Below are 57,671 nucleotides of genomic sequence, written 5' to 3'. Positions count from 1 at the left end.
CCAATAGTTATAAGCCAATTATCAAAAAGACCAACAAAATATCCTAAAGCAAAAAAAGTTAACCATAAACCCAAAGCTTGCCTAAGATGAAAGGCTGCAAAACGGTTTTTCTTTTCATTATTCATAAAAAATGCAATAATGACTCCAAATAATGTCAGATAACTAATAATCGCGATAGTTCGACCTTCTTCTACTGTTTGATTATCCATAATTTAAAAATTATAAGATTATTTTTTTGTTGGCTATAATACCATACACTTTTCCTTTAAGAGTGTATCCTTTAAAAATAGCGTTTTTTGATTTAGAAACAATATGTTCTTTTGAAAAATCATAAGAAATATCTGGGTTAAAAAGTGTTATAGTAGCTTTATTTCCAATGTTTATGGTACTATCTTCAATCCCAAATCGTTCTTTTCCTTTAGTCAATAGTTTTATAACTGTTTTAGTTGGAAGAATTGTATTTAATGCTCCAAAAGCACTTTCTAATCCAATAGTGCCGTTTAAGGCATAATCAAATTCTAATTTCTTATGCTCTATATCTAAAGGATTATGGTCGCTCGTTACCATATCGATGGTACCATCTTTTAAACCGTTTATTAAAGCATCAATATCATTTTTGGTACGAAGTGGAGGAGATACTTTAAAATCAGTATCAAAACCTGTTAATGTTTCATCACTAAACACTAGATTGTGTATTGCAACGCTACAAGTAATATCCAATTTTTTCTTTTTTGCTTCTCGTATCAATTCAACCGATTTTGCAGTAGAAATGGTTGGAATATGCAACTTACCTTCAGTATATTCTAAAATAAACAAGTCTCTTGCAACTTGCAATTCTTCAGCTAGTGCTGGAATTCCTTTAAGTCCAATAGTGGTACTTATAACATGCTCATTCATTACACCATGTCCAGCTATGTTGTTTTCTTGTGGAAAAGAGCATACCAAGCCATTAAAACTATTAGCGTATTGCAAAGCAATTTTCATTAAGTTTGGGTTGCTAATAGGTTTTTTGTAATCTCCAAAGGCTACAGCTCCAGCATTGGTCATATCGAATAATTCAGCTAAATCTTTACCTTGACTATCTTTGGTTAAAGCTCCAATTGGATGTAAGGATACAGCATTGTTTTGAGCCATTGATTTTACAAAAGAAATGTCCGAGTTTGAATCTAACACAGGATGCGTATTGGCATTTAATAGTACTGAAGTAAATCCAGACTTTGCTGCTGTTTTTAAACCATTAACAATCGTTTCTCTTTCTTCAAAACCTGGTTCTCCAAAACATACGCTACTATCAAACCATCCTTGAGAGATGTGTAAGTTGTCTAGTTGAATTTCTTTGTAATTACCTGGGTTTTTAATGCGTTTGGAAATATTGGTAATAATTCCTTTTTCAATTAAAATATCTAGTGTTTGATTGTGAAAATCGCTTTTGTGATCAAGTATTGTAGCAGACTTTATAAGTACGTTCATTTAAAATATTTTAATATGAGCATCTCTATAACTAATAAGACTAGTGCAAAAATAGTAAACCATTTCCATAGCTCATTAATATTTGATTTATTTTTTATGGAGGTAAATAATTCTTCAATAGAGTTTGTTACAGTGGCATTTTTAAAATTAGTTAAATTCATGTACTGTAAATTGCTTTCATTTCTGTTGTAATTATAGCTCACTTTTTTTAAAATATTACCATTGTTACTAACATTATAAATACCTGCATTTGTTGGCAAATCTGTAGTAACAACAGCAACTTTGTTGCTATATGATCGCTGTTGCGGAATGATTTCTTCGTTTTCAAGTTCTAATTTTAGAATAGCATCTTGTTGGAGAACAACATTGACATCAAAGTTGTTTTCGGCACCAATAACATAAAAAATGTTTGGAAGCTTTAAACTTTGTCTTCCAATATTATAAATTACTGGGACAACAAGTGGAGAGTTTATAAAATTAGAATTGGTGGTGTTTAAGGCAGATGCAAATGCAAAAATAGTTCCTTGTTGATTTAAAAATGGTTTACCATCCTCAAATTTAAGTATACTTGAGCCTGAGCCTAATTCGTAAAAACTATTAACTTTTGGATACTGAAAGTTACTTATTTGCTTATCAAATACTTGATCTAAAAGCGGATGAGAATAATTAATAGTTGTTATCTTTTTTTCTACAATATTCTTTTCTGAATTATAATTAAATAATTGATTATAAGAATTTAATGAAATATCATCTGAAGGAATAATTAATATATTACCACCATTGCTTTTATAACTATTTAGAGAGTTTGTGAGTGATATAGGAATATTTGCCACTTCATTTACTATCACTAAGTTCTGCTCATCAATCTCATTATAATTTAATTGTTCTAAAGTTGTCTCTCTATAATTAAATTCATTCTCTGAAAAAATGCGCTTTAAATAATTATTTTCAGATGGATTTATAGTCAACACATTTATTTTCTCTCTGTTATTAATATTGAAGTATAATGTGTTATCAAAATTTAAACCAGAATCTTCAATAGCGACTTTTCCATTAATAACAGTATTTGTTGGCAGTGTAAATAAAGCTTTTTTCGAATCATTTATTGCAGATTTTGCTAATAGCAAGTCGTCATTATACAAGGCAACAGAGAGATTATCAAAATTATCACTTCCAGAAATGGTTGCTGTAAGTTCAAAATTCGAAGGTGTTTCTTTGGAAATATATACACTATCCAGACTAATATTTTTATTAGTAACTGCCTGTAACTGTACTAAATTTAAAGCATATTCCTTATTTTCAGAATCACTAATTGCTTTGTTGTTTGTTTGAAAATCTGAAAGAAGCACTAGATTTTTCGTTGATGTCGCATCTTGACTAAATAATTTTTCTCCTTTAAGGATTACCGCGTCGTAATCTAGTTGGTTAGATGAATAACTAAGTTCAAGCAATTCATTAGAGAGCGTTTTTCGAGTTGCGTTTCTAAACGTGTTATCGTTTGTGAAAAGGGTTAATTCGTCTGTATCATCTAATGCGTTTAAAATGTCTTGAACACTCCGCTTAAGTAGTTCCCCTTTACCCCCTTTAGCTTGCATGCTAAAAGAGTTGTCTAAATATACTAGTGTTTCTGTTTTTACATTTAATCCTGTAGAATTGGAAAAATAAGGTTGTGAAAACGCAAATATAATGGCAGCAAAAAGGAGCATACGTGTCACAAGCGTTAACCACTTTTTAAGTTGAGAACTTTTACGTGTTTGGGTAATAACGTTTTTTAAGAATTTTACATTAGTAAATGGTACTTTTTGAAAACGACGTAACTGAAAAAGATGAACAATTATTGGAATAAGCAGTAAAAAAAGCGCGTAAAGAAGTTCTGGGTGTTTAAACTGCATTATTTAGTATTGTTTCGAGAAGTAAAGATAGAAAATGAAATGAGATTTGTAGTTCCCTATTCTGAGAATTTTAACGTTTAGCAGAAGAAAAAGTAATCTATCATTGTCTTCATATTTTGTTTGTGTAAATAGTCTCTAATTTCCTTTTGAGCATCGCTATTTGCCACAGTAATGATACTCTGAGGATTTTTTAAGTGCTCCAAATACTTGAACTCTTTAAGTTGTTGGTCGTAAATATGCTTGTTTATTTTTTTTGGATTATCGCAAATCCAATGAAAGGGAATGTTTTTAGCTGCTAATGATTTTGCTACTGTCTTTCCTTTGAGTCCTGCTCCCCAAATAGTTAGGGGTCTTGAGGCATCATAATTCAACTCTAAAAAGTAATGTAACTTCAAATCGATAAAATGATTTTGTGCATAATGCTCATGTATTCTAGATGTTCTAATGGGATAATCTCGCCAATGATGAAGCATTTCTTCAGTTGGAATGCATTTCTGTCCATATTTATAAAACCTGAACGCTAAATCGTAATCCTCAGGATAACGATTTGGTATAAATGCCTCAGATTTTATAAGGTCTTCTCTAAAAGCCATCCAACAAGGTGAAGGGATGACGCATTCTTTATATATCTCAGAGTAATTACTTCCTAATCTTGTGAGTTTATTTAACCATTGTTCATAATTTGCATAACCTTCACTAATGCCTTCTTCTGAAAAATAATTAACCAAACCAATGGCTAGATGACCTTTGCCATATGTACTCAACAAATCTATCATCACTTCAAGTTTGTTTAACGTCATGATATCATCACTATCCATTCTTGTAATAAAATCACCAGAACTTTGTTGAAATGCTAACCGCAGAGCCTCGATAATTCCAGAGCCATCATTTTTATAGAGTTTAATTCTAGGATCTTTTGTTGAATATATGGAAGCAATACTGTAACTATCATCAGTCGAACCATCATCAACAATCAACAATTCCCAATTGGAGTAGGTCTGATTAATAATTGAGTCTAAACATTCTTTTAGATATTTGGAGGTATTTTTAAAAGGCGTTAGAATACTAATAAGAGGTTGTTGCATAAGGCGAAGATATTAAACTCTTCTGTTAACACAAATTAACAATGATTTACTATAAAATATAAAATGGAATATTATTTTTGTTGCACTATAAAAAAATATACATGAAAAAAATCACACTAATGTTAGGTGTTTGTGGATTGTTACTAGGATGTGGCTCTGCAAAAAAAACAAACGATTTAGCGATTAGCAATCCAATTGTCACAAAAATAGATTTAACAAAAGTTGTTGCAGACAAAGCTCCGGTAACTATAAATCCAGGAAGATTTACAGCTGAAACTGTAACTTACAGATTGCCAAAAGTAGTCCAAGGAACTTATTCAGTAAGTGATTTCGGGAAATACATTGATGATTTCAAAGCAGTTGATTATGATGGAAATGCACTAACTTTTAGTAAAAGTGATACTAATACTTGGGTTATAAATGACGCTACAAAGTTGGATTATATCACTTATAACGTAAATGATACTTTTGATGTTGAAACCTCAGGAGGAATAGGTGGTGATACACCATTCTCACCAGCTGGAACTAATGTTGAGCCAGATAATTATGTGTTAAACTTACACGGATTTATTGGTTATTTTGATTCCTTAAAGAACAATCAATATACATTAGATGTTACTGCTCCAGCTGATTTTGTACGCACGTCAGCATTACAACAAGCTGGAAGTACAACAAGTACTGATGGTAGTTCAATAACTTCTAGTTATTTGGCACCAAGATATTTCGATATTACTGATAATCCAATGATGTATGGGAAACTAGATGTTGAAGAGTTTATGGTTGGTGATATTAAAATTGTTTTAAGCGTATATTCCCCAAACAAAGTTCATTCAGCAGCATCAATGAAAGAAACGATGTATAAGATGATGCAAGGACAAAAAGCATACTTAGGAGATGTAAACACAACACCTCGTTATGATATCTATGTATACTTATCTGAAGGAAAGCCAGAATCTCCAAAAGGATTTGGTGCTTTAGAGCATCACACATCTACTGTTGTGGTTATGCCTGAATCTATGCAAGAAGCAGCTTTAGCTACACAAATGGTGGATATTGTATCACATGAATTTTTTCATATTGTAACGCCTTTAAGTGTGCATTCTGAAGATGTTCATTATTTCGACTATAACAATCCTACATTTTCTAAGCATCTATGGATGTACGAAGGTGTAACAGAATATTTTGCAAGCTTATTTCAAGTAGACCAAGATTTGGTGTCTGAAGATGAATTTTACAGCAAGATAATGGGTAAAATACAAACATCTAGAGCAATGAATGACTCAATGAGTTTTACCGAAATGAGTGAAAATGTTTTAGAAGAGCCATATGCTAGTCAGTATTACAATGTATATCAAAAAGGTGCTTTAATTGGTATGTGTATTGATATTTTAATGCGTGAAGGTAGCAACGGTAATAGAGGAATTTTATCATTAATGAAAGAGCTATCTCTTAAGTATGGTAAAAACAAACCTTTTGAAGATGATAAAATTCTGGATGAAATTGTTGCAATGACGTATCCTTCTTTAAAAGAGTTTTTTGATGCTCACGTTGTTGGTACAACACCTATTGATTACAATAAATTTTTTGAAAAAGTAGGATTGCATGTTGCTGAATCTAAAGTTAAAGCAAACTACTTATTAATTAATGGAGCACCAATAGTATCTGGTGATGGACAAAAAGGAACCATCTTTTTTACTGCTTTAGCAGAACAAAATAGCTTTTGGGCAGAACAAGGTGTTAAGGCTAATGATGTGATTAAAATGGTAAATGGGCAAGAAGTAACACTTCAAAATGCAAACTCAATTTTCCAAGAAGTATATGGATGGCAACCTGGAAAAGAGATTGAAGTTAAATTGGATAGAAATGGAGAGGAAATTATTATTAAAACAGCATTAACTCAAGGTTATACAGTTGGAAATAAGCTACAAGCAAAACCTGATGCGACAAAGGCGCAAGTGGACTTGAGAAACGCTTGGTTAAAAGGATAAGTTTAAATACTATTAAAACAAAAGGGGTTGAATTTTTATTCAACCCCTTTTGTTTTGTCTATAATTAAAATTTATATATGTTCTTTCTTTAATAATTGTTTTTAGCGTCATTCCGAATTTATTTCGGAATCACATAAGGCAGTGAGCAATGTATTTGTAATGAGAACCTGAAACAAGTTCAGGTTGACGTGAGCAAATATATTCATTATAGATATTCAAAAGTTTATTCTATTAAATCTGTATTTACAATTGCAGTTTCAATTGATAATTTATTTCCGTCATTAACCTTAGTCCAAGTGATATACGCTAGATTGTCTTTTACAACCATTCTTGGGAAACCACTCGAGCGACTTTCTGATGATTCTGCTAAAGTTATAATATTACTTAATTTCCCATTTTTAGCAACACGTTGCAACTTAATACTTGTTTTACCTTCAATAGTGTCCATCCAACTTACAAGCGCAGAATTATCCTCAAGCATTTCAACATCTACACGACCTAAAGGAGCAACATTTCCAATCTCTATAGGTTCATTAAATGTTTGACCATTGTCATTGGAGAATATTACTTTTACTGATGGTAAATTATCTGCAACGGTAAACCAAGCCACAGCCACAGTACTTTTTTTGGTAGATATTGCTGGTCCATTTACAGGGCAACCAGTAATTTTCCAATTATCATTATAAATGGCTTTTGGTTCAGTCCAAATGCCATCAATTTGTTTCACATAATAAATATCTCTAATTTCTGTTTCAGAACGGTCTCTATAAATAACAATTGGACCATCTTCACTCATTGCAACATCTGTTTGACAACAATCACATACGCGACCGTCTAGCAGATATTCATTTTCAATTTTTCCGTTGCTATCAAAAACAGCTCCTCGAAGCGTCATTTGTTTTGCAATACTGGAGTCTTGTTCTGCGTAAGCCATTTGGCGACCATCCAACCAAACCGACAAAAATGAATCATCATTCATAGCAACTTTGCTAACAAAACCATGTTCGGTATTTGTGCTATCAGTATGAGGTGTTATAGCAGTACTCCAACTATTACCATCATTATTGGATATGGCGAGTTTAACATCATAAGCATATGTATCACTAGCACTTTTTTCCAAATAATGTGCTGCTAGATTATTTCCAAAGGATACTACAGAAGGAAAGTCAGCCCAATTTAAAAACCAGTTATTACCAGTTGCAATGATTTGTGTTTCAGACCAAGTATTATTGTTGCCCAATTTTGATAGTAAGAGTTTACTAGAATTATCAGTACCAGTTTCTATCCAACTTATGTAAATAGTACCATCATCAGATTTATGCAAACTAGACTCTGAACCATTTAAACTATTAGGAGCAGTAACATAAGTAACTACCTCTCCTAACTTTGTATCACAAGAAAAAAGGGTTAACAATAAAGCACTAAATAGAATTTGATGTTTCATATATTAATATTTAGCTGATTTACCATTAGCAGAAGATTTTTTAATAAACTCTCTTATATCTTCATTGGCTTTAATTAAATCTTCCTTTCTAAGGTACATCATGTGACCACTTCTATAACCTTTAAAACTCATGCGATCTTTTAATTTTCCACTTGGGTCAATTTGTGATAAGGTGTATTTTGCTGTAAAATACGTAGTAGCACCATCGTAATAACCAGATTGGTTTAATACATGTAAATAAGGGTTTGTTGCCATTGCTTTACGTAAATTGTCTCTGGTATTGTTATTATCATTATTCCAAGGATGCACAGGGCCAAACATATTATACTTAACATCTGTGTCGAAATTCAGTTCATTTTTTATATAATGGTTAATTGCTGGCGTAAACGAATGTAACCAAGATGTTAATTCGGCACTATAATCTGGACTCATTCCTGCTTGCATTCTATCAATACCTAAATAGCGTGAATCTAAACGACCTATGGTTTGTCCAGTTTTATCTCGTAATAATTCTTTCCAGAAAAAATTATTTGGCACTACTAAATTGTGTTGCAAAATCGCTTTTTTACTTAAACCAGTGTATTGCGACATTTTCTCAGCAACACTATTGCGTTCATCATCACTTATAAACCCTCCTTTCGCAATTGCTGGCATTAATGTATTAATAGCATAACTCTCAACTTCTGGCAGCATGTCTGTTAAATCTTTGTTTTGCAAAGTAGGAGGTAACATTTTGTGATACCATGCAGCAGCAGCTTTATAAGGTAAGTCTAAAGCTGAATATTCAGGTTGACCATCAGTATTATAAGCATTATAATCCGCTGGGGATACTAAAATCACGCCATTTAAATACATCCATTGGCTCCCTTGCAACTGGTTTGCTAATCCCATAACACGAGTGCCTCCATAACTCTCTCCAATAATATATTTTGGAGATTCCCAACGGTTTTTTCGAGACACAAAAGTATTTACCCATTCGGCTAAGTATTTGATGTCTTCATTAATTCCGAAAAATTGTTTTCTATCAGGCATTTTTCCATCTTTTCCTGGAACCATTCTAGAATAACCTGTATTTACAGGGTTTACAAATACAATATCTGCCACATCTAAAATGGAGTTAGGATTACTTTTAAATCCGTAAGGTTGTACAGGATAGCCTTCATCATCAATATTTAGAATTCTTGGACCTGTATATGCTACATGCATCCAAACCGAAGCTGACCCTGGACCACCATTAAAAGAAATGATTAGTGGTCTAGAAGCTCTGTTTTTTATATTATTTCTAGTATAGTAGGTGTAAAATAATGTTGCGACTGGGTCTCCATTAGCATCCCAAACTGGTTGTGTACCAGTTTCGGCTGTATAAGACATACTCACACCTTTTATAGTTGTGTTATGGGTTGTTTTTACTAAAGTGTCTACTGGAATTGTTCTACTTTGAGCAAACGATGTTGTGATTGCCACAATGCATAAAAGCGTAATTATTTTTTTCATGAATCAAAAAATTTAGTTGGTTTATTTTGAATATTACTAAAGTACTATTTTACTGGTAATTGTAATAAATAATTATTAATTGTTATTAACTATTAGAAACCTTCAAATACACCTAGTCCAAAAAGGGCAAAATCGTACTTTACAGGATCTTTGCTATCCAATATTCTTAGTGAACTATCTAACTCGTTTAATGCTTTAGCATCGTTTTGCTTTCTATGGAGTAATCCTAATTTACGTGCGACATTGCCTGAATGCACATCTAGAGGACAAGAGAGTTGACTAGGAGAGAGGGTCTTCCAAATACCAAAGTCAACGCTTGCGTTATCTTGTCTAACCATCCATCGTAAAAACATATTAATACGCTTTGCTGCTGAATTTTTTAAAGGGTCGCTAATATGCTTTTGTGTTCGAGGTAAATGTTCAATCTCAAAGAAAAGCTTTTTAAAATGATGAATAGATGTTTGCAAGGAATCTTGCTTGGTATATTTTAAAAACACATTTTCTAAACCATCATGCTTATTGTAAATATGTTGTAAACTTTTAATGAATTGTATAAAATCGTTTCCGTTGAATGTGCGATGTACAAATGGTTTAAAAGCTTCTAAGTCACTGTCTTGATGATTGATTATAAAATCGTGAGGAACATTATCTAACAACTGCATCATTCGCTGTGCATTGTTGATGATACTTTTTCTATTTCCCCAAGCAATGGTAGCTGTTAGAAAACCAGCGATTTCAATATCTTCTTTTTTACTAAAGTGATGCGGAATTTGAATAGGGTCGCTCTCAATAAACTTTTGGTTATTGTATTGCACAACTTTCGAGTCTAGAAAATCTTTAAGTTCTATCGTGTTTAAAAATGGAATAACTTATGTAGTATTAGTATTAAAAGACTAAAATAAAAATATAACTTCACTTATTACCTATTATAAGTATAAAAACGATCCTCACTAAGTATAATTACATATACTAATAAACCACGTTTAACAATATATCGATTTAGAGTAACAATCTTGGTGTAACTATCGTCTTAGTTAAAGAACGGAGCGTTAAAAATGGAAATTTCAAGTAAAGGTAAATATTATGGTAGCTTAAACTCAGAGATGTCATTTAATGATATATTATTGACTAAGTATGATTACAATGAAGATAGAACTCCTTGGCATTATCACGAAAACCCATATTTTATGTTTGTTTTGTATGGAAACATGATAGATGTAAACAAAAAAAATAAAACACTACTTAGTCCAGGGAACTTGATGTTCACTAATTGGCAAGAAATTCATTATGGAGAAAAACATTCAAAAGAAGCAGGCGGATTCCATTTAGAGCTTGAAAAAAAATGGTTAAAAGAATATGATGTTTCATCAATAGATATTGAAGGAAGTCTACATTTGGAAAATCCATTCATTAAGTGTTTAATGAATAAGGTATATTTAGAAACCAAAATAAATGACAGTCATAGTCTATCTAGTATTGAGTTGCTAATTCTTGATATTTTTAATAAAATGAAGAATGTGCAATTGGAGGCAAATTCAAAAAAACCGAATTGGGTAAAAAAGCTTTATGAGCTTATTATAGACACTGAAGTAGATTACTCACTTTCATATCTTAGTAAAGAGTTAAATATACATCCAGTACATTTATCAAGAGAGTTTCATAAGTATTTTGGATCTACGCTAGGGCAATATATTCGACAACTTAAATTGAATAAAGCAATTGCATTAATATTAACTAAACAATATTCTATGACTGAGATTTGTTACAAATGCGGGTTTTATGACCAAAGTCACTTTATATCAAATTTTAAATCTATTTATAAGGTGCCGCCTACTAAATTTTTAAGGCTTATTTCTTAATGTTAAGAATATACAATTTTCCTTTTTTTGAAAGTTAGACTTTTGTTTATATAAAATAATTTCAATGAAAAATTTCATCATATCAATTCTACTTATGAGTATTGTAGTCTCATGTAAAAACTCAAAAAACAATATTGCCAAACTAGAGAACAACTCAATACAATTCACTAAAGATAAAGATTATCTTTCGCCAGATCCTTATACAGAATTTACAGAGGAATTTACTATGAATCGAGATAGTTTTTTAGGTCTACAATTTACTTTAGAGAAACCATTAGTAAAAATACTGAAAGATATAGATTCTAATATGTCAGAAGAAGAGTTGTTAAAGAATGGAAATTTTCAATTTACAATATTAGTAAATGACAAAGAAGTCTTTAAGGAAAACCTAAATAAAGGAGCTGGAACATACGAAACAAAAACCAAACAATTACTATATAAATTACCACTTATTTCAATAGAACAACAAGATTCTTGGATGTGGTTTTTATGGGCTAGGTATTATTATATGTCTGGAGGAAGAGATTTGCTAGTAGATCAGCATAAAATAACTATAGAAGTAAGAACTTATCTAAAATCTGATGCTATACAAACAGGTTCTCTTTTAGCAAAAGGAAGCTTTAATTATAGCGTAGCTGAAGCTCCTTTCAAAGCTCATGAAGTGCCAGTACAACCTATACAACCCAATAGTGGATGGATACTCTCCAACGATTATTACGATACAGCAAAAATAGAAGCGCTTAACAAAAAGATTTCTCAAAAGAGGTTTGAAAATATTGATGGTATCGTTGTGATAAAAGAGGGTAAACTACTTATAGAAGAATACTTTAATGGAGAAGGAAGAGATACATTGCACAACCCAAGGTCTGTTGGTAAAACAATTGCTTCTACTGTCATGGGAATTGCCATAGAAGAAAAGTATATAAAAGATGAGAATCAACAATTAAAAGATTTTTATGATCTTAAAAAATTCAAAAACTATAGTCCAGAGAAAGAAGAGATTACTTTAAAAGCGCTACTAACTATGAGTTCTGGAATGATTGGTGACGATTCAGATATGAGCAACCCAGGGAATGAAGAATATATGTATCCTACTGATGATTGGGTAAAATTCGCTTTAGACTTGCCTATAGATAAAAATAAAAAGATGAATAAAGACTATACTTATTTTACAGCTGGAGTCGTTGTTTTGGGAGATATTATCCATAAATCTGTACCAGGAGGCCTCGAATCTTATGCCGATAAAAAGTTGTTTGCACCATTAGGAATCACGAATTATAGATGGCAATATACACCACAAGGTGTTGGTAATACAGCTGGAGGTATTCAACTAAGAGCTCTAGACTTTGCTAAATATGGGCAACTCTATAAAAACAAAGGCAAATGGAACGGAAAACAAATACTACCTGAAGCATGGGTAGAAAAAAGCTTAGCTAAACAAGTATCGCAAGCTTATGCTGGAATAGAAAACGGATATTATGGTTACCTTTTCTGGAATAAAGTGTATAGAGTAAATGGTAAAGACTACGAAGTATCTTTTTGTACTGGTAATGGAGGTAATAAAATCTTTGTCTTTAAAGATATTCCTTTTGTAGTAGTTATTACTAGCTCTAATTATGGTAGACCATATGCACATACCGATGCAGACAAAATGATGACAGAATATATTTTACCTGCTGTGTTTGCTAAAAAATAAAACTAATAATAAATGTCTTAGAGTATGAATACTAATAGGTAAATGTCGTTTAATTTTGAAGAAACTACTTAAGTTTCTTCAAAGACTTAGCTACAAGAACAGCAACACAGCTATCACCAGAAATATTCACAACCGTTCGAGCCATATCTAAAGGTCTATCAACTGACATAATCATAGCTAAAGCCACAGCTAACTTTTCAGAAGGAAAACCAACAGATTCTAAAACAATCACTAACATAATAATACCTGCACTTGGTGTTGCTGCTGCGCCAATAGATGCGAGCGTTGCCGTTAGTACAATAGTTAATTGGTCGGTTAAAGTTAAATCATGGCCCAAAACTTGACATACAAAAACAGCCGCAATCGCTTGCATTAAACTTGTAGCATCCATATTTATGGTAGCGCCAACAGGACATACAAAACTGCTTATTTCTTGTTCAACGCCTAAATTTTCTTCAACACATTTCATGGTTACTGGTAATGTTGCCATACTAGAACTTGTAGTCAATGCCGTAAGTTGCGCTGGTAATATGCCCTTTAAAAAGTATTTAGGTGATTTTTTGGCGTATAGCATAATTAGTAACACATACACACCAATCAATAACAACATGCCAAATAGGAGTAAAGCAGCATATCTTAATAAAGCAATAAATAATTCGGCATTGGTAGTTTCTGCGATAAGCGTCGCTATTAAAGCAGCAACTGCGTAAGGAGCAGTAAGCATGATAACATCCACCATTTTAAGCATGATTTTATTTATTGAATCAATCAACTTTTTTACTGGTTTGGCATGTTTACTCGGAATTAAAAGCATACATATACTAAAAAAGATGGTCACAAAAATAACTTGCAACATGCTTGCATTGTTTGTAAATGCATTAAACATATTTTGAGGCACAAGCTCAACAAAGAAACTTAAAGGCCCTTTATTTCCAATATCAGCTGAGGCAATTTTATCGCTCATACTTGCAGTAAACCCTTCAGACAGATTTATTAAGGCATCTGGATTTACATTAGAACCAGGAGCAAAAGCATTAACCAAAGACAACCCTAAAATAACAGCTAAAACTGTAGTGAACAAATAAAAACCAATGGTTCTACCTCCAATTTTTGATAAATCGGATAAATCTTTAAAATCTGTAATTCCTTTTGAAAGCGATACAATAACTAGTGGTACAGCTATAAGTTTTAAAAGGCTTATAAAAATTTGTCCTAAGGGCTTTATCCAATCGGTGACAAAACCTTGCCCCCAAGAAAATTGAATAGCAATTAGACCAATAACAACACCCAATAGCATTCCTAATAGAATCTTCCAATGCAATGCCATTTTTTTCATATAATGTATGTTACTAAGTGTTATTTACCATTTTGCCGTCGACCATTACAAGCTTTCTATCTGCCATATTTGCCAATTCTTGATTATGGGTTACAATAACAAAGGTTTGACCAAATTGGTCACGAAGTTTAAAAAATAGATTATGAAGGTTTTCTGCAGATTCGCTATCTAAATTACCCGAAGGTTCATCTGCAAAAATAATTTTTGGATTATTTATTAATGCTCTAGCAACAGCCACACGTTGTTGTTCGCCACCTGATAATTCATTGGGTTTGTGGTCAACTCTATAAGAAAGACCTAAAAACTCAAGAAGCTCTTTGGCTTTGTTTTCAGCATCTTTTTTTGGAGTTCCTTTTATAAATGCAGGAATACACACATTCTCTAAAGCCGTAAATTCTGGTAGTAATTGATGAAATTGAAAAATGAAGCCTAAATGCTCATTTCTAAACTTTGCCAATTCCTTCTCTTTAAGATTTGTAATTGATGTATTGTCTATAAATAATTCGTGAGGTTCTTTTTTTGATGGTTCGTCCAAAGTTCCCAAAATTTGCAGTAATGTAGTTTTTCCTGCACCAGATGCACCAACTATAGAGACAATTTCACCTTGATTAATACTTAAGTCTACACCTTTTAATACGTGTAAATCATCATAGTATTTATGAATGTTTTTTACTTTAATCATATAATTTGTTCTAAAGTAAAAATAAAGAATTGATATCTAACCTTTTTATAATTTTTAAACATTATTGATTTTTCCTTATGGAGCTCCAATTGCTGAGTCTTTTTTCTTGAAAACTCCTTTTAATGAATTATAATCTAAGAAGTACACCATTTTTACAGAAAATGTATGCTGAATATCCTGATCAAATAAATCTTTTAAACTATCCCTAAAAGAATCTTTAGATGCTGAAGATGAATTGAACAACTGGTTTCTATATAAAGCTACTAACTGACTTCCTGGAGCAAATTGCCATTCGTAGCTAAGATCTAGGTTCCAGATGTTAAAGTTTCTATGAGGATTAAGATCTAGATTGGTAATAGTATGCCCTGTACTAGTTGTTAAATCGCCATCTTCAAGTAAAGTATAAAGACTATCATCATAAGTAGCTGTGGACCAGTAATTTCTAAAGGACAATGTTATAGAGTTTAATGAATTAAAGTTTAAAGAACCAGAAATAGAGTTTTCAACAGTTTTTACATCTCTTTGTCCAAAAATAATTTCACCATCATTAATGTTACTAACATAACCTCTATCGTTTATTTTTCTTTGATATTCAAGATCATACTCTATGGTTAATTTGTCGCTAAAACGAAATTCGGGACCAAATCTAATACCGTATTCACGTATATCTAAATCTTTTTGAAATAATTTACCATAGTTTAAATTTCCACTTGCAGAAAGCGCTTTGTTACTATTGGTAAAAAAGTACATCCTGCCTTGAACCCAATTTTTAAATGAGAAAAAGCGATCGTTTTCTTGGTCTCTAGGTTCGAAATAATCACGTTGTTCACCTAGCATCAAGGTAATGTTTCCACCTATAAACATAAGGCTTTTTGTTCTGGCATTTACATTAAAACTCGTTCTATTACCAGTAAAATCATTATTACTATGCCTCCAGTTAAATTCGCTTTCTGTTCTTATAGAAAAACTGTTAAAAATTCCGAAAGGCTCAAATATTTGATAACTGAATTTACCCTGTAGGTTTTTAAAATTATTTCTAACACCAAACCCTAAATCATTTACATCATATTTATCATCTCTAATGCTACCTTCTAAACCATATTGATATGTTCCACTCACTTTTCCAATTTCAAAACCTGCATCAAAACCAGTAGAATTATCACCTACTAAATTAAGACGACTCATTTTACCTTGACCGCTAACCCTGTAAGTATTGGTTTTATCATTTAAACTAAATAATAGGGCTGATGCGTTTGCATCTCTAAAATGCCCTTCTCTAGTAACATTAGTGTTTACAAAGCTTACAGAAGAGTTTTGATTAAACTGTTGGTCTAAAACTATAATATTATAATTCGTAAAAGGTTCTGTGGTTTGTTCTCTATAGGTTATTGTAGAGTCAATTTTCTCATCATTTATATCAAGATCGTATTTTGTATTCTTTATTCTAGCACTTGTTTTCTCAGTGATAGCATTAAAAACACCAATACCCAAACCGTTTTTATTTCTACCTGAAACCTTTATAGCATTCAGCATTTTTACGCTACTAGGATTATCTACTACTTCTTCAACTTCATCTATCTCATCAACTAAATCGTCATAGATGTCATAACGTCCAACTGGAGCATTACCGATTCTTCTAGAGTAGAATAAATCGCCTTTACTAAACAGATTAACACCCTCTTTAAAAAACTGTCGTTGCTCATCAAATCTCTGTTCAAAAGGTCCTAAATTTAATTCTACCTTATCGAAAGCTGCTTGACTAAAATCTGGAATTAAGGTTACGTCTAATGTGAAACTTTCAGTAATTCCATATTTTACATCCATTCCAAAACCTGTACTGCTAACAGTTTCATTACTTTGCGTAACTACAGTATGTGACGCAAAAGGGTAAAAGCTTAATCGAGTAGGCGGGGTTATATTTTTTAAACCTCTAAGTTCGCCATCATAAATTCCTTGACTTCCAACTGTTCTATCTATTGGGCTCCAACTATAATCAAGGCCATCTTTTCTATATTTTCTATAAAATTGAATTCCCCAAACTGGGTCTTCTTGATTTGAAAAACGAAGAGCTGCGTAAGGAATTTTCATTTCTACAATCCAACCATCGTCTACATGCTTTACAGCACTATCCCAAACAGCATTCCAACCTCTATCTCCTCTAGGTCCTGGTCCTCCACCTCTTCGTCCACTAGAACCTCCTACAATATCAGCTTGAGTCCCTGAGCTCATTACATAAAATTTTATATCGTTTTGGGCATCATTATTTGGATTAAATGTTACTCCAAAATAATCAGCTTGACCAAAATCGTCTCTAGGTGAAAAGACTTTAAAAACATCTTCAGGATTGTCATGTAAGTAAGCTGCAATAAAAATTGCTTGGTCATTATAGGTAACTCTTACTTCGGTTTTTTTGTTTTCTGATGCTTTTACTCCCATTTCTGGGTCGTATTGAACAAAATCGGTTGCAATTTCAACAGTACTCCAAATAGGGTCGTCTAATACGCCATCAATTTTTGGGACTACAGTAGTTTTTGTAATGTTTAATGTTTTTTTCTCTTGCGCAGTTGCTAAATGGACACAACAGAAAATAGATAAAAAGAAGAGTGCTCTTTTCATTTCTTAATGATGATTAGTATAGTTTAGTTTTTTTGCACATTTAAATTCTTAAAAATGCAAAATTTCTTCAAAACTACATTTACTATCATAAGTATTGTACTAAGTAAATGTTAAAAAAAGACCTGCCATAAGAAAATGACAGGTCTTTTTTTACAGAAAAAAATACGATTGTTAACTATTCTTCTTTTTGAATACGTTTTTAATATTGTTATAATCTATATAATACACCATACGTAGTGAGAATATATGTTCTATTGGCTGATCGAAAAGTGTATCTATACTATTAAAAAAGTTTTCTTTTGACATATTATCAAAATTGAATAACGAATTCCTATATAAAGCTGTTAACTGACTTCCAGGAGCGAATTGCCATGAATATCTAAAATCTAAATTCCAAGTATTGAAATTTACATTAGGGTTAAAACCAATATTATCTACATTATAACCACTAGTATTTATGGTGCTTCCATCATTTTCTAAGGTATACAAGTCGTAATCGTAATCTACAGTTGACCAATAATTTCTAAATGTTAGCGATAAGCCATGAAATGAATTGAAATTATAATTACCAGAAATACTATTAGTAATCGTTTTTTGCAAACGTTCCCCAAAGATAATGTCGTCGTTGTTAGCTGTTGTTACATAGCCTCGTCCACCATTACCACGATCATATTGATACGAATAACTCAAACTAAATTTATCAGTCAGTCTAATTGTAGGGTCTACAGCCCAAAAGTGGACAAACACATTGCGATCTTTATCAAAAAGTGTTGCAAATCCTTGACGCGTCATAAATGAGAATTTTTTTGCTCTATTAGTGCCAATCCAAGCATTCATATTAAAGCCGTTGTTAAAAGTAAAATAGCGACCATCGGTTCTTGGCTCCCAATAGTCAAATTGTTTTCCAATTTGCCAATTCATATTTCCACCAAAATTGAGCAGTTTTTTGGTTTGTGCATTAAAGTTAATACCTAAATTTTTGTTTGTATAAGTGCTTGGTCTAAATAAGCGTTCGTAGTTAAACCACATATTTATTCTATAATTATTAAGCTTTTCGGTAGGCTTAAATGTTTGATATGAGGCGTAAGTAGAAAAGTTGCTAAAATTATTTCTAAATTGAATTCCCATGTCATTGATGTCAAATTTTTTATCAGCCATTTCGTAATCAACACCAAATCTATAATTACCACTAATTTTATTAAATCCTAAACCACCACTCACACCAGTAGTTGTTTCATCTATTCCTTTATAATTTACATTACTAACTTTTATCGCTCCTTCATAATTATACGTGTTTTTCTTATTATTAATATCAAACAACCCAGCTGTAACATTTGCGTCTCTAAAACCTCCATCACGCATTACATTAGTATTTACTAAACTAACGGATGAGTTACCATTAAACTGTTTATCAACCACTAAAATATTATAGTTAGCAAGAGGTTCAACTACTTCTTTTCTAGTGTTTTGAGAGGTATTGTCTTTAATTGTCGCTTCGGTTTTCTCGGTAATGGCATTAAAAAATGCGACTCCTAAACCTTCCTTTGTTCTTCCAGAGAGTTTTAATGCATTTATTACTTTTACATTGTTTGGATATTTAGTAACGCTTTCGTTAGCGCCAAGTGTTGGGTATGCGCTAGGGCTATTACCAATACGTCTAGAATAGAATAGATTACCTTTACTGAAGAGGTCTACACCCTCAGTAAAAAACTGTCGTTGTTCTGAAAACTCTTGTTCAAAAGGACCAAGGTTTAGCTCTACATCATCAAAACCTGCTTGACTAAAATCTGGAACTAATGTCGCATCCAGGGTGAAATTTTCGGTAATGCCATATTTTATATCCATACCAAAGTTAGCATCACTATCGTTTTCACCATCAAAACTTCTTGTTATCGCTGATGCAAATGGATACAAGCTTAATCTTGTTGGGGGATTTATATTTTCAATACCACGTATTTCGCCATGCATTAAACCAATTTTTTTTCCAGAAGCTAGATCTATAGGGTTCCATGTATATTGGCGATTGTCTCTCATATAACGTCTATGGTAATTAATTCCCCAAGTTTGTACCTCTTGGTTCGAAAAACGTAATGCAGAGTAGGGAATCTTGATTTCTGCAATCCAACCGTTTTCAACTATTTTAACAGCACTATCCCAAACTGCGTTCCAACCCCAATCTTCATTACCATTGGAAGTTACTATTGCATCGGCTTGCGTTCCAGTAGTAAATACCAAAAACTCAGTGTCATTTTGTCCATCATTGTTTGGATTTATTGATATTAAGAAAAAATCGGCTTGACCAAAATTATCACGTGTTGTAAACTGCTTCATGATTTTTGAAGGATCGTCACGCATAAATGCCGAAAAATAAACAGCATTATCATCATAAGTAACTTTTACAATAGTTTGCTCATCTAGAGTTTCTTTAACTCCAACATCAGGCCTAAATTGTACGAAGTCTTTTGCTTCTTCAGCTTCTTGCCAAGCTTGATCGTCTAAAACACCATCAATTTTAGGTGCTATTTTGGCTCTTTTAAGGTTTACGAATTTTTTTTCCTGTGATGAGATAGTTGAGATGCATAAAAATGCAACCAACACAAAAAGTGTGTTTTTCATTGTTTTTTGATTGATTAGATGTATGTTCTTTACAAAGACTAACAAAAATCTCGAATGTTACATTTTGTAAAATTAAAAGAGTATTTGCTGCTTTTTCATAAGTAAACGTTAAAAACAAAAAATTAGTGTTAATACTAGTTTAAGAGAGCCTATACCGTTTTTGACACTATAATAAACTTGGTATGTTTCTTGTTATAATTTTAGTAAATACTTTATTACTATGAATAAATATAAAAAACTTGCTCTTTGCTTGGTATTTGATGCCTTGGGATATGTATCGTTTGTATTTCCACCATTTGATATTATTTGGGCACCATTAGCAGGTTATTTAATGACTAAACTTTACAAAGGTAAAACAGGTAAAATAGCTGGAGCTATTGTATTTATAGAAGAAGCAATGCCTTTTCTAGACATTGTGCCAACCTTTACATTAATGTGGTTGTATAGTTATGTTTTTAAAAATGAAGAGAAGATTATTGAAGTAAAGTAGTAAACTATTTTAAGTGTAAATTTGTATTAAGTTATGTGTATCTATACGAACTTAACACTTAAAATAGTTTTAGTTTATAAGGTTATTTCATATAACTTTTAAACCATTTAATAGCTTCATTAAAAGAATCAAACTTTGAATATGGTAAGGAGTGGCTTTTTTTATCATAAACCTTAAGCTTATAAGGTTTATCGTATTTTTGAAATTCTAAAGCAAGTTGTAGAGCGCCTTCTACAGGAACCCTACCATCTTGTCTTGAGTGTAGTATAAAAATGGGGGTGTTTATTCTGTAAGCCCATTCAACTGCCGAACGATCTTTTAAGTATTCTACACGTTTTTTATCAAAATTTGGTAAAATATTTTCTAATCCTTTATAGTTTTCCTCTTCTGATAAGTCAGACCAACCTTTTAAGAATATGGGACGTTTTTTAGCTCCCTCTTCAAAATTTGCAACACCGCCAATTACTACAGCTGCATTAACGTTGATTTTTGTTAAACTTTTATAGGTCATTAATCCACCTCTGGAAATGCCAAACATGAATATGTTATTAGTATCTACATAGTCTATTTTCAAGAGAGTTTTATATAAATTAACTACATCATTAATATCATCTCCTCCTAATTGATCATAAAACCCATTTTTTCCAACATATCTATAGTTAGATGCAAATACAACAAATCCTTCTTTGGCTAGAGCATAAAAATCAGGAAAGTCTTCTTCAGTAACCTTACCAAAATTGCCTGTACCTCCACGATTATATATTATTACTGGTATTTTTTTGTTGCTAACATTTCTTGGTCTACATAAAAAACCTTCAATTTTAAGGTTATCACTTTTATATTTGAAACTTTCGAAAATATAGTCGTTTTGTTTTCTTGTAGCTTCATATGATATACTATCGTATCTATATTTACTTATATTACTGGTTTCTTCATATGGTGTTTTAATTTTTTCTTCAAGGACATTTATTAGGCTTGATTGTCCGTAAGTAACTATTTGATTAGCAAATAGAATAGTAATTAATATTTTTTTAAACATAATATTTTATATTATTTAACCTCAATATCAGCTTAATTAATACACTTAATAATTGGATGAGAGTTAAGAGAATAGTCCACATCATTTTATAGAAAAGAGTTGTCTTTTCTAGATGTTTAACCAATACTAATTCAGCTATAAGATTATGTATTAAGTTTACTGTAAAAGAGAAGTAATTAGAATTAAATAAAAAAAAACTCTTTCAATTTGAAAGAGTTTTTTTATTTATACTATTATTGAACAGTAACTGGAAATACTGCTTGTATATCAGTTTCTCCTCCAGCATTAGTAATATCGCCATCACTCACACCAGCAGCTTCTTTATTTGGCTCATGACGTAAAGTAATTGTAATATTTCCAGTAGCAGCTGTGGAAGTAACTAATTGAAACTCTAAACCGATAGGATTTCCATCACCATCAGTATCTGAATAAGTAAAAGTTGCGATACTATTAGTTGCTTGATAGAAAAATTGATGTTCATCATCTTCCTCTTCAATTTCTTCATTAATAGACTCAGCAGGGTTTTCGGTTTCATTTAACAATTCTAAACTTCCATTATAAGTTGTATTAGCAGCTAAATTTCCTGAGACTGTAACTACAGGAGCATTAGGACCATCTCCATCTAAATCTCTAGTTTGTAATGTTATTACATCTCCGCCAGCAACTGGTGTAAGCGTAGCAGTTAACGTAGTGATTACTTCTTCTTCATTTACAGGAGTTGGATTGTCATCATCAGAACATGCCGTGAATATAATTGTAGCTAATAATACTATTGATATTTTTTTAAATAATTTCATTTTTATATTTTTTAATTATTAATAATTTAATTTTAATTGTAACATGATGTTCCTTCCTAAATCATCAGAAAAATATCGCGATCTATTTAGATATTCTCTGTACGATATATTAAAAACATTTGTTATGTTAAGACCTATGTTTAGATCTGTTTTTGTTGATAGATTAAGAGTTATATCACTTTGAAAGTGTAATAAATGATAAGTAGGTGGAGGCGTACTTACATCTACCTCTACAAACTCTTCTGTAGTAGGTACATATACTTCAAAGTTATAATTTGGGTAATCGTTTTGCCTTAATATTAACTCACTTTGTAATTCAGAATTAAAATTGAGCCATTTACTATTTGAATAGCTAATAATATTAACTGTTTTAAAAGAAGGCATATCTATTAATGCAATACGTTGTTTTAAATCTCTTCCTTTTATGAAAGAAGACTTATGATTGAAAGACCATTGTTGATTAAACTTATAGTTTGACGCTATATCTATACCATATAAAGAGGCGTTTGTTTGATTATAACTCCAAACTGGAAAAGCACCTCGTAAGGTTTGCTCAGTAGATGTTGGTTCTATAAAAATATAATCCTTTATATGATTATAAAATGGTTCAATATTAATATAAAATGCGTTGTTTTCATACCTATAAACCCCAGAAACCCTATTGGATGTTTCTTGTTTAATACGTAAGTCACCTAGTTCAATTCTAGCAGCCGAATGATGCAAACCGTCACTAAATAATTCAGCAGGATTTGGCGCTCTATTAGATAGACCATAATTAAAAATCATTGAGCTTTTTTCATCAATTTTATAAGACACACCCATTGAAGCTGATATATTGTGATAATTAAAAATTGGGTTTGTTAACAATTGTGTCCCCAAATCATCAATCACGATATCAGAAAAATCTTTATCGTAATCTCTTTCACTCCAACGACTGGATAAATAGAATTTTTTTGCATCAATTCTGTTAAAATCATAGCGAATTCCAAAATCAATATTCGTGTTTTCATTTGGTTTTAGGCTAGTGATAGCAAAGACGCCAAAATCATATTTGTCATAATCAGGGATTAAGCGTCTAACACCAGTATCTGGGTTAGCAAAATTATCTTGAAAACCAGCATTAAAACCAAACTCATAAGTACTACTACTATTAGAGTCTACCTTTAGACTTGTTCTAAATGAGTGAGTTTTTAGTGTCAAGTCAATTGCAGGTTTATTTTTATCATCTCCTACACGAATATCATATTCATATCGTTGATTATTCTGGAAATCATATTGAGCTTCCAGACGACCAAAATTCTCAAACCGCTTATAAAAATCAGCTTTTATAATTTGATGTGTAACTTCTTGGCGCGGAGGGTTAATATCATAACTAAACTTCTCTATAACCAATGGATTTTGACTGTTAATAGCATTAACTAAATCCTCAATATTACCGATATGCGATGCTTTTAAAATAGCTATTTCATTATCTAAAAAACTATAATATACGTTAAAGCCTTGCTCAAAAGATTTGTAGCCTCCATTTAACGAAAACCCTTTTGAATTTAAGCCTGTGTTAGTCAAATTGTACTTAGGAGATTCAAAATCTCCGAAGCGTTTAAGAGATGCTTGTGCTCCCATAAACCATCCCTTTTGATAAGTTTTAGTTAATGAAGAATTAGCACTAAAACCTCGACCATTAGTTTGACCACTAATTATTGTTTTTCCATATAAGGAATCCTTTAAGCTAACTCTTGAGGGCTTCAAAACAATAACTCCACCAATTGCATCTCCACCATAAGCTAATGCATTAGCACCTTTTATTACATTAATACTTCCAGCTGTATTAAGGTCTATATTTGGTGCGTGCTCAATTCCCCATTCTTGGTCTTGTAATCGTACACCATTAGTCATTACTACAACTCTACTACTATGCAATCCATTAATAACAGGTTTTACAATAGAGTTTCCTGTATTAATAGAAGATACACCACTTACCAGTTTTAAGGCATCTCCAAGACTAGAAGCACTAAATCTTTCCAAGCTTTCAGACTTTAATAGTGTTTCTTGGGATGTCTTTGTTAGTATATTATTAGACTTCCCTTCAATTTTTATTTCTCCAAGCTCCTCGATGTGATGCTCTAAACTGACCTTAAAGTAAGAGTTTCCTTTAATTTCAATATTCAATCGCTTTGTTTCACATGATATATGGGAAACAATAACTTCAATTTCTCCATCGCAAAGATTCTCGAATAAGAATTTGCCATTATTATCTGTGGTTGTATATTTTTTTAGACTTTCTATATAGACGGTAGCAGCTATTATTGGAGTACCATCATGAAAGTCTTGAACTACTCCTGAAAAATTGGAGTTGCAATTTTGACTACTAATTGTGTTGTAAAAACAACAAATTAGCAGCAATAAATAGTATTTCATGGTGTCGATTTCTAGTTTAAAAATGTTTTATAATTAAACTAACGCTGGCGGCCCGCGAAGAGAGAAAGATAATTTTTTGTGACTATTTTGAAAATTATAAAATGAAGCGTTTATCTTTAAGGATACTGGTTTAATAACCAATTCATTGTATTCGTATAAACTATAATATGACTTATTTAATTTAAATTTATAGAATTCACAATCTATATTATACTCATGAAAATGTGATTTTTGTGGGGTTACACAGATTTCGTGTTTGTGATTTTCAAATGCGTGAGCTAGTTTTACAAAAGAAGGTACTAAAAGCGTTATCACTAAAGTGATGATTACGCTTTTAAAAATTATACTTTTTTTATACCTGCTCATTATTTAAAAAATCGTTTGAGTCCGAAACGCTTTAGCATTTTCTTTTCAAAATCCCAGAAAAATTTAAACTGACCCAAAAGCCAACCAATAGTTACTAATAGGATTTGATAGAAAATTAGGCCAATAATAATATAAAGAAACCAATAGACAAAAACATTTAGGTTTTCTTTAGTAATTCCCAATAACTTAATAATTGGTCTGCCAACAAAAACGGATGAGGTTCCTGTAATAGCAAAAACTATAAAAATACGAATCATTTCCCATTTATAGTCAACAATCCATTTGTTTTCTAGTTTTTTGAAGCAAAAAATAAAAAACTTCAGCAAAGAAAAATAGAGTACTGAAGAAAGTGCTATTAGATAAGAGATATTAGGTGTTTTGTGTCTATCAAAAAAGATTCCTGATAATTTGTAAGAACTATATGCAAGTAACACTACAGCTAAAAAAGGAAAAATGAGTTGCCAGTTTTTTTTTATTTCCCAACGTTCTTTAAATTTTTTCATGACACTTTTAAAATATGCCACAAATATAAGTGTTCTATTAAATTCTTGGTGTAAAACCTGTTAATTGTTGTTTGTAATTTAATTGGAAATAGATAAAATAATTATAAAGTTTATAATTAACCTCATAGCCATAATTAATGTTTGGCTGATAATCTATTTGCATTTCATACAAACTAGGATTATACCTGTGAGGTTGTAAAACTCTACTATTCCATTCGGAAACAAAGAGTTGATTTCTAGTTTCTAAAAACTGTTGAGAGTAGTAACCCTCAGGCTTTGCTGTACTAAGTAACCATGTATTAAATCCTGGTTCAATGATAATTATTTCATATTCTAACTCATCGTTAGCTATTCGTATTGTGTCTTGTTCAATCGTTGAAATTTCCTTATTCGAATTTACTTTTTTTGAAGTTTTACAGCTTATTACACCAAAACAAATTAAAAGGATTAAAAGAGTGTTTTTCATTTTCTTTGTTTTCTCTTAAAGTTACAAAAATTGTTCCATAACTCTTGACTTTTTAACACAAAAAAGCTAGATATCAAATAGATACCTAGCTTTTAAATAATGATATTATTTATTATCTCTTTCCGAAAAGGCCTCCTAGTAATCCTCCAAGTCCGCCTTTCTTTTTATTACCACCTAAAACCATTCCTGCTACATCATCAATAACACTTCCATCACCGTCAGCATCAAGCATAGATTCAAGAAAACTTTGCTCCTGTTGAGGTGAATTTCCTTTTAAAAGACCGCCTAAAAGGCTTTCTACACCACTAGAGTCTGTAACTTGTTGTTCTCTTTTTTGTTTACCTAAAACACCCATTAATATTGGTGCTGCCACTTTTAAAATTTGTGCTACAGAACCAGCATCTATACCAGATTTTTGACTCAATGCATTTTCAACATTGCGTTGTTTGTTTCCTAAAACGTGACCTAATATTTTACCACCATCGTCCATAACATCATTAGAAACGCCACCTCCAAAAAGACCTCCTAAATTATCTAGAATACTTCCGTCATGCTTATTATCGAGTGCTCCTAAAAGCCCTTGAGCTCCTTCTGGTGTTGAAGCATTTTTTTTCATAGCTTGCATTAATACTGGTAAAGCCATTGTTAATAATCCGCTTGTTTTGTTTTGATCTTGTCCAGTTTGGTTGGATACTCCACTAATAATTGTTTTTCCTAAATCGCTGTTTAGCAAGTCTAAAATTCCTGACATAATTTAAATTTAATATGGTTAATGATAATGTGTTAAGGTACAAAAAAGTCCTAACATCTATAGTTAGGACTCAAATATACCTTTTTGGTCACATATAATTTTTTTCTACCTAAGAATACTAATTATTTGCGAAGCTAATTCTTCGCCAATTCTATCTTGAGCTTCATTAGTAGCTGCTCCAATATGAGGTGTTAATGATATTTTAGTATTCATTAGTACTTGTACGGCTGGAGTAGGTTCTTCTTCGAAGGTATCTAATCCTGCAAAAGCAACCTTTCCAGTTTCTAAAGCTGCAACTAAGGCAACTTCATCAATCACTCCTCCACGAGCTGCATTAACAATACCTACACCATCTTTCATCATATCTAATTGTTTTTTACCAATTACATAGTCTTTTTGCGCAGGTACATGTAAGGTAATAAAATCAGAATGCTTAAGAACATCTTTCATTGGTTCTGTCTCTATTTCTACATTTATGTATTGACCGTTATAGAATTCAACTTTAATAGTTGCTTTACCAACAAATTTATCGCTAGCAATAACTTTCATTCCAACTCCTAAGGCAATTTTGGCAACTTCACGACCAATACGCCCAAAACCAATAATACCTAGAGTTTTACCTCTTAATTCTACTCCTTTTGCGTAATTTTTCTTTAAATTCTTAAATTTAGTATCACCATCTAATGGCATATTTCGGTTCGAATCGTAAAGAAAACGTACACCTCCAAATAAATGTGCAAATACTAATTCAGCTACTGAATTTGACGATGCAGAAGGGGTGTTTATAACATGAACACCTTTTTTTCTAGCATAATCTACATCAATATTATCCATACCTACACCACCTCGTCCAATAATCTTTAAAGATGGGCAAGCATCAATTACTTCTTTTCTAACTGTTGTCGCACTTCTTACTAATAATACATCAATTGTATTTTCATTAATGTAATTAACTAATTGTTCTTGTGCTACTGTTGTTGTGTTTACTTCAAAACCAGCAGCTGTTAAAACATCAATTCCACTTTGTGAAACACCGTCGTTTGCTAAAACCTTCATTTATTTATTATGCTTTTGTTTCTAAATCACTCATTATTTCCACTAATACTTGTACACTTTCTAAAGGTAAAGCATTGTACATAGAGGCTCTGTAGCCTCCAACACTTCTATGTCCATTTAAACCATTTATGTTACCTTCTTTTAGCATTGTTTCGAAGGTTTCCTTTAAATCTTCGTTTACTAAGTTAAAAGTTGCATTCATATTAGATCGATCTTCTTTAGTTGCATACCCTTTAAATAATGGGTTTAAATCAATTTCAGAATAGATTAACTGAGCTTTTTTATTATTTTCTTTTTCTATAGCAGAAATGCCTCCTAAATTTTTTAACCATTCTAAGGTTAGCATAGATACATATACAGAGAAAACAGGAGGTGTATTAAACATACTACTTTTACTTATATGCACTTTATAATCCATCATTGATGGAATTTTACGAGAAACTTTCCCTAAAACATCCTCCTTAATTACTACAAGCGTTGTTCCTGCTGGACCCATATTTTTTTGAGCTCCAGCGTAAATTAAATCAAACTTAGAAAAATCTAGTTCACGAGAAAAAATATCACTACTCATATCACATACCATTGGTATTGGTGAATTTGGAAAAGACTTCATTTGTGTTCCAAAAATAGTATTGTTTGAGGTGCAGTGAAAATAATCATAATCCGAAGGAATATCATATCCTTTTGGTATATAGTTAAAGTTTGCATTCTTAGAAGATGCTACTTCATATATATCATCATAAATCTGAGCCTCTTTAATAGCTTTGTCACTCCAAGTACCAGTATTTAAATAACCAGCTCTTTTTTCAAGAAGATTGAGAGCTACCATTAAAAACTGCGTACTAGCACCACCTTGCAAGAATAAAGCTTTGTAGCCTTTACCTTCTAAACCCAATAGTTCTAAGGCTAAGGATCTAGCTTTTTCCATAACATCTACAAAGTCTTTACTACGGTGCGATATTTCTATTAAAGATAATCCACTATCATTAAAATCCATTACAGCTGTAGATGATTTTAACAGCACTTCTTGAGGTAAGATACAAGGGCCAGCACTAAAATTATGTTTTTTCATTGGTATATTTTTTACTGCATTAAAGGTCTAAATTTATTATATATTATTTGGTAAGAAATTGATAAATTTTATATTAAATATTTAACAAAAAAGCAATTGTGTCTATGTTATCTGCATAATCCCATAATTCTGGATTTTGAGTTTTTCCAAAATTAATTTCATCATCAATAAAACTATTAGATACAACACATTGAATTTTTCCTTTATCTGATATTAGTTTGTTCTTTAAAGTTGTTTCTGTGTCGTAGTACTCATAAAACAAGGTTGCAATAGGTGAGGAGTAGCTTAAGTCTTCCTTAATCATTAAAAATCCGTTTTCAAGCATATCAAACTCACTCATTAAGTATACTGCTTTGTTGTAGTCATAATTGTTGGCGTACTTCGCTTGATTTATTATTGGATGCCATTTATATATTGCTTCAAAAAAGTCTTTGAAATCATAGTTCTTTGGCACAAATAGTTTAGATACATTGCGACAGCCCAAACCATAATATCTAAAAATGTCTTCAGATAACTTTTCTAGCTGCTCTTTAGTTTCATTACCTTTTAAAACTGCTACTGAGTTTCTGTTTTTTCGAATAATTGATGGTTTATCTTTAAAATAGTATTCAAAATATCTAGCAGTGTTATCACTTCCAGTTGCAATTACTGCATCAAACCCTTCTAGTTTCTCTTCTGTAAATGTTATTTTATTCTTAAAATTTGGCTCAACATACTCTAAATACTTTGCCAAAAAGGGCAATAAATGTTTGTCGTTTGACGATTGTTTTACCAAAACATTGTGGCCTGATATTAATACAGAAATAAAGTCATGAAATCCAACTAGAGGAATGTTTCCAGCCATAATTATGGCAACATTTTTGTTTTTACAATTATTAAAGTTATAGTTTTCTAACCATTGCTTAATGTTGCTGTTTAATAATGACTTAGACCATCCTTCAATTGCAAATAAAATATTATCGTTTGTAAACCATCCATTATGTTCATTTGCTAATTTGATTTGATGTTTAAACCCATCAAAAAACAAATCATTATGCTTAGCATTTTTTGCTTTTTCAATTTTTTCTTTAGAGAATTGACTAAGGAATACACCTAATTCGGTAAAGGCATTTATTCTTTGTTCTAAATTCATTATAACGTTTGGTTATGAATTGTTTTGGCTTTATTTTTGCAGCTGCAAATTTAAGCAAACTAAAAAGAAAAATTGTTATGGCAATCATAATTACAGATGAATGTATAAACTGTGGGGCTTGCGAACCAGAATGTCCTAATACTGCTATATATGAAGGTGCTGATGATTGGAGATATAATGATGGCACCAGCTTAAAGGGGAATGTAATATTGCCAAATGGAAAAGAAGTTGATGCTGATGAAGCTCAAGAGCCAGTAAGTGATGAAATATACTATATAGTTCCAGATAAATGCACTGAATGTAAAGGCTTTCATGAGGAGCCACAATGTGCAGCAGTTTGTCCTGTAGATTGTTGTGTGCCAGATGAAGATAATGTTGAAACTGAAGATGTTTTATTAGGTAAACAACGTTTTATGCATCCAGAAGATTAATCGATTTCTAATTATACAAAAATTCTAAGCTTTTGCTTAGGATTTTTTTGTTTATAAGTTTTAGTGTTTAATGCTTAGATAATATTAATAAAAACTAACTTCGTATTATGTTGTGTATAAACAATTAAAAAAGTTTATACACTTGAAAGCTAGGACAAATTGAATAAACATCACCTAAAAAGTGGTTTAAAAAAGTGAAAAAACCTTACTCATACGCCTTCTGACCAAAGTAAAGAGGAACTGTTACGTACGACTGTCCTTATTGACGACAAATCAAAATACTTAAAAAACAAAAAACGAACTAATGCCAAACAGAATGCAAATGCTACTGAGGGCTGATTTTCGTTATGCCATAATTTTGTGCTTTAAAAACCAAGTCTGCAATAAAAAATAAAAAGCAATATCGTTTTCTATGCTTCATTTTGATCTTTAATTGGTATTAAAAGTAGTCGTCTGATTTATTTGTTTTAAAGTTAACGCTTTTGTAAAAAGGGCAGAAAGCAGTTATGCTAGCAAAAGAAAACATAAATGAAACTATAATTAATAGAACACCCAAAACACCTCTAATTTCTCCAATAAAAAACAATGATAATAATAATACAGAGACTATAAACCTTACAAGTCTATCAAAATTACTCATATTTTTTTTGAATTTTATCATAGTTTTTTATGCAAAATTTTTCCTGACAATATAAATATAATATTTTTTTCTAATATTATATTTATATTCTCCAAGAAATATAACGTATTTATAAGTTTTTATGTCTGGAGAAGTTGTTCTATTTATGCTAAAAGATATAGAAAGGAATTTGTGTGGAAAAATTGTTTAAATCGTCACTAATTTAGTTGCTTAATCACACAATTACCATATATGGAGATGCTTGCGCAGATTACTCACTGGGCTCTAAAAAGAAAAAAATCTCACTCATATGCCTTATAATCAAAGCGAAGCGCAACTGTTAATTTGATGCTTTAAAAATCAATTCTGTAGGAAAACACTATTTTAGTGCTTAATCAAAGGTCAGTGCTTTGTTTGCGAACTTTCCTTACACAAACCGTTATACGAAACCAAAAATTCGTTCAAAATTTTTAATTATCTTCACTACTCTTAAAACGTTTCATTTCTTCTAAAGGTTCAATAGCATTATAAGCTTTCCAGATAGAAGGGTCATACTGTTTTAATTTTTGATATGGTACATCTTCAAGCTCAGTATACGAGGTAAATTCACTTGCATTTAAAGGTGATTTATTAATGATAAACAGTTCTATTTTAGATTTGGCACTCCCTTCAATTAGAAAATTAAAACTAACTTTATTCTTTTCTCTACTGTTTTCGATGAACTTTATTGGTCTATTCACATAAAAGTAACGTCCTTCTTCTTGATTCATATATTTTGGACTGTAGGTGCTATCAGCATTTCTTTGATAGATAATAGTGCCTTTATTTATGTTTTCTACATATTTTATGCCTAGTAATAATTTTAAATTGAATTTCTCACCTCTTTTGCCTTTACCAAAGTCGTAATCTAATTTAATAACAGCAAAAGTTTCATCTGTTATATACAGTTTTCCTGCATATTTAGATTTAGCCTTTCTAGGTTTAAACCCAATAATATAGACTAATTCATTATTAAAACTAGTAACATTAATAAACTCATAGTTGTATGATTCTGGGTTTATAATCTTCTTTAAAAATGAATCATTATACGTTTGCGCATCATGCAATAAACCATGAGTTTCGCCTTTCAGGTTTTTTACATCATATATGTTCTCTTTATCCTTATTTTTATCATTGTTTGATTTTAAGGACATAGAATCTTCAACTTTAATAATTCCAGTTTTTAATTTATAAGTAAGGGTAGTATCCAAATATCTTAAAATTAAATCTTGTGCTTTAGTTTGCACATTATCTAATGAGAAATTCTTACTGTTGTCTACTAAACTTGTAGCCTTATGTATTTTTAATTTAGCTTCTTTTCTGTTCTTTATCATTAAATCACCCAAGTAATCTTGAAAATACATTGTGTTACTGTTAACAATGGTTTTTGTTAAGGAGTCCAAACTTTTATTAAAGCCTTGATGCTGCTTTCTTCTCATACCAGAAGCCTTTGTTATTTTTGCTTCAAATCTATCAAAATCTGCATAAGCTGTATTGCGATGAAAAAATTGAATTGTTTGATTCTCATTGCTATAATTTTTTGAAAGGTTATTGTTTACCTTCTGTATGATATCGTCTGCATTAGGTGTTGTAGTGCTTAAAAACACTTTTCCTAGTTCGTCAATATACTCTTCCAAAACAATAGTATTACCATTGTTTTTAATAGATTCAATGGAAATAGTTCGTGACGCAAATCCTAAACAACTAAAAGTAATTTCATTGGAAGTGACATCCTCAAGGTTAATTGTAAAAACACCTTCTTCATTAGTTATGACACCAGAATTTTCAGCAGTTTGGACTGTCGCAAACGGAATAGGGTTATTGTTAGCATCAATAACTTTAGCCGTTAAACTTTGAGCAATAATAAGATTAACAAATAATACAGCAATAATTGAAAGATAAGTTTTCATGTAAGGATTGATGGTTTTATAAAGTAGACGATTAAATTACGTATTTGTAACGTTTAGTATTTAAAATTCTTGTTAAAATAGTTACATTTGCGACCTCAAAATTAAATATATGAAAGCTGGAATCGTAGGGTTACCAAATGTTGGAAAATCAACATTGTTTAATTGTCTATCCAATGCAAAAGCGCAAAGTGCTAATTTTCCCTTTTGCACTATCGAACCAAATATTGGTGTTGTTAATGTTCCAGATCCTAGACTAAAAAAGTTAGAAGAACTAGTGAATCCAGAACGTGTTTTACCAGCAACTGTAGAGATTGTTGATATAGCAGGTTTGGTGAAAGGTGCAAGTAAAGGAGAAGGGTTAGGAAATCAATTTCTTGCAAATATTAGGGAAACAGATGCGATTTTACATGTTGTGCGTTGCTTTGATAACGATAACATTGTGCATGTAGATGGAAACATAAACCCAATTAGAGACAAGGAAACTATAGATTTCGAATTGCAATTAAAAGATTTAGAAACTACCGAAAAGAAGTTGGACAAAGTTAAGCGTGCAGCAAAAACTGGAAATAAAGATGCTCAAAAAGAAGAAGCTGTTTTATTAGCTATAAAAAGTGGTTTAGAGGCAGGAACATCTATTAGAGCTTTGAATTTTAGTGAAGATGATTATCTAACTTACGTAAAACCCTTACAGTTTATTACAGATAAGCCAGTAATGTATGTATGTAATGTTGATGAAAAAGCTGCTGTTTCTGGAAATGCCTATGTAGATCAAATAAAAGAAGCTGTAAAAGATGAAAACGCAGAAGTTTTAGTCCTTGCTGTTGGTACTGAAGCAGATATTAATGAATTAGATGATTACGAAGAACGTCAAATGTTTTTGGATGATATAGGATTAGATGAGCCTGGATCTTCCAAGTTAATCCGTTCTGCATACAAGCTATTAAACCAACAAACATATTTCACTGCTGGAGTTAAGGAGGTTCGTGCTTGGACTATAGATATTGGTGCTACGGCTCCTCAAGCAGCAGGAGTAATTCATACAGACTTTGAAAAAGGTTTTATTAGAGCCGAAGTTATAAGCTATGACGATTATGTGTCTTATGGAAGTGAAGCAAAAGTAAAAGAAGCTGGAAAAATGCGTGTTGAAGGAAAAAATTATGTGGTTAAAGATGGTGATGTAATGCATTTCTTGTTTAATGTTTAGAACTGTATTTATAAAATAAACTGAATTAGCCAATGTTCTCAACAATATTGGCTGTTTTTTGTTAATTACTTTGTAACTTCATTGTTTCATTTTTTATAGTGTTGTGTTATATTAGCAGCCTGTCAAATTTCTCAACAAATTTATGTCTCAAGAAACCAAATATACCGAAGATAATATACGTTCGCTCGACTGGAAAGAGCACATCCGAATGCGTCCAGGGATGTATATTGGTAAACTTGGTGATGGGTCTTCGCCAGATGATGGTATATATATTCTTGTAAAAGAAGTTCTCGATAATTCTATTGATGAATATGTTATGGGAGCTGGAAAAACTATTGAGATTTCCATTCAAGGTAACAAAGTGATTGTGAGAGATTATGGTCGAGGTATTCCATTAGGAAAAGTTGTTGATGTAGTTTCTAAAATGAATACAGGTGGAAAGTATGACTCCAAGGCATTTAAGAAATCTGTTGGACTAAATGGGGTGGGTACAAAGGCTGTAAATGCGCTTTCTACCTATTTTAGAGTAGAATCTACACGTGAAGGAAAATCTGCTTCTGCCGAGTTTGAACAAGGGAATCTAACCAATCAAGATTTACTGGAAGATACATCACGTAGAAAAGGAACAAAAGTGTCTTTTATTCCTGACGAAGTTATATTTAAAAATTATAAGTACAGAAATGAGTATGTGGCAAAAATGCTCAAAAACTATGTGTACTTAAACCCAGGATTAACCATTGTTTTTAATGGTGAAAAATTTTACAGTGAAAATGGTCTTAAAGATTTATTAAGCGACAACATAAATGAGTCTGATAGATTATATCCAATTATTCATTTACGGGGAAATGATATTGAAGTTGCTTTAACGCATAGTAAAACGCAATATAGTGAGGAGTATCATTCGTTTGTTAATGGTCAAAATACAACTCAAGGAGGTACGCATTTATCGGCTTTTAGAGAGGCTTTGGTTAAAACCATTAGAGAGTTTTATGGGAAAAATTACGAAGCGTCAGATATTAGAAAATCGGTGGTTTCAGCAGTTTCTATAAAAGTGATGGAACCTGTTTTTGAAAGTCAAACAAAAACAAAATTAGGATCGACTGATATGGGAGGTGATCTTCCAACAGTTAGAACCTATATTAATGATTTCTTAAAAACGCAGCTTGATAATTTCTTGCATAAAAATCCTGATATAGCTGAAAAAATTCAACGAAAAATTCTCCAAGCCGAACGTGAGCGTAAAGAATTATCGGGTATTAGAAAGTTAGCAAAAGATAGAGCTAAGAAAGCGAGTCTACACAATAAAAAACTGAGAGATTGTCGTGTACACTTTGGAGACACTAAAAACGAGCGTAACCTTGAAACGACTTTGTTTATTACTGAGGGAGATTCAGCTTCTGGAAGTATTACAAAATCGCGAGATGTGAATACGCAAGCAGTTTTTAGCTTAAAAGGAAAGCCTTTAAATTGCTATGGACTAAGCAAGAAAATTGTCTATGAAAATGAAGAATTTAACTTACTTCAAGCTGCTTTAAATATAGAAGAATCTTTAGAAGATTTACGTTATAACAATGTCGTAATAGCAACAGATGCTGATGTTGATGGTATGCATATTAGGTTGTTATTAATTACATTCTTCCTTCAATTTTTTCCTGAAGTAATCAAAGAAGGTCATTTGTACATTTTACAAACGCCATTATTTAGGGTTAGAAATAAAAAAGAAACTGTTTATTGTTATTCTGAAGAAGAGAGAAGAGAGGCAATTGAAAAACTAAAGCCAAAACCTGAGATTACACGATTTAAAGGTTTGGGAGAAATATCGCCTGACGAGTTTGTGCATTTTATTGGTGAAGATATACGTTTAGATCCTGTTATGTTAGATAAAGAAATGTCAATAGAAGAATTACTCTCTTTTTATATGGGAAAAAACACACCAACAAGACAGGAATTTATTATCAATAATTTAAAAGTTGAGCTAGATTTAGTTGAGGAAGAAAATTAAAAATGATAGAAGACAACTTAAATAATATACCAGAGGACAACCAAGAAACCATTACCAAAGTTACAGGAATGTACAAAGATTGGTTTTTGGACTATGCATCGTATGTTATACTAGAACGTGCAGTTCCTGCCATTGAAGATGGTTTTAAACCTGTACAGCGACGTATTATGCACTCCATGAAAGATTTGGATGATGGTCGTTATAATAAAGTAGCAAACATCGTTGGTCATACCATGCAATATCATCCTCATGGTGATGCTAGTATTGCCGATGCTATGGTTCAAATTGGTCAGAAAGATTTATTAATAGACACTCAAGGAAATTGGGGAAATATTCTAACAGGAGATAGGGCTGCTGCATCACGTTATATCGAAGCACGATTATCAAAATTTGCTTTAGACGTTGTTTACAATCCTAAAATCACAGAATGGCAGGCTTCATATGATGGTAGGCGTAAAGAGCCTGTTAACCTTCCTGTGATGTTCCCATTGCTTTTAGCTCAAGGAGGAGAAGGAATTGCAGTTGGGTTGTCGACCAAAATTTTACCACATAATTTTATAGAATTGATCGATGCTTCAGTAAAGCACCTTCAAGGAAAACGATTTACTATATTACCAGATTTTCCAACAGCTGGAATAGCCGATTTCACTAATTATAATGATGGTTTAAGAGGAGGAAAAGTACGTGTTAGAGCGAAGATTTCGCAATACGATAAAAACACATTAGTGATTACCGAAATTCCTTTTGGAACAAATACCTCATCTTTAATAGATTCTATTTTAAAGGCGAATGATAAAGGAAAAATCAAGATTAAAAAGATTGAAGACAATACTGCTGCTGATGTTGAAATATTAGTGCATTTGCCTTCAGGGATTTCTCCAGATAAAACAATTGATGCTTTATATGCTTTTACAAATTGTGAAACCTCAATTTCGCCTTTAGGTTGTGTTATTGAAGACAATAAGCCATTTTTTGTTGGTGTTACTGAAATGTTACGTCGCTCGACTGACAATACAGTCCAGTTATTAAAACAAGAGCTAGAAATAAAACTCGGTGAGTTTGAAGAACAATGGCATTTCGCGTCCTTAGAACGCATATTTATTGAAAATAGAATATACCGTGATATTGAAGAAGAGGAAACTTGGGAAGGCGTTATTAGAGCAATAGACAAAGGGCTTCAGCCACATATAAAACATTTAAAAAGAGCTGTTACCGATGAAGATATTGCTAGATTAACAGAGATTAGAATCAAGCGTATATCAAAATTCGATATTGATAAAGCGCAACAAAAAATTGACGCTCTTGAAGATCAAATTGCAGAGGTGAAACATCATTTAGCAAATTTAATTGATTATGCTATTGCCTATTTTACCAGATTAAAAAAGGAATACGGTAAAGGTAGAGAACGTAAAACAGAAATTCGTGTATTTGATGACGTAGATGCCACAAAAGTAGTTATTAGGAATACGAAGCTTTATGTGAATAGGGAAGAGGGTTTTATTGGTACATCCTTGCGTCGTGATGAATATGTATGTGATTGTAGTGATATAGATGATATCATTGTATTTACTAATGATGGTAAAATGATGATTACAAAGGTAGACGCAAAAACCTTTGTGGGTAAAAACATCATACATGTAGCTGTATTTAAGAAAAAAGACAAACGTACTATATACAATTTAATTTATCGTGATGGTAAAGGAGGCCCATCGTATATTAAACGTTTTGCAGTAACTTCTATAACTAGAGATAGAGAGTATGATTTAACAAATGGAAGTAGCAACTCAATAGTGCATTATTTTTCTGCAAATCCAAATGGTGAAGCTGAAGTAGTAACTGTGATGTTGAGACAAGCGGGAAGTATCAAGAAACTTAAATGGGATATTGATTTTGCTGATATTATTATTAAAGGACGTGCTTCTAAAGGGAATCTAGTTACAAAATATACAGTAAAACGTATTGAACTTAAAGAGAAAGGCGTTAGCACCTTAAAACCACGAAAAATATGGTTTGACGATACTATACAACGTTTAAATGTCGATGGCAGAGGTGAACTTGTTGGTGAATTTAGAGGTGAGGATAGAATACTTGTCATCACGCAAGCAGGATTAGTAAAAACAATTATGCCAGAAATTACTGCTCGTTTTGATAGTGATATGATCGTGATGGAAAAATGGATTCCTAAGAAGCCAATTTCTGTTATCTATTATGATGGTGACAAAGAGCGTTACTATGTAAAGCGATTCTTAGTAGAAAATGAGAATAAAATTGAAAGTTTTATCACCGAAAATGATAATTCACAATTAGAGATAGTATCTACCGATTGGAGACCAATGGCTGAAGTAGTATTTGCTAAAGAAAGAGGTAAGGACAGAAAAGATAATTTAGAAATAAATCTTGAAGAATTTATTGCAATAAAAGGAATTAATGCACTTGGAAATCAATTAACTAAAGATAAGATAAATCAAATTAATTTATTAGATTCTTTACCTTATGAAGCACCAGAGGATATTCCTGCAGATGACATAGAGGTCGTAGATGAAGAGGTTATCGATAATGATATAAAAGAAGGTGATTCCAATATAAAACCATCTAGCAATGGTGAAGCATCAAAAGGCCTTGATATTGATGATGAAGGGCAGATTACGTTGTTTTAATATTTTATGAACGTTAATATTCACAAAAGTTGGAGAACTCATTTACAAGACGAATTTGTTAAGCCTTATTTTGCTGACCTGGTCAATTTTGTAAAGAAAGAATATAAAACACATCAATGTTTTCCTCCAGGCAAAGAAATTTTTGCTGCTTTTGATCATTGTACATTTGATAATTTAAAAGTAGTTATTATTGGACAAGACCCATATCATGGTGAAAATCAAGCCAACGGTTTGTGCTTTTCAGTTCAAGATGGTATAAATCACCCTCCATCATTAATCAATATTTTTAAGGAATTAGAAGAGGACTTAAAAAAAACTTACCCAAAAAGTGGAGATTTAACCCATTGGGCAGATCAAGGTGTATTATTGTTAAATGCTACACTAACAGTTAGGGCACATCAAGCTGGAAGCCATCAAAATAAAGGTTGGGAGCAATTCACTGACGCTGTAATTACAGCAATTTCAAAAAATAAAGAAGATGTTGTGTTTTTACTTTGGGGTGGTTTTGCTAAACGAAAAGTTAAGCTCATTAGCACTAAAAAGCATCATGTTTTAATGTCAGGGCATCCTTCTCCATTAAGTGCAAATAGAGGGTATTGGTTTGGTAATAAACACTTTAGCAAAACTAACTACCTGTTGGAGACAAACGGCTTGGAACCTGTCTTGTGGTAATAGTTTTTGGTGCATTTTTAAGCTCTAGTGGTCTACTGACTTTAGCTTTTTTAGGTTTCGAAAATCTCTTAATTTTATTTGTACTAAAAAACAATAAAACAAAATTTATTGCTACTAAAATTAAAAGGATTAATGTAATTTTATAAATCATATACTAGGGATTTGGGTAACATTGTTTCGGCAAAATACAAATAAATTCGATGAAATGCAAAAACCATGTTAACATATGTTAATAAAGGTAAATAAAATAATAACATGAAACAATACGTATAACTACGTATATAACAAGTATTCGTTAAAAACTCCTACTTTTAAGATTAAAAACGTTAAATATTGATTACCAATTGGTTAAAAGGTAATTTTTTCGGGATAATGTTTAAAGCTAAAAGTTGCTCTTGAACATTGTTTACTGTCTCGATGTCTAAATTGCTTTGTGACCACTCAGTTAATTTCAACCATTTCTGTACATCTTCTAATTTTTGATCATATCTATTTGCAATAGTAACGTCAATAGAAGGAATGTCTTTAAACTCCCTAGTTGTAGTATTTATAATACTTAAAATAGTTTTTAAGCATTCTTTGTGATTTTCTAAGAATTCTTCCCTTACAGCAATCACAAAACAAGGCCAAGGCGAAGGGCAATCATCAATATGCCTAAAAATATTATCGTCTACTAATGGTTTTGTTGTGAATTTTTCCCATAAAAAATAATCTGCTGTTTCATTAGTGAGAGCTTCTACCGCGCCGTCTAAGTTCTTAACAACTTCAAAATGCAAATCGGTTTCTAAATTCCAATGATTATTTTGAGCATTTATATATGCCATCAAGTGTGATCCAGATCCATAACGACTTATTGCAGCCTTCTTACCTTTTATATCTTCTAGGTTATTATATGAGGATTTTTGCCCTACATGAATTCCCCAAATCAAAGGTGATTTAACAAAAACTTGCACAATTTTGCATTTGTTTCCTGCTATGATGTCTTTAATAATACCTTCGGTTAAAATAACCGCCAAATCAATTTCGTTATCGCGTAATGCTTTACACATTTGACCAGTACCACCAAAATAATCTTTCCATCGTAAATTAATACCTTCCTTTGTGTATTCTTTATTTTTAAGAGTTAAATACCACGCTAAATTGAAATGCTCAGGAACTCCTCCGATTCTTACAGTTTTAAAATCGTCACTCATTTATGAAACTAATTTGTTTAGGGTATATTTTATAAGTTCTTCAACGGCTTTTTTAGGGTCTTTACTAAAAGTTCCGTTAGCTCTATTAGCAATAATCGCGTTTAAAGAACATGCCTTATGTCCTAATAGTTTTGATAAACCATAAATAACTGAAGTTTCCATTTCAAAATTGGTAATATTAACCCCATCATGATTAAATGAATCCATTTTAGAATTCATCTCATTGTCGAATAAAGGAAGCCTAAGCACGCGCCCTTGAGGTCCATAAAAACCACCAGCTGTAGCAGTAATACCTTTATACATTTTTGGACTATCTAGAAGATCTTCCAGAGTTTTACTATTACTAATTATTATTGGTCTTGCTTTATTTCTATGCCAATTGGTGTGCTTTATAAACGCATCTTCGAGTGAAGGGTTGCTGATTGTTTCTATTTGATAGAAGTGTAGCATTCCATTTAAATCTAAACCATGAGTGCTTAAAACGAAAGAGTCTACATGAACATTGCTTTGAAGCGAACCAGAGGTTCCAATTCTCACAATATTTAGTGACTTGAGTTCTTTTTTCGGTTTTCTAGTTACTAAATTAATATTTACCAAGGCGTCTAGCTCGTTCATTACAATATCAATATTGTCTGGACCAATACCTGTAGATATCACTGTAAAGCGCTTTTTTTTGTAAGTACCTGTGTGTGTTTTAAACTCACGCTTTTGAGTTTTAAACTCGATAGTATCAAAATATTTAGATATTTTAGAAACACGATCTTGATCACCTACAAAAATAATGGTATCGGCAATATGCTCTGGTTTTAAATTAAGGTGGTATACGCTACCGTCAGGATTTAGAATAAGTTCAGATTCTTTAATTGGCATTATATACTGTTTTTATAAGTTTGTTTTGCTTTTTATTAAATTGATACTCTAAGCGTTTTGCACCTCCAAATTGAATATCATTATGTATTTCACTTGAAAAATTATGCTGATTCAATAACGCTTCATGACCTTTACGATTTAATTCTACCCTTTCATCTGTTACGTTAAAGAAAATATCTAAATTATTAATCATACGATTTATTTGTATATCCCCATAACCGTAATAACCTTGGTAGTTCAGTACATAGCCAAGTAGATGATGTTTGGATTTTATATTGTTGTCTCTAGTAATTTCCAAGATATGCTCTTCAAGTCTATCTAAACCATTTCTAGAATTTGGAAACCGTTTTAAGTGCGCTTTTAAACAACTGTTTAAATATTTAAATGAGGAGCTTTTTAAAATATATGGTTTTAATAAATTATGATCGTTTTTACAGTAAATCTCCCAAATAGAACTTGCAAGTTCTATGTCTGAAGTTTTTAATTCTGTTTTATTTTCATAATGATTAATTAGTTGGTTTTCATTTAATTCACCCAACCCTTTAAAATCTTGTTCTCCCTTAATTCTGCCGCTACAAACTAAAAACAAAGGTAAAGTGACTTGCTTTTGTTGTAACAAACTAATAACAGCAAGAAGATTTATATGGCAAAACAAATCATATTCAAACCATAAAATTATTTCAGAATATTTCTTTACATCATCAAGTATCTCTAATTCACTATGAAATTGATATTCATCAATGTCTATATTATAGAATTTATTTAGAAAAGCACGTCTTGTTTTAATAAAATCGAGTGTGTCTATTTGTTCAACAGTTGGTCCTTCACAAAGCATTTCATGCCATGTCATAAAATCTCCTGAAAAATTTAACTCTTTTAAATAACTTGTAAGGCTAGAGCCATTTGTAATATGTAGAATACTTTTTGCCATTTTCAGCCACCTACACGCTTAATATTAAAGCCCTTTTCTTTTAGAATGGTCATTATTTTGTCACGATAATCACCTTGGATAATTATTTTATCATCTTTAAAACTTCCACCAACACTTAGCTTTGTCTTTAGTTCTTTTGCTAGCTTTTTAAAGTCTTCGACTGCTCCATTGTAGCCCTCTAGAATGGTAATTGGTTTTCCTTTACGTTTTTCGTATTTACAAATTATTGGGTCGTTTTGCAGCCAAATAGCATCCTCTTTGTTAGTTTCTTCAATTGATTCAGGTGCTTGGTGATCAGGAAATAGGTTTTTTAATTGTTCTTGTAAATCCATCACTTTTTAATCAATCCCAATTCAATTAAACGTTCATTTAAAAATTCGCCAGCAGTAATATTTTCAAACTGTTTTGGATGATCTTCATCAATACAACTATCTAAAACGTCTAACTTCATATTACTAATAGGATGCATAAAAAATGGAATAGAATAACGTGACGTTCCCCAAAGTTCTCTTGGTGGATTTATTACTCTGTGAATTGTTGACTTTAGTTTGTTATTTGTATGTCTAGATAACATATCGCCAACATTAATCATAAGTTCATCGGCTTCAGCAATGGCATCCAACCATTCTCCTTTATGGTTTTGGACTTGCAAGCCTCTACCTTGAGCACCCATTAACAATGTAATTAAATTAATATCACCATGTGCGGCAGCTCTAACGGCATTTTTTGGTTCCTCAGTAATAGGAGGGTAATGAATAGGTCTTAAAATACTATTTCCATTAACAATGTATTCATCAAAATACGTCTCTTTTAAACCCAAGTGAAGCGCTAAAGATCTAAGTACATATTTTGCTGTTTTTTCAAGCATTCTATAAGTTTTCTTTCCAATATCATTGAATTCCGGAAGTTCTTCAACATTCACATTAGCAGGATATTCAGCTTCTAACTCTGGATTATTTTCTACATACTGTCCAAAATGCCAAAACTCTTTTAAATCACCTTCTTTTTTTCCTTTTGCACTTTCTTTTCCAAAAGACACGTAGCCACGCTGACCTCCAATGCCAGGAATCTCATATTTTTGCTTTATATCAATCGGAAGATTAAAGAAGTTTTTTACCTCTTTATAAAGGTTGTCAACTAATTCATCGTCTAAAAAGTGTCCTTTTAGTGCTACAAATCCAATATCTTCGTAAGCTTTTCCAATATCATTTATAAATTTTTGCTTTGTTTGAGGATCTTCAGAAAGAAAATCTTTAAGATTTACACTTGGTATCTTATTCATCGTCTTAATAATTAAATATAATAGAGTAACAAAGATAGCGAAATTGGTTAGTAAATATTGTTTGTCTTAACAATTATCTACCTTATGACTTGTTAAAAACTAGATAATCGATGAAATTTGTGCAAAAGCAAAAAACTTACTACTGTTACCTTATTTTTGCTACTTTTGATTAACAAATTTTTGAAATGAGTAAGACAACAAATACGATAAGAAATATAAATTACGACAAAAAGAGTCTAGGTAGAAATACACTTATTTCATTATATAAGAATATGCTGAAGCCTAGAATGATAGAAGAGAAGATGCTCATTCTTTTGAGGCAAGGAAAAATATCAAAATGGTTCTCTGGAATTGGTCAAGAAGCTATATCTGTTGGCGTAACAATGGCTTTGCAAAAAGATGAATATATTTTACCAATGCACCGAAACCTAGGTGTATTTACAACAAGAAACATACCATTGTACCGATTATTTGCGCAATGGCAAGGAAAAGCTAGTGGGTTTACAAAAGGTAGAGATCGTTCATTTCATTTTGGTACTCAAGAGTACAATATAGTTGGCATGATTTCTCATTTAGGTCCACAATTAGGTGTTGCTGATGGTATTGCGCTAGCTAACCTTTTAAAAAAGAATAGCAAAGCAACAGCAGTATTTTCGGGAGAAGGAGGAACAAGCGAAGGTGATTTTCATGAGGCTTTAAATGTGGCTTCTGTATGGAAGCTGCCAGTAATTTTCTGTATAGAAAATAATGGTTATGGCCTATCTACACCAACATCTCAGCAATATAATTGTAAAAACATAGCAGATAGAGGGAAAGGTTATGGTATTGAATCATTTATAATAGATGGAAATAATATTTTAGATGTTTACTCTAAAATTTCAAAACTAGCAGAAAGCATTAGAAAGCGCCCAAGACCAATACTTATTGAATTTAAGACCTTTAGAATGCGTGGTCATGAAGAGGCTAGTGGCACAAAATATGTACCGAAAGATTTAATGGATCAATGGGCTTTAAAGGATCCTCTGGTAAATTATCAGGCGTATCTTAAAGAGGAAGGTGTTTTATCTGAAAAAGAGGAAGTGAAAATAAAGGAGACTATTATGAAAGAAATTCATGATGGTTTAGAAACTGCTTATGCTGAGGATGCAATTATTCCAAATTTAACCAATGAGTTAAATGATGTTTATAAAGAATTTAAATATCAAGAAGTTAACCCAAAAGAAAAAACTGAAGAAGTTCGATTTATTGATGCCATTTCCGAAGGCTTAAAACAATCAATGCAAAAGCATAAAGATTTAGTAATTATGGGGCAAGACATTGCTGATTATGGTGGTGTTTTTAAAATTACTGATGGATTTTTAAAAGCGTTTGGAGAAGAGCGTGTTAGAAACACTCCAATTTGCGAATCGGCTATCGTTGAAACTGGAATGGGGTTATCTATTGTTGGTATTAAAAGCGTTGTTGAAATGCAATTTGCAGATTTTGTAACTTCTGGATTTAACCCTGTGGTTAATTATTTAGCTAAGTCGCACTATAGATGGAATCAAAATGCCGATGTCGTGGTAAGAATGCCTTGTGGTGGAGGTGTAGCTGCTGGTCCATTTCATTCTCAAACTAATGAAGCTTGGTTTACAAAAACACCAGGCTTAAAAGTAGTTTATCCTGCTTTTCCATATGATGCAAAGGGCTTATTAGCAACTGCAATTAACGATCCAAATCCTGTATTATTCTTTGAACACAAAGCCTTGTATAGAAGTATTCGTCAAGAAGTTCCAATAGATTACTTTACATTACCTTTTGGAAAAGCCTCATTGCTTCGAGAAGGAACAGATGTCACTATTGTATCTTACGGAGCAGCTGTGCATTGGGCTCTTGAAACGTTAGATAACAATAAAGATATTAACGCAGATGTTATTGATTTAAGAACTTTGCAGCCACTTGATACTGAAGCTATTTTTAATTCGGTTAAAAAAACTGGTCGTGCAATAATATTACAAGAAGATTCGTTGTTTGGTGGCATTGCTTCTGATATAGCTTCTATGATTATGGAAGAATGTTTTGAGTATTTAGATGCTCCTGTAAAACGTGTGGCTAGTATTGAAACACCTATTCCGTTTATAAATCAATTAGAAGAACAGTATTTACCAAAAAACAGATTTGAAAGTGAGCTTAAGGCTCTTTTAGCTTACTAATTTAGTTCCAATGAAATATTTAGAGACTTTTTTCAATGCTATGAAAGGAACACTGGATTGGACTTGGCGTTCTATAACTTTTGATGTCGATTGGTATAATAATTACTTTTGGGGACTGATACTTATTTCATTAGTAGTTTGGGGACTTGAGGTAGCTTTTCCTTGGCGGAAAAACCAATCAGTTTTTAGAAAAGACTTTTGGTTAGATGTATTCTATATGTTTTTCAACTTTTTTATCTTCTCTATTGTTATTAGTGGTTTTTATAAAATTTTTGAGTTGTTTTCTCTAGATATTTTTGGTGTTGATATTAAACCGTTAGCACTTATAGATATAAAACAACTTCCAATGTGGAGTCAATTACTGATTTTCTTTATTTTATCAGATTTTGTGCAGTGGTTTACGCATGTGTTACTACACAGATTTAATTTCTTATGGCGTTTCCATAAAGTGCATCATTCGGTGAAGGAAATGGGGTTTGCCGCACATTTGCGTTACCATTGGATGGAAAATGTTTTATACAAGCCCCTAAAACTTTTAGTAGTTATGTTAATTGGTGGTTTTGAGCCTAATCAAGCATATATAGTACATTTTGCAGCCATCTCTATTGGTCATTTAAATCATGCAAATATTAAACTTAGTTACGGTCCTTTGAAGTATGTGTTTAATAATCCTGTTATGCACTTATACCATCATGCCTATGCATTACCAAAAGATAGATTTCATGGTGTGAATTTTGGCATTAGCTTGAGTGTGTGGGATTATATTTTTAAAACCAATTATATCCCAGAAGAGAGTGGTGAGATAGAGCTTGGTTATAAAGGCGATAATAAAATGCCTAAAGGTTTTGTTAGACAATTATTTTATGGGTTTAAGAAAAGTGATTAAATAAAAAAGTCAGCATTTTGCTGACTTTTCTAAATATATTATATCTTAATTTTATTCGCCAGCTTGAATATCTTGAGCTATCTTTTGAACTTCGTCTAGCACTCTTAACAAGTTACCACTCCATAACATCCCAATTTCTTCTTCTGTATATCCTCGTCTTACAAGCTCTAAAGTAACATTCATGGTTTCTGAAGCATCATTCCATCCTTCAACACCACCACCACCATCAAAATCACTACTAATTCCAACGTGTTTTAATCCTATCTTTTTTACTAAGTAATCAATATGGTCTACAAAGTCAGAAACATTAACTTTTTCAGGAAAATCTGAAATAGTTTTAATTTTTGCATCTACAATATCTGAAACCTGTTTTCTTACTGTAGAATATGCTTCACGTTCTTCATCAGACATCGCTCTAAATTCAGCTCTACTAGAAATCCATTTTACATCTAATGAGTCAGCAACTTGTTGCTGAATTTCTCTCATTTTTTCATTGCGTGCATTATTTTTTTCTGTATTTACATAGCTAGTAAAAGCAACCGTTTGCACAACGCCTCCATTTTTTTTCATCCATTCTAATTGCTCGTCATCTAAATTTCTACTATGATCACATAAAGCTCTTGCAGAAGAATGAGAAGCAATTATCGGTGCTTTCGATAATTCTACCATCTGTCTTATGGCTTCTTTTGAAGGATGTGAAACATCGATCATCATTCCATACTTATTCATTTCAGCAACAACTTGCTTTCCTAATTCACTTAAACCATTATGCAACCAAACACCATCACGCTCTCCAGTATTAGAATCACTTAATTGACTATGTCCATTGTGAGCTAAAGACATATATCTAGCTCCAAGATCATAAAATTCTTTTACTCTATTTATATCTGTTCCAACTGGATAGCCATTTTCAATACCTATCATAGCTACTTTTTTACCTTCGGCATCAATACGTCTAACATCATCAGACGTAACTGCTAATTCAATTTGATCTGGAGCAATTTCTTTGGTTAATTTATGAATGGCATTAAACTTAGATATTGCATTTTCGTATGCTTTTGCATAACCTTCGTCTGTTAAAGTATCTTGACCTGTGTAAACTATAAACCATGCAACATCAAGCCCTCCTTTCTTCATTTTAGGAAGGTTTACTTGGTTGTCTAACTCTTGTGTATAGTTAATAGAGTCGGTAAAATTATTTACATTGATATCGCAGTGAGTATCAAGTGTAATTACTCGTTCGTGAATATCTTTTGCTTTGGCTATTAAATCCTCTTCACTCATTGGTTTTTCTTCTTCTTGTTTACAAGAAACACTCAAGAGGATTACACATAAAAAAACAAGCTTGTAAATCAAACTAGATTTAAAAGCTTGTACTAAATTATTTTTTTTCATTACTTAATTGGTTGGTTATTAAAATTATTCAACCAAATATAATAATAAAAAGCAATCTACTTGGTTTGTGCTTCCGAGATAATAAATGGATATGCTTTTTTTAACAAAACTTTATCATCCTTATTAAGATTATCAATAGATTTACCAAGAATAGCTTTAGCATAAGTTTGTCTAAGTTCGTAATAAGCCTTGGTTAATTCATCTTGAATTTTTACAAATAACTCATAAGATGCTTGTGAGTGACTTTGAAGCGAAATAATAGCTTTTGATGGGTTGTCAGAAGATGTTGTGACTTTAAACCCATTGCAATAAGTGCAGCTATCGTCACCGTTGTTATCTACAAACGCTTTCACGATATCTTTTAAGTTTCCAATTGCGATAATTTCATCCTCAACCATAATTTCTTGATTTCCGTTTAATGAGATTCTTAAAATGTTCCGTTCATGAACATCGATGATACAATCTTTGCCCTCACATAGCTTAGGTAGTTTTCTTTGAATTCCTTTGTCGCTAGCAATAGTTGTTGTTACTAAAAAGAAAATTAGTAACAAAAAGGCAATGTCTGCCATAGAACCAGCATTGAGCTTTGGTGCTGTTTTTTTTGTTTTCATAATTAAAGTTTTAAAATGCTAATAAAAAGTTAAACTCAAAAATGATACCACAAAAAAAAAGCCAGAACTAAGGTTCTGGCTTTTAAACTATCTATAAGTTAATTAGTTATGTTAATGTACCTTTAGATTTTTGATCTCTAGAATACCATACTAAGAAAGCAGCCACTACAATTATTAGTATTGGCCATAAATAAGGTTGCATATCTGCAAATACTTCTGGAGCATTTGTACCAAATAGCCAGTATAATTGTTGTACAGTTGCGGTAATAAAAGAGACTACAAATAATGTCGCAGCAATTTTTTTGCGCATTAGTAATGCAATACAACCCAAAACACCAGCAAAAACTGCAATTGCAAATAAAGCAGTCATCCAAGCAGGAAGATCATTCATTAAAGCGATTTGTTCAGCATTAAGTTCAGCTGTTGAAGCTTCTGTTTTAAAAGCTTGCTGTAAATAGGCATTAACGCCCATTCCATTCCATAAAAGAGCAATTACACCTATAATCCAAAAGACAATTCCAGGTTTATTAGAATCTGACATAATTATTAGTTTTAGTTAGTAAAATAGTGTTTTACATATAGTTATGTAATAACAATTTAAGTAGAAACCCTCTATAAACCAAATATCTTGTGAAAGTTTGATGCTTGATTGAACCTATAAGTTGTTAATAATCCTTGAAAACTTTAAGAAACATTTTTTGCAAAACATAGAAAAAACTCAATAAAGACACTATTTTTGCAACTTAATAATAATTGCATTAATGCTTACATCAACAACATTAAAGGGGGAAACTAAAGAAGGTAAAGAATTATATAGCTATCAAAAAGGAGCTATTGATAAGATTTTTAAAGCCTTTGATGATGCTCCAGATGATTACCATTTATTATATCAATTACCAACTGGAGGTGGAAAGACAGTAATTTTCTCTGAAATTGTTAGGCAATATTTAAAACATCATGACAAAAAGGTGCTAGTAATGACTCACAGAATTGAGTTGTGCAAGCAGACCTCGAAAATGCTTTCTGAGTTTAATGTTAAAAATAAAGTTATTGATAGTAAAGCTAAGCTAGACGATCAAAGTGACTATTCTTGTTTTGTTGCTATGGTTGAAACTTTAAATAACAGATTGAATGAAGATAAGTTAGATATCTCTGATATTGGGCTTGTTATTATTGATGAAGCACATTATAATTCCTTTACTAAGCTGTTCAAATTTTTTCATAAGTCATTTTTGTTAGGCGTTACAGCAACACCTTTAAGTTCGAATATCAACTTACCAATGACTGATAATTATGATGAATTAATTGTTGGTGAAACCATTGAATCGCTAATAGAAAATAAGTTTTTAGCACGAGCTGAAACGTTTTCGTATAATGTTGGACTAACATCGCTTGTTGTAGGGGCAAATGGTGATTATACTGTAAAATCTTCTGAAGATTTATATACCAATCACGATATGCTTGGTAAGTTGTTACATGCATACGAAGAGACTTCTAAAGGTAAAAAGACGTTAATTTTTAATAATGGTATTAATACATCTTTACATGTATATGATACCTTTAGAGCTGCAGGATACCCTGTAGCACATCTAGATAATACACATTCAAAAAAGGAACGAGAACTCATATTAAAATGGTTTAAAAAAACACCTGATGCCATATTAACTTCGGTGAGTATTCTAACTACTGGTTTTGATGAGCCTACTGTGCAATCTATTATTTTAAATAGAGCAACAAAATCATTAACGCTTTATTACCAAATGATAGGTCGTGGCTCAAGAATTTTAGATAACAAAGACACTTTTAAAGTGGTAGACCTTGGTAATAACTTTCATCGTTTTGGTCCTTGGGGAAGTGATTTAGATTGGCAAAGAATATTTAAGTCTCCAAATTATTACTTGGATGGTATTTTGAATGATGAAGAAATTGAAAATAATTTTAGATATGAAATGCCTCCAGAAGTTCGTGAAGAATTTAAAAACTCCGAAGAGGTGTATTTAGATATTCGTGAAATATATGTTGCAAGTATTAGAAATGGTGAATCTACAAAGACAGTGCTTGAAAAATCTATTAAACATCATGCCAAAATTTGTATTGAAAATAGTGAAGATGTTTTTGACGCCTTAACATTGGTAAAACTGCTAAGCGATGACATTGACCATAGAATTGGGCGTTATACGAAATGCATTAGTAAGAGTACTTTTAATTTTGTTGAGTGGTTAAAAGACGACTATCGCAAAAAATTGCGAGCATATTTACGAGAAAATTTTGATACGATTTTTGAAGAAATACATGGAAGACCTCCAGAAGAATAAATCTATCTTATTGTACTATATTAAAAATGGCAATAGCATATAAATAGAATCTTGCAAATCGTAATAAACCAAAAAGCAAGTAGTTTTTAAATTCATATCGAATAAATCCTGCAGCAATACTTGTCATTGCAAACGGAATTGGAAACAAAGCACCAACTACAATTAAAAACCCTCCCCATTTTCTAGTATTATTAATATGCTTTGATAATTTATGTTCTATTGCGTAACGCACTTTAGGTATTCTGGTAATACTAACGCCTGTGATATACGAAATAATCCCACCTAAATACGATAGAAATGCGAGTATAGATAAATATAAAATAGGATTTGGTAATTTTTTAGACCAAGCAATAAAAATTTCAGGAGGAATAAGTCCTAACATGGATTCAGAAAGAAAAAATACTGTCAAAACACTAGTAGTACGAAAGGTTTCGGTAATAGTGGTTAAAGCGGTATTAATGTCAATAACAAAATAATGAATACCAAGAAGGATACCAATAAAAACTACAACAGGAATAATTGATTTTTTAAGACTGAGCCCAATAAACCTATAAAATCCAGTGTATGTATAATACTGATGCAGTAACCTTAACCTGTTTTTTTTTGTTTTTGTACTAGAATTCATGCAATTTTAATGGAAAACAAAAATAACACAACCATATTACAATGCAATGCATTTTAGCTAAATTTTAGGACTTGTTTTTTGTTAAAATTTCGTAGACCATTTTCTTAGTAATAGTTTGTCCATCAGCAATTTTTTTGACATCTGAGAATAGAAACTTAAAACCGCAACCATTATTATAATTGCTGCAACCATAAGCTGTTTTTCCTTTTATGATTGTTCCAATTCTGCATTTTGGGCAATTAATTGTTTTTGGAATTTTCTGTTCAAGTACTAGTTCAAATGCATCATTAAATCTAATCAACCCTTCAACTTTTTGTTCATTGACTTTAAATCCTTTTAGATTTACTGTCGACTCTTTTTCTAGTAATCTTAAATATTGCTTCTCTGATATTTTTTTGCTTTTAAAAGTAAATGGAAGCACAAAGCGACATCCCGATTTATAAGCACTACAACCATATGCAGTAGCACCTTTAATAAGTACTCCTTGTTTACACTTCGGACATTGCTTTCCTATTAAACCTGATGGTTTGTTAGGTTTTTTACTAGGTTTGGTAATTGTAGTATTTTCATGAGATATATTAGCTTTAGTAGTTTCACTTCTAACTTCATAAACCAAATCGTCAACCATTTGCTTCATGTTTTTAATAAATTGATTAGCACTATAAGTACCTTGTTCAATTTGTTTTAATTGTTTTTCCCATTGACCAGTTAATTCTGCAGACTTTAATAATTCGTTTTGAATAATATCAATGAGTTGAATCCCAGTTGTAGTTGGTAATATTTGCTTTTTATTACGCTTTATATAATTGCGTTTAAATAGCGTTTCAATAATATTTGCCCTAGTAGATGGACGGCCAATACCATTTTCTTTCATTAAATCACGCATTTCGTCATCGTCAACTTGTTTCCCTGCTGTTTCCATAGCACGAAGGAGCGAAGCTTCTGTAAACTGATTGGGTGGTTTAGTTTGTTTTTCAAGAAAGGAAGGTTCATGTGGGCCCTTTTCTCCTTTAACAAAAGAGGGTAATGTGCTATCACTATTTGAATCATTTAACGTAGCTGAAGTTTCAAAAACAACTCGCCAACCTTTAGATACAATTTCTTTTCCAGTAGTTTTAAAAGAAACGTTTTCGGCGTTTCCTATAACGGTAGTATTAGCAACTTGACAATCATTATAAAAAACTGCAATAAAGCGTTTAACTATAATATCATATACTTTTTGTTGATTCTGCTGTAAATTAATTTGAATTCCAGTAGGTATAATTGCATGATGATCGGTTACTTTTTTGTCATTAAAAACTTTAGTGGATTTTTTTATTTTTTTTCCTAAAAGCGGCTGTGTTAATATACTATAATTAGTTAAGTTTTTTAATATTCCTGTGACTTTTGGATATATATCATTTGGTAGAAAAGTCGTGTCAACTCTTGGATAAGTCACTACTTTTTGTTCATAGAGTTTTTGCGCAATTTTCAGAGTATCATCTGCCGAAAAACCAAACTTAGTATTGCAATACACTTGCAATCCTGTTAAGTCAAATAATTTTGGAGCATACTCTTTTCCTTTTTTCTTAGTAATGGATACAATTTCAAAGTCACTCTCTTTTACTTTATTAGCGAGAGCTTCACCATCTTCTTTATTTAGAAAGCGTCCTTCTTCATAACTAAACAATGTGTTTCTATAAAGTGTTTGTAGTTCCCAATAAGGTTGAGGCATAAAGTTTTCAATACTCTTATATCTTTCAACAATCATCGCCAAGGTTGGTGTTTGTACACGCCCAATAGATAGTACTTGTTTATAACCACCATGCTTAAGCGTATATAATCTTGTCGCATTCATTCCTAAAAGCCAATCACCAATAGCCCTAGAAAACCCTGCATAATATAGATTATCGTAATTACTAGCTGGTTTTAAATTTTCAAACCCTTCCTTAATAGCTTCGGTTGTTAATGACGAAATCCATAAACGCTTTACTTTTCCTTTATAATTTGAAAGTGACATCACCCAACGCTGTATAAGCTCTCCTTCTTGACCAGCATCACCGCAGTTTATTATTTCTTCGGCTTTATCAAATAAATCTTTTACAATGTTAAACTGTTTTTTGATTCCTGAATTATCTACAGTTTTCACATTAAACTTTTCGGGAAGCATAGGTAGATTATTCAAATCCCAACGTTTCCAATACGATTTGTAATCATTAGGCTCAAATAAGGTACACAAATGTCCAAAGGTGTAAGTTACTGCATATCCATTACCTTCATAATGACCATCACGTTTTGTATTTGCACCTAGAACAATAGCAATTTCGCGTGCAACACTTGGTTTTTCGGCAATACAGACTTTCACAAATAGTTTAATTTTATAAGAGTTGCAAAGTAAAAAAAATGAATTTAATTTTGTTTTAATCCTCATAATTAAATATTTCATTTCTTTTAAAATTGTTAAAAGTTAAAACAAGCTTTAATCTATTACTACAATTTCCTACCTTTAAGTCAATTATTTAACCAACCAATATTTATATAATGAAAAAGCGAGCGATTACTCTTTTCAGTGCTCTTGCTTGTTTCCTTGTAAGCTTTTCTGCATTACAGGCACAGCAAGATATTTTAGAAAAACTTAATGAAATAGCCATTGTAGACCAAAAGGTCATGATGCCAATGCGTGATGGTATTAGATTGGCCACTGATATTTATCGACCAAAAGGAGATGGAAAATACCCAGTAATTTTTTCCAGAACTCCATATAATTTTAATTCCTGGGGAGATGGAGAAGAACGTACACGCAATTATCAACGTGCATACGAGTATATTAAAAAAGGATATGTTTACGTAGTGCAAAATGAACGCGGACGCTATTACTCTGAAGGTGAATGGGATATTTTGGGTACGCCACTTACTGATGGCTATGATGCTTTTGAGTGGATGAAAAACCAATCATGGTCAAATGGGAAAATTGGAACTCTTGGATGTTCTTCAACAGCCGAATGGCAAATGGCAGTATCTGCACTAGACCATCCATCACATGCAGCTATGGTACCTCAAGGCTTTGGTGCTGGAGTTGGACGTGTAGGAGACATTAATGAACAAGGAAATTGGTATCGTGGAGGTGCTGAACAAATGCTATTCTTTTCTTGGTTATATGGTGTTGAACATGATAAATTCAAGCCAAGAATTCCAGAAGGAGCAACACAGGAAGATTTGATTAGAATTTCAAGATTTTATGATTTAGCTCCTGAAAATCCACCTGTAGATATGTCTGAAGCTTTAACTCATCTGCCAATTCAAGATATACTTAAGAATATTAATGGTAAACATGAGATTTTTGATAAAATGATTCGTCGCAAACCAAATCACCCAGATTGGTTTAAAGGAGGAATTTATCATGATGATAAAGACATAGGCACACCAAGTTTTTGGTTTGCATCTTGGTATGATGTATCTATTACTCCAAACATCAAACTTTTTAATCATGCAAGAAATAACTCTAAAGATGCTTTTATTCGAGAGAATCAATATCTCGTAATAGCACCAACCTTACACTGTGCTTATACTAGAGCAACCGAAAACACTATTGTTGGAGAGCGTAGTGTTGGAGATGCACGCTTAAATTACGATGAACAAATAACTAAGTGGTTTGATCTTTGGTTAAAAGGAGACGATAATGATTTTAAAGAAACAACACCTAGAGTACAGTATTATACAATGGGAAGCAATGAATGGCAATCTTCTGAGGTTTGGCCACCAGCAAATACCGAAATGGTAACTTACTACTTAAATAGTGGTGGAAAAGCAAATAGTCGTTTTGGCGATGGAAAATTATCTACTAAAAAAGCAGGAAAAGATAATCCAGATGGATTTACTTATGATCCAATGGCGCCTGTACCTTCTCATGGAGGAAATGTTTGTTGTACTGGTAACGCTATTAGAGGTGGAGCTAGGGATCAGAAAGATATGGAAGCAAGGCATGATATTTTAGTCTATACTACAGATATCCTAACGGAAGACACAGAAGTTACTGGATTTATTGAATCAAAATTATTTGTATCATCAGATGTAAAGGACACCGATTTTACTATTAAACTAATAGATGTGTATCCAGATGGAACAGCTTATAATTTAGATGAAACTATTCAACGTGTGCGTTACCGTGAAGGATACGATAAAGAAGTGTTTATGGAGAAAGGAAAAGTTTATGAAGTTGACCTAACACCAATGTCAACTAGTAACTTGTTTAAAAAAGGGCATAGAATTCGTATTGAAATTTCGAGTAGTAATTTTCCGCGTTTTGCAAGAAACTTAAATACTGGAGGAAACAACTATGATGAAAAAGTAGGTGTGGTTGCGCATAATATAGTACACCACTCAAGTAAACACCCTTCTCAAATACGTATTCCAATTACTAAAAAGTAGTTAGTAAAAAACTAAAAAAATATTTTATTCATGAAGACTATCTATAAAAGATCATTTCTTTGGCTTTGCTTAATTGGAATGATTTTCACAGGAAATTCCCAAACAATTAATGAATCTACTTTTAGCGGGTTAAGTTTTAGAAATATTGGACCAGCTCTAACTTCAGGACGTATAGCAGACATTGCTATTCATCCAGAAAACGAAAATGTTTGGTATGTTGCTGTTGGCTCTGGTGGTGTCTGGAAAACAATTAATTCTGGAACAACTTGGAAGCCAATTTTTGATAACCAAACATCATATTCAATAGGTAGTATTGCTATCGATCCATCTAACCCTCACACTATTTGGGTTGGAACAGGAGAAAACGTAGGTGGTCGACATGTTGCATTTGGTGATGGTATTTATGTGAGTCATGATGATGGAATGTCATGGAAGAACATGGGGCTTAAAAAATCAGAGCATCTTTCAACCATTATCGTTCATCCAGAAAACTCAGACATAGTTTGGGTTGCTTCTCAAGGTCCTCTTTGGAGCAAAGGAGGAGAACGAGGTGTTTATAAAACTACTGATGGTGGAAAAACATGGAATCGCACACTTGGAGATAGTGAATGGGTAGGAGCAACAGACATTGTAATAGATCATAACAATCCAGATATTTTATACGCTGCTAGTTGGCAAAGACATCGTACAGTTGCTGCATATATGGGTGGAGGCCCAGGTACAGGAATTCATAAAAGTACTGATGGAGGGAATACTTGGACAAAACTAAAAAAAGGATTACCTGGTTCAAATTTGGGTAAAATAGGATTAGCTATATCTCCATTTGATTCGGATGTTATTTATGCTGTAATTGAAACAGATAGAAAAAAAGGTGGTTTTTATATGTCTGAAAACAAAGGAGAATCATGGGTTAAACAATCTAATACTGTTTCTGGTGGTACTGGACCTCATTATTACCAAGAGTTATATGCTTCGCCGCATCATGAGGGTAAATTGTTTTTGATGAACAATACGGTGCTAATTTCCGATGATCATGGTAAGATATTTAATAGAATGAACGAACGCAATAAGCACGTTGATAGTCATGCCATGGCATTTAAAGCTTCTGATCCTAATTATGTTTTGTTTGGAACAGACGGAGGACTTTATGAAAGTTTCGATT

General features: G+C 31.9%; 46 protein-coding genes (2 of these 46 running past the window's edge). 14 read left to right on the top strand and 32 right to left on the bottom strand.

The genetic code is table 11. From position 1 onward, the window contains the following. The 4 genes from ABGB03_RS07070 to ABGB03_RS07055 form a co-directional block, all read right to left on the bottom strand. Window positions 1-209, bottom strand: the 5' portion of a protein-coding gene (locus ABGB03_RS07070; protein WP_347926047.1) for a hypothetical protein. 124 nt of this gene lie to the left of the window's left edge; 209 of the gene's 333 nt are visible here — the first part of the coding sequence; it begins with the start codon at window positions 207-209; the stop codon falls past the left edge of the window. A 10-nt stretch (window positions 210-219) separates the two neighbouring features. After that, window positions 220-1,470, bottom strand: a complete 1,251-nt coding sequence (locus ABGB03_RS07065) for a dihydroorotase (RefSeq protein ID WP_347926045.1) — start codon at window positions 1,468-1,470, stop codon at window positions 220-222. Then, window positions 1,467-3,362 carry a BatA domain-containing protein gene (locus ABGB03_RS07060; protein WP_347926044.1) on the bottom strand — a complete coding sequence of 632 codons (1,896 nt, stop codon included), beginning with the start codon at window positions 3,360-3,362 and terminating at the stop codon, window positions 1,467-1,469. The genes ABGB03_RS07065 and ABGB03_RS07060 overlap by 4 nt, the downstream gene beginning before the upstream one ends. Window positions 3,363-3,439: 77 nt before the next feature. Further along, window positions 3,440-4,447 (bottom strand): glycosyltransferase family 2 protein, encoded by a 1,008-nt coding sequence (locus ABGB03_RS07055; RefSeq protein WP_347926042.1) that lies wholly within the window; start codon window positions 4,445-4,447, stop codon window positions 3,440-3,442. A gap of 101 nt (window positions 4,448-4,548) precedes the next feature. On the opposite strand from ABGB03_RS07055, the gene ABGB03_RS07050 reads away from it, so the two are divergent. After that, the gene (locus ABGB03_RS07050) at window positions 4,549-6,435 is read left to right on the top strand and encodes a peptidase M61 (RefSeq protein ID WP_347926040.1); all 1,887 of its coding nucleotides are present in this window, start codon (window positions 4,549-4,551) and stop codon (window positions 6,433-6,435) included. A gap of 223 nt (window positions 6,436-6,658) precedes the next feature. On the opposite strand, the gene ABGB03_RS07045 is transcribed toward ABGB03_RS07050, so the two are convergent. From ABGB03_RS07045 to ABGB03_RS07035, 3 genes are all read right to left on the bottom strand, one after another. Then, window positions 6,659-7,879: a hypothetical protein gene (locus ABGB03_RS07045; protein ID WP_347926038.1), complete on the bottom strand. Its 1,221-nt coding sequence runs from the start codon at window positions 7,877-7,879 to the stop codon at window positions 6,659-6,661. Between the two features lie 3 nt (window positions 7,880-7,882). Then, window positions 7,883-9,373: a carboxypeptidase gene (locus tag ABGB03_RS07040; protein WP_347926036.1), complete on the bottom strand. Its 1,491-nt coding sequence runs from the start codon at window positions 9,371-9,373 to the stop codon at window positions 7,883-7,885. Between the two features lie 92 nt (window positions 9,374-9,465). Continuing rightward, on the bottom strand, window positions 9,466-10,188 hold the full coding sequence (locus ABGB03_RS07035; protein ID WP_347926035.1) for a TIGR02757 family protein: 723 nt from the start codon (window positions 10,186-10,188) through the stop codon (window positions 9,466-9,468). A gap of 240 nt (window positions 10,189-10,428) precedes the next feature. Here ABGB03_RS07035 and ABGB03_RS07030 point away from each other — a divergent pair, with 240 nt between their 5' ends. Both ABGB03_RS07030 and ABGB03_RS07025 read left to right on the top strand, forming a co-directional pair. Continuing rightward, on the top strand, window positions 10,429-11,232 hold the full coding sequence (locus ABGB03_RS07030) for a helix-turn-helix transcriptional regulator (RefSeq protein ID WP_347926033.1): 804 nt from the start codon (window positions 10,429-10,431) through the stop codon (window positions 11,230-11,232). 64 nt (window positions 11,233-11,296) lie between these two features. Next, window positions 11,297-12,928 carry a serine hydrolase gene (locus tag ABGB03_RS07025; protein ID WP_347926031.1) on the top strand — a complete coding sequence of 544 codons (1,632 nt, stop codon included), beginning with the start codon at window positions 11,297-11,299 and terminating at the stop codon, window positions 12,926-12,928. Window positions 12,929-12,992: 64 nt separating this feature from the next. Here the strand turns inward: ABGB03_RS07025 and ABGB03_RS07020 are convergent, their stop codons facing one another. The 4 genes from ABGB03_RS07020 to ABGB03_RS07005 form a co-directional block, all read right to left on the bottom strand. After that, a complete protein-coding gene (locus tag ABGB03_RS07020; protein WP_347926030.1) occupies window positions 12,993-14,264 on the bottom strand; it encodes a dicarboxylate/amino acid:cation symporter in 1,272 nt (423 codons plus the stop codon). Between the two features lie 13 nt (window positions 14,265-14,277). Further along, window positions 14,278-14,946, bottom strand: coding sequence for an ABC transporter ATP-binding protein (locus ABGB03_RS07015; protein ID WP_347926028.1), 669 nt, complete (start codon window positions 14,944-14,946; stop codon window positions 14,278-14,280). A 75-nt stretch (window positions 14,947-15,021) separates the two neighbouring features. Further along, window positions 15,022-17,562, bottom strand: a complete 2,541-nt coding sequence (locus tag ABGB03_RS07010) for a DUF5916 domain-containing protein (protein ID WP_347926027.1) — start codon at window positions 17,560-17,562, stop codon at window positions 15,022-15,024. Between the two features lie 171 nt (window positions 17,563-17,733). After that, on the bottom strand, window positions 17,734-20,178 hold the full coding sequence (locus tag ABGB03_RS07005; protein ID WP_347926025.1) for a DUF5916 domain-containing protein: 2,445 nt from the start codon (window positions 20,176-20,178) through the stop codon (window positions 17,734-17,736). Window positions 20,179-20,398: 220 nt separating this feature from the next. On the opposite strand from ABGB03_RS07005, the gene ABGB03_RS07000 reads away from it, so the two are divergent. Next, on the top strand, window positions 20,399-20,668 hold the full coding sequence (locus ABGB03_RS07000) for a hypothetical protein (RefSeq protein WP_347926023.1): 270 nt from the start codon (window positions 20,399-20,401) through the stop codon (window positions 20,666-20,668). Window positions 20,669-20,750: 82 nt separating this feature from the next. Here ABGB03_RS07000 and ABGB03_RS06995 read toward each other — a convergent pair whose 3' ends face one another. From ABGB03_RS06995 to ABGB03_RS06955, 9 genes are all read right to left on the bottom strand, one after another. Continuing rightward, on the bottom strand, window positions 20,751-21,707 hold the full coding sequence (locus ABGB03_RS06995; RefSeq protein WP_347926021.1) for a prolyl oligopeptidase family serine peptidase: 957 nt from the start codon (window positions 21,705-21,707) through the stop codon (window positions 20,751-20,753). A gap of 233 nt (window positions 21,708-21,940) precedes the next feature. Further along, complete coding sequence (locus tag ABGB03_RS06990; protein ID WP_347926019.1) at window positions 21,941-22,504, bottom strand: type 1 periplasmic binding fold superfamily protein; 564 nt, start codon at window positions 22,502-22,504, stop codon at window positions 21,941-21,943. A gap of 18 nt (window positions 22,505-22,522) precedes the next feature. Beyond that, on the bottom strand, window positions 22,523-24,922 hold the full coding sequence (locus ABGB03_RS06985; protein ID WP_347926017.1) for a TonB-dependent receptor: 2,400 nt from the start codon (window positions 24,920-24,922) through the stop codon (window positions 22,523-22,525). Between the two features lie 365 nt (window positions 24,923-25,287). After that, window positions 25,288-25,791 carry a DUF6787 family protein gene (locus ABGB03_RS06980; RefSeq protein ID WP_347926016.1) on the bottom strand — a complete coding sequence of 168 codons (504 nt, stop codon included), beginning with the start codon at window positions 25,789-25,791 and terminating at the stop codon, window positions 25,288-25,290. A 37-nt stretch (window positions 25,792-25,828) separates the two neighbouring features. Continuing rightward, window positions 25,829-26,257 carry a DUF6146 family protein gene (locus ABGB03_RS06975; protein ID WP_347926015.1) on the bottom strand — a complete coding sequence of 143 codons (429 nt, stop codon included), beginning with the start codon at window positions 26,255-26,257 and terminating at the stop codon, window positions 25,829-25,831. A 112-nt stretch (window positions 26,258-26,369) separates the two neighbouring features. Beyond that, complete coding sequence (locus ABGB03_RS06970; protein WP_347926014.1) at window positions 26,370-27,008, bottom strand: DUF937 domain-containing protein; 639 nt, start codon at window positions 27,006-27,008, stop codon at window positions 26,370-26,372. A gap of 105 nt (window positions 27,009-27,113) precedes the next feature. Beyond that, window positions 27,114-28,064, bottom strand: a complete 951-nt coding sequence (locus ABGB03_RS06965; protein ID WP_347926013.1) for a D-2-hydroxyacid dehydrogenase — start codon at window positions 28,062-28,064, stop codon at window positions 27,114-27,116. Between the two features lie 7 nt (window positions 28,065-28,071). After that, entirely contained in the window at window positions 28,072-29,136 is a 1,065-nt protein-coding gene (gene serC, locus ABGB03_RS06960; RefSeq protein WP_347926011.1) for a 3-phosphoserine/phosphohydroxythreonine transaminase, read from the bottom strand. 73 nt (window positions 29,137-29,209) lie between these two features. Further along, window positions 29,210-30,268, bottom strand: coding sequence for an acyl-CoA reductase (locus ABGB03_RS06955; RefSeq protein WP_347926010.1), 1,059 nt, complete (start codon window positions 30,266-30,268; stop codon window positions 29,210-29,212). A 77-nt stretch (window positions 30,269-30,345) separates the two neighbouring features. Here ABGB03_RS06955 and ABGB03_RS06950 point away from each other — a divergent pair, with 77 nt between their 5' ends. After that, a complete protein-coding gene (locus ABGB03_RS06950) occupies window positions 30,346-30,699 on the top strand; it encodes a 4Fe-4S dicluster domain-containing protein (RefSeq protein WP_347926008.1) in 354 nt (117 codons plus the stop codon). 439 nt (window positions 30,700-31,138) lie between these two features. On the opposite strand, the gene ABGB03_RS06945 is transcribed toward ABGB03_RS06950, so the two are convergent. Both ABGB03_RS06945 and ABGB03_RS06940 read right to left on the bottom strand, forming a co-directional pair. After that, window positions 31,139-31,360 carry a DUF2892 domain-containing protein gene (locus tag ABGB03_RS06945; RefSeq protein WP_347926006.1) on the bottom strand — a complete coding sequence of 74 codons (222 nt, stop codon included), beginning with the start codon at window positions 31,358-31,360 and terminating at the stop codon, window positions 31,139-31,141. 428 nt (window positions 31,361-31,788) lie between these two features. Next, complete coding sequence (locus ABGB03_RS06940) at window positions 31,789-33,267, bottom strand: carboxypeptidase-like regulatory domain-containing protein (RefSeq protein ID WP_347926004.1); 1,479 nt, start codon at window positions 33,265-33,267, stop codon at window positions 31,789-31,791. 109 nt (window positions 33,268-33,376) lie between these two features. Here ABGB03_RS06940 and ychF point away from each other — a divergent pair, with 109 nt between their 5' ends. The 4 genes from ychF (at window position 33,377) to ABGB03_RS06920 (ending at window position 39,802) form a co-directional block, all read left to right on the top strand. Further along, window positions 33,377-34,471 (top strand): redox-regulated ATPase YchF, encoded by a 1,095-nt coding sequence (gene ychF, locus ABGB03_RS06935; RefSeq protein WP_347926003.1) that lies wholly within the window; start codon window positions 33,377-33,379, stop codon window positions 34,469-34,471. 142 nt (window positions 34,472-34,613) lie between these two features. After that, complete coding sequence (locus tag ABGB03_RS06930; RefSeq protein ID WP_347926002.1) at window positions 34,614-36,473, top strand: DNA topoisomerase IV subunit B; 1,860 nt, start codon at window positions 34,614-34,616, stop codon at window positions 36,471-36,473. A gap of 2 nt (window positions 36,474-36,475) precedes the next feature. Then, a complete protein-coding gene (locus tag ABGB03_RS06925; protein WP_347926000.1) occupies window positions 36,476-39,130 on the top strand; it encodes a DNA gyrase/topoisomerase IV subunit A in 2,655 nt (884 codons plus the stop codon). Between the two features lie 6 nt (window positions 39,131-39,136). Continuing rightward, window positions 39,137-39,802 (top strand): uracil-DNA glycosylase, encoded by a 666-nt coding sequence (locus tag ABGB03_RS06920; protein ID WP_347925998.1) that lies wholly within the window; start codon window positions 39,137-39,139, stop codon window positions 39,800-39,802. 326 nt (window positions 39,803-40,128) lie between these two features. Here ABGB03_RS06920 and ABGB03_RS06915 read toward each other — a convergent pair whose 3' ends face one another. The 5 genes from ABGB03_RS06915 to ABGB03_RS06895 are packed head-to-tail and all read right to left on the bottom strand — an operon-like array spanning window position 40,129 to window position 44,078. Continuing rightward, window positions 40,129-40,995 carry a substrate-binding domain-containing protein gene (locus ABGB03_RS06915; RefSeq protein ID WP_347925996.1) on the bottom strand — a complete coding sequence of 289 codons (867 nt, stop codon included), beginning with the start codon at window positions 40,993-40,995 and terminating at the stop codon, window positions 40,129-40,131. Next, window positions 40,996-41,865: a nucleoside phosphorylase gene (locus ABGB03_RS06910; protein ID WP_347925994.1), complete on the bottom strand. Its 870-nt coding sequence runs from the start codon at window positions 41,863-41,865 to the stop codon at window positions 40,996-40,998. Next, window positions 41,855-42,796 carry a DUF1835 domain-containing protein gene (locus ABGB03_RS06905; protein WP_347925992.1) on the bottom strand — a complete coding sequence of 314 codons (942 nt, stop codon included), beginning with the start codon at window positions 42,794-42,796 and terminating at the stop codon, window positions 41,855-41,857. The genes ABGB03_RS06910 and ABGB03_RS06905 overlap by 11 nt, the downstream gene beginning before the upstream one ends. A 2-nt stretch (window positions 42,797-42,798) precedes the next feature. Continuing rightward, window positions 42,799-43,128 (bottom strand): translation initiation factor, encoded by a 330-nt coding sequence (locus tag ABGB03_RS06900; RefSeq protein WP_347925990.1) that lies wholly within the window; start codon window positions 43,126-43,128, stop codon window positions 42,799-42,801. After that, the gene (locus tag ABGB03_RS06895) at window positions 43,128-44,078 is read right to left on the bottom strand and encodes a 2-oxoglutarate and iron-dependent oxygenase domain-containing protein (RefSeq protein WP_347925988.1); all 951 of its coding nucleotides are present in this window, start codon (window positions 44,076-44,078) and stop codon (window positions 43,128-43,130) included. The genes ABGB03_RS06900 and ABGB03_RS06895 overlap by 1 nt, the downstream gene beginning before the upstream one ends. Before the next feature lie 185 nt (window positions 44,079-44,263). On the opposite strand from ABGB03_RS06895, the gene ABGB03_RS06890 reads away from it, so the two are divergent. Both ABGB03_RS06890 and ABGB03_RS06885 read left to right on the top strand, forming a co-directional pair. Beyond that, window positions 44,264-46,270, top strand: coding sequence for a dehydrogenase E1 component subunit alpha/beta (locus ABGB03_RS06890; RefSeq protein WP_347925986.1), 2,007 nt, complete (start codon window positions 44,264-44,266; stop codon window positions 46,268-46,270). Between the two features lie 10 nt (window positions 46,271-46,280). Next, window positions 46,281-47,156: a sterol desaturase family protein gene (locus ABGB03_RS06885; protein WP_347925985.1), complete on the top strand. Its 876-nt coding sequence runs from the start codon at window positions 46,281-46,283 to the stop codon at window positions 47,154-47,156. A 51-nt stretch (window positions 47,157-47,207) separates the two neighbouring features. On the opposite strand, the gene ABGB03_RS06880 is transcribed toward ABGB03_RS06885, so the two are convergent. The 3 genes from ABGB03_RS06880 to ABGB03_RS06870 all read right to left on the bottom strand — a co-directional run bounded on the left by ABGB03_RS06880 (window position 47,208) and on the right by ABGB03_RS06870 (window position 49,703). After that, window positions 47,208-48,551, bottom strand: coding sequence for a dipeptidase (locus ABGB03_RS06880; RefSeq protein ID WP_347925983.1), 1,344 nt, complete (start codon window positions 48,549-48,551; stop codon window positions 47,208-47,210). Window positions 48,552-48,607: 56 nt separating this feature from the next. Continuing rightward, the gene (locus ABGB03_RS06875) at window positions 48,608-49,162 is read right to left on the bottom strand and encodes a biopolymer transporter ExbD (protein ID WP_347925981.1); all 555 of its coding nucleotides are present in this window, start codon (window positions 49,160-49,162) and stop codon (window positions 48,608-48,610) included. Between the two features lie 106 nt (window positions 49,163-49,268). Further along, a complete protein-coding gene (locus tag ABGB03_RS06870; RefSeq protein ID WP_347925979.1) occupies window positions 49,269-49,703 on the bottom strand; it encodes a hypothetical protein in 435 nt (144 codons plus the stop codon). A 220-nt stretch (window positions 49,704-49,923) separates the two neighbouring features. On the opposite strand from ABGB03_RS06870, the gene ABGB03_RS06865 reads away from it, so the two are divergent. Further along, complete coding sequence (locus ABGB03_RS06865; RefSeq protein ID WP_347925977.1) at window positions 49,924-51,477, top strand: DEAD/DEAH box helicase; 1,554 nt, start codon at window positions 49,924-49,926, stop codon at window positions 51,475-51,477. Window positions 51,478-51,484: 7 nt separating this feature from the next. Here the strand turns inward: ABGB03_RS06865 and ABGB03_RS06860 are convergent, their stop codons facing one another. Together ABGB03_RS06860 and ABGB03_RS06855 are read right to left on the bottom strand one after the other, a co-directional pair. Next, window positions 51,485-52,102: a short-chain dehydrogenase gene (locus ABGB03_RS06860; RefSeq protein ID WP_347925975.1), complete on the bottom strand. Its 618-nt coding sequence runs from the start codon at window positions 52,100-52,102 to the stop codon at window positions 51,485-51,487. Window positions 52,103-52,166: 64 nt separating this feature from the next. Continuing rightward, window positions 52,167-54,446, bottom strand: a complete 2,280-nt coding sequence (locus ABGB03_RS06855; RefSeq protein WP_347925973.1) for a DNA topoisomerase 3 — start codon at window positions 54,444-54,446, stop codon at window positions 52,167-52,169. Window positions 54,447-54,622: 176 nt separating this feature from the next. On the opposite strand from ABGB03_RS06855, the gene ABGB03_RS06850 reads away from it, so the two are divergent. Further along, the gene (locus ABGB03_RS06850; protein WP_347925972.1) at window positions 54,623-56,509 is read left to right on the top strand and encodes a CocE/NonD family hydrolase; all 1,887 of its coding nucleotides are present in this window, start codon (window positions 54,623-54,625) and stop codon (window positions 56,507-56,509) included. Between the two features lie 30 nt (window positions 56,510-56,539). Further along, window positions 56,540-57,671: the 5' end (the start) of a glycosyl hydrolase gene (locus ABGB03_RS06845; protein WP_347925970.1), read on the top strand. 2,099 nt of this gene lie beyond the right edge of the window; only the first 1,132 of its 3,231 coding nucleotides appear in the window; it begins with the start codon at window positions 56,540-56,542; the stop codon falls past the right edge of the window.

It is taken from the genome of Pontimicrobium sp. SW4, from assembly GCF_039954625.1.
In the GTDB taxonomy this organism is placed as follows: domain Bacteria; phylum Bacteroidota; class Bacteroidia; order Flavobacteriales; family Flavobacteriaceae; genus Pontimicrobium.
The sequence above is the reverse complement of the archived record's forward strand: the minus strand, read 5'-3'. Positions and strand labels throughout refer to the sequence as shown.

What these genes read in the sequence shown, in the direction of transcription:
- ABGB03_RS07055 (WP_347926042.1), bottom strand. Translation starts at nt 4,447, where the DNA reads ATGCAACAACCTCTTATTAGTATTCTAACGCCTTTTAAAAATACCTCC.
- ABGB03_RS06870 (WP_347925979.1), bottom strand. Translation starts at nt 49,703, where the DNA reads ATGTCAGATTCTAATAAACCTGGAATTGTCTTTTGGATTATAGGTGTA.
- ABGB03_RS06985 (WP_347926017.1), bottom strand. Translation starts at nt 24,922, where the DNA reads ATGAAATACTATTTATTGCTGCTAATTTGTTGTTTTTACAACACAATT.
- ABGB03_RS06865 (WP_347925977.1), top strand. Translation starts at nt 49,924, where the DNA reads ATGCTTACATCAACAACATTAAAGGGGGAAACTAAAGAAGGTAAAGAA.
- ABGB03_RS06875 (WP_347925981.1), bottom strand. Translation starts at nt 49,162, where the DNA reads ATGAAAACAAAAAAAACAGCACCAAAGCTCAATGCTGGTTCTATGGCA.
- ABGB03_RS06925 (WP_347926000.1), top strand. Translation starts at nt 36,476, where the DNA reads ATGATAGAAGACAACTTAAATAATATACCAGAGGACAACCAAGAAACC.
- ABGB03_RS06975 (WP_347926015.1), bottom strand. Translation starts at nt 26,257, where the DNA reads ATGAAAAACACTCTTTTAATCCTTTTAATTTGTTTTGGTGTAATAAGC.
- ABGB03_RS07030 (WP_347926033.1), top strand. Translation starts at nt 10,429, where the DNA reads ATGGAAATTTCAAGTAAAGGTAAATATTATGGTAGCTTAAACTCAGAG.
- ABGB03_RS07045 (WP_347926038.1), bottom strand. Translation starts at nt 7,879, where the DNA reads ATGAAACATCAAATTCTATTTAGTGCTTTATTGTTAACCCTTTTTTCT.
- ABGB03_RS07065 (WP_347926045.1), bottom strand. Translation starts at nt 1,470, where the DNA reads ATGAACGTACTTATAAAGTCTGCTACAATACTTGATCACAAAAGCGAT.
- ABGB03_RS06950 (WP_347926008.1), top strand. Translation starts at nt 30,346, where the DNA reads ATGGCAATCATAATTACAGATGAATGTATAAACTGTGGGGCTTGCGAA.
- ABGB03_RS06930 (WP_347926002.1), top strand. Translation starts at nt 34,614, where the DNA reads ATGTCTCAAGAAACCAAATATACCGAAGATAATATACGTTCGCTCGAC.
- ABGB03_RS06900 (WP_347925990.1), bottom strand. Translation starts at nt 43,128, where the DNA reads ATGGATTTACAAGAACAATTAAAAAACCTATTTCCTGATCACCAAGCA.
- ABGB03_RS07005 (WP_347926025.1), bottom strand. Translation starts at nt 20,178, where the DNA reads ATGAAAAACACACTTTTTGTGTTGGTTGCATTTTTATGCATCTCAACT.
- ABGB03_RS06980 (WP_347926016.1), bottom strand. Translation starts at nt 25,791, where the DNA reads ATGAAAAAATTTAAAGAACGTTGGGAAATAAAAAAAAACTGGCAACTC.
- ABGB03_RS06860 (WP_347925975.1), bottom strand. Translation starts at nt 52,102, where the DNA reads ATGAATTCTAGTACAAAAACAAAAAAAAACAGGTTAAGGTTACTGCAT.
- ABGB03_RS06915 (WP_347925996.1), bottom strand. Translation starts at nt 40,995, where the DNA reads ATGAGTGACGATTTTAAAACTGTAAGAATCGGAGGAGTTCCTGAGCAT.
- serC (WP_347926011.1), bottom strand. Translation starts at nt 29,136, where the DNA reads ATGAAAAAACATAATTTTAGTGCTGGCCCTTGTATCTTACCTCAAGAA.
- ABGB03_RS06905 (WP_347925992.1), bottom strand. Translation starts at nt 42,796, where the DNA reads ATGGCAAAAAGTATTCTACATATTACAAATGGCTCTAGCCTTACAAGT.
- ABGB03_RS07010 (WP_347926027.1), bottom strand. Translation starts at nt 17,562, where the DNA reads ATGAAAAGAGCACTCTTCTTTTTATCTATTTTCTGTTGTGTCCATTTA.
- ABGB03_RS06910 (WP_347925994.1), bottom strand. Translation starts at nt 41,865, where the DNA reads ATGCCAATTAAAGAATCTGAACTTATTCTAAATCCTGACGGTAGCGTA.
- ABGB03_RS06955 (WP_347926010.1), bottom strand. Translation starts at nt 30,268, where the DNA reads ATGAATTTAGAACAAAGAATAAATGCCTTTACCGAATTAGGTGTATTC.
- ABGB03_RS07050 (WP_347926040.1), top strand. Translation starts at nt 4,549, where the DNA reads ATGAAAAAAATCACACTAATGTTAGGTGTTTGTGGATTGTTACTAGGA.
- ABGB03_RS07000 (WP_347926023.1), top strand. Translation starts at nt 20,399, where the DNA reads ATGAATAAATATAAAAAACTTGCTCTTTGCTTGGTATTTGATGCCTTG.
- ychF (WP_347926003.1), top strand. Translation starts at nt 33,377, where the DNA reads ATGAAAGCTGGAATCGTAGGGTTACCAAATGTTGGAAAATCAACATTG.
- ABGB03_RS06940 (WP_347926004.1), bottom strand. Translation starts at nt 33,267, where the DNA reads ATGAAAACTTATCTTTCAATTATTGCTGTATTATTTGTTAATCTTATT.
- ABGB03_RS06965 (WP_347926013.1), bottom strand. Translation starts at nt 28,064, where the DNA reads ATGAAGGTTTTAGCAAACGACGGTGTTTCACAAAGTGGAATTGATGTT.
- ABGB03_RS07015 (WP_347926028.1), bottom strand. Translation starts at nt 14,946, where the DNA reads ATGATTAAAGTAAAAAACATTCATAAATACTATGATGATTTACACGTA.
- ABGB03_RS06990 (WP_347926019.1), bottom strand. Translation starts at nt 22,504, where the DNA reads ATGAAATTATTTAAAAAAATATCAATAGTATTATTAGCTACAATTATA.
- ABGB03_RS06885 (WP_347925985.1), top strand. Translation starts at nt 46,281, where the DNA reads ATGAAATATTTAGAGACTTTTTTCAATGCTATGAAAGGAACACTGGAT.
- ABGB03_RS07040 (WP_347926036.1), bottom strand. Translation starts at nt 9,373, where the DNA reads ATGAAAAAAATAATTACGCTTTTATGCATTGTGGCAATCACAACATCG.
- ABGB03_RS06995 (WP_347926021.1), bottom strand. Translation starts at nt 21,707, where the DNA reads ATGTTTAAAAAAATATTAATTACTATTCTATTTGCTAATCAAATAGTT.
- ABGB03_RS06850 (WP_347925972.1), top strand. Translation starts at nt 54,623, where the DNA reads ATGAAAAAGCGAGCGATTACTCTTTTCAGTGCTCTTGCTTGTTTCCTT.
- ABGB03_RS06970 (WP_347926014.1), bottom strand. Translation starts at nt 27,008, where the DNA reads ATGTCAGGAATTTTAGACTTGCTAAACAGCGATTTAGGAAAAACAATT.
- ABGB03_RS06895 (WP_347925988.1), bottom strand. Translation starts at nt 44,078, where the DNA reads ATGAATAAGATACCAAGTGTAAATCTTAAAGATTTTCTTTCTGAAGAT.
- ABGB03_RS06890 (WP_347925986.1), top strand. Translation starts at nt 44,264, where the DNA reads ATGAGTAAGACAACAAATACGATAAGAAATATAAATTACGACAAAAAG.
- ABGB03_RS07025 (WP_347926031.1), top strand. Translation starts at nt 11,297, where the DNA reads ATGAAAAATTTCATCATATCAATTCTACTTATGAGTATTGTAGTCTCA.
- ABGB03_RS07020 (WP_347926030.1), bottom strand. Translation starts at nt 14,264, where the DNA reads ATGAAAAAAATGGCATTGCATTGGAAGATTCTATTAGGAATGCTATTG.
- ABGB03_RS06920 (WP_347925998.1), top strand. Translation starts at nt 39,137, where the DNA reads ATGAACGTTAATATTCACAAAAGTTGGAGAACTCATTTACAAGACGAA.
- ABGB03_RS07060 (WP_347926044.1), bottom strand. Translation starts at nt 3,362, where the DNA reads ATGCAGTTTAAACACCCAGAACTTCTTTACGCGCTTTTTTTACTGCTT.
- ABGB03_RS06880 (WP_347925983.1), bottom strand. Translation starts at nt 48,551, where the DNA reads ATGAAAAAAAATAATTTAGTACAAGCTTTTAAATCTAGTTTGATTTAC.
- ABGB03_RS06945 (WP_347926006.1), bottom strand. Translation starts at nt 31,360, where the DNA reads ATGATAAAATTCAAAAAAAATATGAGTAATTTTGATAGACTTGTAAGG.